The following is a 56,581-nucleotide window of genomic DNA, read 5'->3' on the forward strand; positions in this document are numbered from 1 at the left end:
AACTCAACTGACAACAGCGGCAAGCGGCAAGCTACAAGCTGCAAGATCACAGCGGGACTGCGGTGACTTGCAGCTTGAAGCTTGAAGCTTGAAGCTCAAACCGAAGGTTTGCAAAAATGCGCTACATCAGTACCCGCGGCCAGGCACCGGCCCTGAACTTTGAAGACGTGCTGCTGGCAGGCCTTGCCAGCGACGGCGGCCTGTACGTGCCAGAAAACCTGCCGCGTTTCACCCAGGAAGAAATCGCTTCCTGGGCCGGCCTGCCGTACCACGAACTGGCCTTCCGGGTGATGCGCCCGTTCGTCACCGGCAGCATCGCCGATGCCGATTTCAAGAAGATTCTCGAAGAAACCTACGGCGAGTTCGCCCACGCCGCGGTCGCGCCGCTGCGTCAGCTGAACAGCAACGAATGGGTGCTGGAACTGTTCCACGGCCCGACCCTGGCGTTCAAGGACTTCGCCCTGCAACTGCTCGGCCGCCTGCTCGACCATGTGCTGGCCAAGCGTGGCGAGCGCGTGGTGATCATCGGCGCCACCAGCGGTGACACCGGCTCTGCGGCCATCGAAGGTTGCCGCCGTTGCGACAACGTCGACATCTTCATCCTCCATCCGCACCAGCGCGTGTCGGAAGTTCAGCGCCGGCAGATGACCACCATCTTCGGCGAGAACATCCACAACATCGCCATCGAAGGCAACTTCGACGACTGCCAGGAAATGGTCAAGGCCAGCTTTGCTGACCAGGGCTTCCTCAAGGGCACTCGCCTGGTGGCGGTGAACTCGATCAACTGGGCACGGATCATGGCCCAGATCGTTTACTACTTCCACGCAGCCCTGCAGTTGGGCGGCCCGGCGCGTTCGGTGGCGTTCTCGGTACCGACCGGCAACTTCGGCGACATCTTTGCCGGCTACCTGGCGCGCAACATGGGCCTGCCGATCAGCCAGCTGATCGTCGCCACCAACCGCAATGACATCCTGCACCGCTTCATGAGCGGCAACCAGTACGTCAAGGAAACCCTGCACGCGACCCTGTCGCCGTCCATGGACATCATGGTTTCGTCGAACTTCGAACGCCTGCTGTTCGACCTGCACGGGCGCAACGGCGCGGCCATTGCCGGCCTGATGGACAACTTCAAGCAGGGTGGCGGCTTCAGCGTCGAAGAAGACCGCTGGACCGAAGCGCGCAAGCTGTTCGATTCGCTGGCCGTCGATGACGCGCAGACTTGCGAAACCATCGCCGAAGTCTTTGCCCAGACTGGCGAAGTGCTCGACCCGCACACCGCGATCGGCGTAAAGGCCGGTCGCGAGTGCCGCCGCAGCCTGGATACGCCAATGGTGGTACTGGGCACCGCGCACCCGGTCAAGTTCCCGGAAGCGGTGGAGAAGGCCGGGGTCGGCAAGGCCCTGGAATTGCCTGCGCACCTGAGCGACCTGTTCGCCCGCGAAGAAAAATGCACGGTACTGGCCAATGACCTGAAAGCCGTTCAGGCCTTCGTCAGCCAGCACGGTAATCGCGGCAAGCCGCTCTGATCGACTGATCGGCACATGAAAAGCCCGTCTCTGACGGGCTTTTTTATTTCTACACTGGCATTGGTTTGCAGCAACGAATCAGGGGTATCAATGAGCACAGGACGTCGTCGCGCAGCAGGGCTGGTATTGGTCTGCCTGTTCGGGCTAGGTATGGGGCACATGGTGCAGGCCGCGCAGAGTCTGTCCTTTACCCTGGCGCCGCCGTTCACCGAGCTTGAGCCGCTGGCCTTGAGCCGCGCGCAGCAACAGTGGCTGGGGCCGTCGCGGGTGTTGCGGGTGGGCATCTCGTTTGCCGATTACGAGCCGGTGGACATCACCATCGACCGCAATCGCTACCAGGGCATCAGCGCCGACTACCTGAGCCTGGTGTCTGAACGCCTCGGGGTGAAAACCCAGGTACTGGCCTTCGCCAAACGCGAGGAAGCCATCGAGGCGCTGCGCCATGGCGATATCGATGTGCTGACCAGCGCCAATGGCTTCGAGCGCAGTGTGGCGGGCCTGGCGTTTTCCGACGACTACATTCCCGATCGCTCGATGGTCGTGGTGCGCGGTGGCGCGCCAGTGCCGCCACCGTCGTTGGCCGGGATGAAAGTGGTGCTGCTCGATGGCTACGCCGACACCCGGGTCATGCATCGGGTCTACCCCGACAGTCAGGTGCTTTTGGCGCCTAACCTGAGCAGTGCCCTGGAGGCGCTGAACCAGGGTGAGGTGGATGTGTTTATCGGCAACGAGATCATCATCCGCGCCTTCAATGCCTTGCGCCCGTATCTGGGCTTGCAGGTGGTCGGCCCCAGCGCTTTGCCGCCGATCGGCTTCGCCTTTGCCGTGCGCGCCGAGGATCGGCTGCTGCAGGACATGTTCAACGACGCCCTGGCCAGCCTCGATGAGTCGGTGCGGCGCGAGATTCTCGGTCGCTGGACCTCCGGGCTGGGCTCGGACGTGGCGCATCACCGGGTCGAGTTGACCCTGGCCGAACGTGAGTGGATTGCCAGCCACCCGGCGGTCACCGTGGTCGGCAGCCAGTACCCACCCTATCTGTTCCGCAATCGTCAGGGCGCCTGGGTTGGCCTTAACAGCGATGTACTGGCGACCGTCGCGCAAATGACCGGGCTGAAATTCGTCTATGCGCCGTCTGAATCGATAGCCCAGAGCCTGGAGATGCTCAGGAGCGGCCAGGCCGACATGAGCACCACCTTGAGCGAAACCCCGGAGCGCCGCGAGTTTCTCGACTTTACCCATTCCATTGGCGGGCAAAGCTGGGTGTTCATCGTTCGCCAGGCGCAATTGGGCCTGGCGTCCCTGGATGAACTGTCCGGGCAGACCTTGGCGTTGCCGGCGCAGCACGCACTGGAAGGCACCATTCGCCAGGACCACCCCGGTGTTCGCCTACTGTTGGTGGACTCGCTGGAGCAAGCCCGGGAAAAGGTGCGCAGCGGTGAAGCATTGGCGACTATCGACAGCGAAATCGGTGCCTACAGCGTGATCGGCAACGACCCTGTGCTCAAAGTCGGGCGCGGGGTTGAGGGCAAGTGGGCACCGGACAGGTTCTCGGTGCGGCGCAGCGCTCCGGAGCTGGAAAGCATTCTGAACAAGGCTCTGGAAGCCTTCCCGGTCGCCGAGTTGCGCGCCGTACGCATGAAGTGGCTGGGCGCGTTGGCGCCGCCAGCGCCGGCCTGGCAGCGGATTGCGCCGTGGATCTACTGGACTGTGGCTGCAGCGGTGCTGTTTGGGCTGGTGTCGTTGGTCTGGAGCAGCCGCCTGCGGGTGCAGATCCGTCAGCGGCAAAGGGCCGAGCAAGCCCTCAACGACCAGTTGGCCTTCAAGCGCGCGTTGCTCGACGGTATCCCCAATCCGATCTACGTACGTGATCTGGAAGGGCGATTGATCACCTGCAACAAAAGCTATGAGCAAGCCTTCTCGTTGCGCCTGGAAGACGTCAAGGGCCGGCGCCTGACGGACATCGAAGTCATTCCCGAGGCACTGGCCAGACAGTTGCACGCCGATTACCTGAGCCTGCTCGAGGACCCCAAGCCAGTATTCGTTGACCGGCGCATCGAATTCCAGGGCCAGCGCACCGACGCCTACCAGTGGACCGTGCCGTTCTACAGTGCCGACGGCCAACTGCAGGGCCTGCTGGGCGGCTGGATCGACATTACCGAGCGCAAGCAGCTGGAAGCAGCGCTGGTTGAAGCCCGCCAGCAGGCCGAGCAGGCCAACCAGGCCAAAAGTGCATTCCTGGCGACCATGAGCCATGAAATCCGTACCCCCATGGCCGTCATCATCGGCCTGCTTGAACTTGAGCGGGAGACGACCCTGGCGCATGGCCAGGTACCTTCGCAAGGCCTGGAAACGGCTCATCAGTCAGCCCGCGAGCTGATCGCCCTGATCGGTGACAGCCTCGATCTTGCCCGCATCGAGGCCGGCAGCCTGCAACTGGAACCGCAGGCGCGGGCGCTCAAGCCATTCCTCAACGCCATTGTCGAGCAGTTCCACGCCCAGGCCCTCGGTCAGGGGCTGGACCTGCGCCTGCAACTGGCCAGCGAGGCGCAAGGGGTGTACTGGTTCGACCCGCTGCGCTTGCGTCAGGTGCTGGTCAACCTGCTGGGCAACGCCCTGAAGTTCACCCACCTGGGCCTGGTCGAACTACAGGTTAGCCGCAGTGGGCACGACAGCTTGCATGGCGTTGGCCTCAGGCTGTGTGTGCGCGACACCGGCATCGGTATCAGCGCGCAACAGCAAAGCGAGCTATTCCAGCCGTTTGCTCAGGCAGGCGCCGGCGCCGAATATGGTGGCTCGGGCCTGGGCCTGAGCATCTGCCGGCAGTTGGTCGAGTTGATGGGCGGCAGCATTGCCTTGCGCAGCGTGCTGGGCAAAGGCACCGAAGTCAGTGTCGAACTTACCCTCGAAGCCGTGGCCGCCGAACCTGCGCCGCAAGACCCCGCGCCAAGGTTGCCCAGCGGCCCGGCGCGACGGATCCTGGTGGTCGACGACCTGTCGGCCAGTCGCCTGGTGCTCAGCCAGCAACTGGAGTTTCTCGGCCATGAGGTGGTGGCCGTGGAAAACGGTCAGAGCGCTCTGCAGGCCTGGCAGGGCGGCGAGTTCGACCTGGTGCTCAGCGACTGCAACATGCCGGTAATGAACGGTTATGCGCTGGCCCGCGGCATCCGCCGCCTGGAGCGCGGCAGCCAGAGCCCAGCCATCGCCATCGTCGGTTACACCGCCAACGCCATGCAGGAAGAGCGCGCCCGCTGCCTTGAGGCCGGCATGGATGAATGCCTGGTCAAGCCGGTCGCACTTGCCCAGCTGGTCGCGGTGATCGAGCAGTTGGCTCCCCGGCACAGCTTCAGGATGCAGACCCTGCAGAAGATGACCCAGGCCAATACCGCCGTGCTGCAACGCATGCTGGAAGAGTTGCTGAAAAACCTGTGCGAGGAGTCAGCCTTGCTGGCATCTGCCGTCGAGGCGCAGGACTGGGAGCGCATCGGCGTGGCGTTGCATCGCCTCAAAGGCGTTGCCTGCCTGATTGATGCGCTGCCCCTGGCGCAGGCTTGTGCGCAGCTGGAAAGCGCCCGCCAAGGGCGTTCCACGGCATTGGCGACATCGGCATGGACAACGCTGAAGGCTGCGATAGACCAGTTGCAGCAGGACATTCAACAAGAGCTGTGGAAAATGTCGCCTGAACTTTAGGACATGTCCTATGGGCGTCCTAGGCCGATTTTCCTAAAGTTGCAGGGTGCTGTCGTACAGATCGGCTACTGCGGGGAAATATTCATGCGCTCACTGAAGGTTCTGATTCTCGAGGATCATCCTTTCCAACTGATGGCCTTGCATCAGATGCTCAACGCCAATGGCGTCTTCGATGTGCTGACGGCTGAGTCGGTCGAGGGGGCCCGGCAGACCCTGTCCCGGCGTGGGCGGGTCGATATCGCCATCTGCGACCTGCACATGGACGGCCAGGACGGCCTGGAACTGATCCGTCACCTAGCCGACAGCGGGCTTGCCGCGGCACTGATCATCCTCAGCAGTGCCGAGCGTGGGGTGCTCGACAGCGTTGCCGACCTTGCCCGGCAACTGGGCCTGAGGGTCCTCGGCAGCCTGCAGAAGCCGGCCTGCAGCGTTTCCCTGCACAAGTTGTTGCGCCGCTACCTGGATGAGCCCGGCGATACGCCCCCGGCCGTCGCGGTACCGGTACATGCCGAGTTATTGGCCCTGTCAGCGGATGAAGTAGCGCAGAGCAAGGCGCAATGGGTGGTCCACTATCAGCCCAAGGTCGGTTTCGACGGCACTCTGGCAGGCGTCGAGGCGCTGGTACGCTGGCAGCATCCGAGCCTTGGCTTGCTCGGCCCCGGGCAGTTCTTCCCGCTGGTCGAGGGCGCCGGCTTGCTGGAGACGCTGAGCTGGCATGTGCTCGACCAGGCCCTGGCCTTCAGCGTCCGCTTCAGGGAGCACAAGGGGCAGCCATTGCCGGTGGCGGTGAACATCGCACCGCAGATGTTGGTGCGCGACGATTTCGCTGCGCAGGTCATCGCTGCCCTCCAGCGCCATGACGTGCCGGCCAGTGCCCTGACCCTGGAAGTCATCGAAACCCATGGCTGCCAGCTCGACAGTACCCAGCTCGAAGGGCTGCTGCACCTGCGCATTCTTGGCTGCCAGCTGTCGATCGATGACTTCGGCATGGGTGTGTCCAACCTGCAGCGCCTGCTGGAGCTGCCGTTCAGCGAATTGAAACTGCCCAGCGAGTTTGTCCGTGGTATGGCCGTCGATGGCCGCAAGGCGGCGGTGGTGGCCGGTGCCCTGATCATGGCCCGACGCATGGATCTGAAGGTGGTGGTCGAAGGGGTCGAGACGGTTGATGACCTGATGGCGATCAAGGCCCTGGGCAGCCCGGTGATGCAGGGCTATTTCATTGCCCGGCCGATGGCAGGGGAAGACCTTTGCCAGTGGATGCTGGAGCGTGAGTCGGACGAATCCAGACAGCGGCGCAGGGCTTGAACTACCGTTAGCCCAGGCCATGTTCCTGCAGGTAGAGATACAGCGCAGCGTCATTGGCCAGGCCCAGCTTGCGCATGGCACTGACCTTCTGGCTGCTCACTGTCTGTTTGCTACGGTTGAGCAGGGCGGCGATCCGACCGACTGTATGGCCTGCTGCAAGCAGGCGGGCAACTTCCAGTTCCCGTGGCGACAAGGCCGCCTGGTCACGGGCCAGGTCTTCGCGCACGGCACCCTCCTGCAACAGTAACTGCTGCACAGAGTCGGCCAGGTAGATCTTGCCGCGCTGCAGGCGAACTATGGCCTGGGGCAACTCGTCGGCCAGGCTGGCTTTGCTCAGCAGGCCATTGACCCCCAGGGCCAGCATCGCCCGAAACAGCCCGGCGTTGTTGATCATGGTCACCACCAGGATCGGCAATTGAGGGTGGTGCCGACGCAACTGTTCCAGCAGCTTCAGGCCGTCGTTCTGCTGCTCTAGCGGCATCATGAAGTCGGTCACCAGCACGTCGCATTCCACGCCTTGCAACAGTGTCGTGAGCTCCAGTGGACCGCCAGCTTCGCCCACCACGCGAATGCCTGGAATCTGCTCCAGCACGGCACGCAGGCCAATGCGAAAGATCGGGTGGTCATCGGCAAGGATGATGCGCAGCTCACCCGGGGTAGGGTCTGTCACAGGCAAGCTCCGATCAATCCGCTGGATTTCAATCTGTCATTTTTGCCGGGCATGCTGGGTCGAGGAAATCGCACTGATAGAACTTTTCCGGCTGCCTCAGGGTCAGTGAAAGACCCCTTCTCGACAGGTAGATGAACAATGAATGAGATGGAATGTATCAGATTGCTGCTTGGCGAAGCATTGGCGCCTTACCAGGTCAGGCTGGTGCGCTTGAGCGCGGGGTGTGATTTTGATCTGCGCCTGACCGATGAGGCGTCGCGTACCGTCCTCCGGCGCACCGTCAAACCCAGCCAGCTGCAGGACCAGCGCCTGCTGGTCGACCTGGTCGATGGTCTGCAGCGCGACCTGCTGATCGTCGAAGGTCGCCTGCAGCCCTGTGTGATCGCTGCCCAGCGTCACCTGCAGCAAGGCCGCTCGATCAGCGCCGGGGCGTGATGGAACCTTTGCCGGTGGGGGCAATCAGACCTTATAAGGACAGCTGATCGGGATTTTGCTCCGATGTCGTGAAGCTGTCGTGCGAAGCCCCTATGGGCTTCTGTTTAACCCCGGGCGGCCTCCCCACCGCTCGGGGTTTCTTTTTGCCTGCGGATCAGGGCTCAAGGGTGCTCGCCAAACAGACGCAGGCTGTCGTGCAGGTACTGCTCGCGCATTTCCGGGGCCAGCCACTGGGCGTACAGGTCGGGCAAGGTGTCGTCGCGCAGGGGCAGCAACAGCTTGTTGATATGGCTGATGGCTTCGCGCCCGAGGGGCGTGTCGGAGCAGCCGACCCGCAGCAACTGGTACTGCTCGGCACCCTGGATCGGGTAGAAGGCATAGTCATCCGTCGGCCAGCCCTGTTGCTGTAACAGGTAGCGCACCTCCGGCCAGTAGCCAAGCACCAGTTGCAGGCGGTCATGCTGCTGCATCTGCAACAGGCTGGTCACCGCATCATTGCCGTAATGACGGCTGAGGGTAGTGTCGGGCAGGGTCTTGAGCAGTTCATCAACGGCTGCGCTGTAGCTGCGCTGGGCGACTACTCCGAGCTTCAGCGACGTGTTGCCGAGCAGCGCGTGCAGGTCGACCTGATTGTTCTGGAGATAGGGTTCGAGCAGGCGCTGGTCTTTGCGCCGCACCACCAGGCCACTGCTCAACACCCCAAGGCTGGGTATCGAGAAGTGCACGTAGCGCGCTCGTTCTGGCGTCCACAGCAATGTGGGGTCGCAGGTGAAGGTGGATTCCTGAAGCATCTGGATGCCCCGGGCGCGGTTGACCCGGACAATGCTGTGATCGTATTCGGGCATCTGGTCGATCAGCAGCGGCAGCAACCGGTCGATCACCCCCTGGCCTTTGCCCGTGCCTTCAAAAATGGTCAGCGGCGGCAAATCACGCAATAGCCAGAACAAACGCTCCTTGGCCCAGGCCGAGGCCGGCAGGCCAAAGCTCAGCAGCAGACCCAACAACAACGGCAATCCACGACGCACGCTCGCTTGCCAGTGATAGGTCATGTTCGGGTCTCCACCGTTGCCACGGAATTCAAGCAATGTGCCGTTCAGACCGCTCCTTGCGCGCGTAGCCGGGCAATCGCCGCCGCGTCATAGCCCAACCCGGTCAGCAACTGATCGGTGTGCGCGCCCAGTTCCGGGCCAACCCATTCGCTGGAGCCCGGCGTGTCCGAAAGTTTGGGCACGATACCCGGCATCTTGAACGGCTTGCCGTCGGGCAGTTTGGCCTGGAGGAACATTTCGCGGGCAAGGAACTGCGGATCGCTGAACATGTCCTCGGCGCTGTAGATGCGGCTGGCCGGTACCTGGGCGTCATTGAGCACCTGCATCAGCGCATCCAGCGGCAGGGTCCGGGCCCAGCGGTCGATCACCCCGTACAGTTCATCGCGGCGCAGGTCGCGGCCGTCATTGCTGGCCAGGGCCGGATCGTCGGCCAGGTCATCGCGGCCGATGGCCTGCATGAAGCGCTTGAAGATCGCATCGCCATTGGCGCCAATCTGCACATGCTTGCCATCGGCGCTGGTGTGAATGGAGGAGGGGGTGATGCCGGGCATGATGTTGCCGGTACGCTCGCGAATAAAACCGAACACGTCGAACTCCGGCACCATGCTTTCCATCATGGCGAAGATCGCTTCGTACAGGGCCACGTCCACCACCTGGCCCTGGCCGCCGTTGACCTCGCGATGACGCAGGGCCATCAATGCGCCGATTACGCCCCACAACGCTGCAATCGAGTCACCGATGGAGATGCCGGTACGCACCGGCGGGCGGTCCTCGAAACCGGTGATGTAGCGCAGCCCGCCCATGGATTCGCCGACGGCGCCGAACCCCGGCTGGTCTTTCATCGGCCCGGTCTGGCCGAAGCCGGACAGGCGCACCATCACCAGCTTCGGATTGAGGGCGTGCAGCACGTCCCAGCCCAGGCCGAGTTTTTCCAGTACCCCGGGGCGGAAGTTCTCGATCAGGATGTCGGCTTCGGCCAGCAGCTTCTTGAGGATATCCAGCCCTTCGGCGTGCTTGAGGTTGAGGGTCAGCGACTGCTTGTTGCGGGCCTGGACGAACCACCAAAGTGACGTGCCTTCGTACAGCTTGCGCCACTTGCGCAGCGGATCACCGCCATCGGGCGACTCGACCTTGATCACCTCGGCGCCAAACTCGGCGCAGATGCGCGAAGCGAACGGACCGGCAATCAGGGTGCCGAGTTCGATGACTTTGAGGCCGGCGAGGGGTTTGCTGGGCGTAGGCATGAGGCGTCCGTGGCAGCTGGTCAGGGCCCCCGTTTTTATCATAGCTGGGCGCGCCCAGATACTGCCGCGGCGCAAGGAACATGCGGATCGGTTAGACTGGGCGACTTTCCTTGCCGCAAGAAGCCCGTCCATGGCCCAGCCGTCCACCACCTACAAGTTTGAACTGAACCTCACCGACCTTGACCGCGGCGTGTACGAAAGCGTCAAGCAGACCATCGCCCGTCACCCGTCGGAAACCGAGGAGCGCATGGCCGTGCGCCTGCTGGCCTACGCCCTGTGGTACAACGAGCAACTGGCCTTTGGCCGCGGTCTGTCGGATGTGGACGAAGCAGCGGTGTGGGAAAAGAGCCTGGATGACCGCATCCTGCACTGGATCGAAGTTGGCCAGCCGGATGCCGATCGCCTGACCTGGTGCTCGCGCCGCACCGAGCGCACCAGCCTGCTGGCCTATGGCAGCCTGCGCGTGTGGGAAACCAAGGTGGTGCCAGCGGTCAAGAACCTGAAAAACCTGAACATCGCCGCCGTGCCCCAGGAGGTTCTGGAAACCCTGGCCAAGGACATGCCGCGGGCGATCAAGTGGGACGTGATGATCAGCGAAGGCACGGTGTTCGTCACCGACGATCGCGGCCAGCACGAAGTCCAGCTTCAATGGCTGATGGGCGAGCGCTGATCGCGCGCCCGTTCCGGTCGAACATTCCTGATTCACGAGAAGCCCCAATCGCCCCATGCGTATCGATCCCCGCCCGTTGCCGTCCACGCTGCCATTCCTTGGCGACCTGCCACCGTTGCTGACCCGCCTGTATGCCGCCCGCGGCGTGCAGTCGGCAGCCGAGCTGGATAAAAGCCTGGCGCGCTTGCTGCCTTACCAGCAGCTCAAGGGCATCGAGGCGGCGGTCGACCTGCTGGTGGCGGCACTGGCAGAACGCCAGCGCATCCTCATCGTCGGCGACTTCGACGCTGACGGCGCCACGGCCAGTACCGTCGGTGTACTCGGCCTGCGTCTGCTCGGTGCCGCCCATGTCGATTACCTGGTGCCCAACCGCTTCGAGTACGGCTATGGCCTGACCCCGGAGATCGTCGAGGTGGCCTTGCAACGCCAGCCGCAGTTGCTGATCACCGTCGACAACGGCATCTCCAGCGTCGAAGGCGTGGCAGCCGCCAAGGCTGCGGGCTTGAAAGTACTGGTGACCGATCACCACCTGCCGGGCCATGAATTGCCGGCGGCAGACGCCATCGTCAATCCCAACCAGCCGGGCTGCGAGTTTCCCAGCAAGGCGCTGGCCGGGGTCGGGGTGATCTTCTATGTGCTGATGGCCTTGCGAGCGCGTTTGCGCAGCCTCGGTCATTACGACAACGCGCCGCAACCGAACATCGGCGAGCTGCTCGATCTGGTGGCCCTGGGCAGCGTGGCTGACGTGGTGCCGCTGGATGCCAACAATCGTATCCTGGTCCATCAGGGCCTCGAACGAATCCGTGCCGGGCGGGCCCGGCCGGGGCTCAAGGCCATCCTTGAAGTGGCCCGGCGCGATCATGCGCGCATCACCTCCACCGACCTTGGCTTTATCCTCGGCCCTCGGCTCAATGCCGCCGGACGCCTGGACGACATGAGCCTGGGCATCGAGTGCCTGCTCAGTGACGATGCCAACCTGGCACGGGAAATCGCCGGCCAGCTCGACGAACTGAACCAGGACCGCAAGTCCATCGAGCAGGGCATGCAGCGCGAAGCCCTGGCCCAGCTCAAGGACCTGGCGCTGGAGTCGATGCCGTTCGGCCTGTGCCTGTTCGAGCCGGACTGGCACCAGGGCGTGATCGGCATCCTCGCCTCGCGCCTGAAAGAGCGTTATCACCGCCCGACCATCGCCTTTGCCGATGCTGGCGAGGGCATGCTCAAGGGCTCGGCGCGTTCGGTGCCGGGCTTCCATATTCGCGATGCACTGGATGCCGTGGCGGCGCGTCACCCGCAGTTGATCAGCAAGTTTGGTGGTCACGCCATGGCTGCCGGCCTATCGCTGCCCGCCGACAACTTCCCGGCCTTTGCCCAGGCGTTCGACGAAGAAACCCGGCGCCAGTTGCACGAAGAGGACCTGACCGGCCGTCTGCTGTCCGACGGCACCCTGGCGGTCGAGGAATTTCACCTGGAGCTGGCCCGCGCCCTGCGCCATGCCGGGCCCTGGGGCCAGCACTTTCCCGAGCCGCTGTTCCACGGGGTGTTCCAGCTGGTCGAGCAGCGCGTCGTCGGTGAGCGGCACCTGAAGGTGGTGCTCAAGAGCGAATGCGGTTCGCTCAAGCTCGATGGCATCGCCTTTGGCATCGACCGCGAGGTCTGGCCCAACCCGACGGTGCGCTGGGTGGAGTTGGCCTACAAGCTCGACGTCAACGAGTTCCGCGGGCAGGAAAGCGTGCAACTGATGATCGCCCATATCGAGCCGCGCTGAACTGACGGGGCAAAGTGGTCTAGGCTTCGGATGATGGGTCGAAGAACCTGCGGGGAAGATTCTGTAGTCGGCCGGTCAACCATCTGGAGCCTTACCACTTGATTTGAGAGGTGCCCCATGAGCCTGCTGCTTGAGCCGTACACCCTGCGCCAGCTGATCCTGCCCAACCGCATTGCCGTGTCACCCATGTGCCAGTATTCCAGTGTCGACGGCCTGGCCAATGACTGGCACCTGGTGCACCTGGGCAGCCGCGCGGTGGGTGGCGCCGGCCTGATTTTCACCGAAGCCACTGCCGTGACTGCCGATGGGCGCATTACCGCGCAGGACCTGGGCTTGTGGGACGACGCGCAGATCCCGGCGCTGCAACGCATCACCCGTTTCATCACCGCCCAGGGCGCGGTGCCAGGCATCCAGCTGGCCCATGCCGGGCGCAAGGCCAGCACCCATCGGCCCTGGCTGGGCAAGCATGGCAGCGTCAAGGTGGACGATGGTGGCTGGGTGCCGGTGGGGCCCTCGAAGATTGCCTTCGACCCGGAGCACACCGCACCTGCCGAACTGACCGAAGCGCAGATCGCTGACATCATCCAGGCCTTTGTCGCTGCCGCCCGGCGTGCCCTGGAGGCCGGCTTCAAGGTGGCCGAAGTGCATGCCGCCCATGGCTACCTGCTGCACCAGTTCCTCTCGCCCTTGAGCAACCAGCGCCGTGACCAGTACGGCAGCTGCTTCGAAAACCGTATCCGCCTGACCCTGCAAGTGACCGAAGCGGTGCGTGAGGTCTGGCCGGCTGAGCTGCCGGTGTTCGTGCGTCTGTCGGCCACCGATTGGGTGGAAGATGGCTGGAATCCGGATGAGACCGTGGAGTTGGCCAAGCGCTTGAGAAAGTTGGGAGTGGACCTGATCGATGTGTCGTCCGGCGGCACCTCGGTAAAAGCCGAGATCCCCACAGGGCCGGGCTATCAAACCCAGTTTGCGGCCAAGGTGCGGGAGGAGGCGGGGATCGCCACCGGGACGGTCGGCATGATTACCGACCCGATGCAGGCTGAAACCATCTTGCGTACGGCGCAGGCCGATATCATCTTCCTCGCCCGTGAGCTACTGCGCGACCCGTACTGGCCGCTGCACGCCGACGACGACCTGGGGGGCAACAAGGCAGTGTGGCCGGCGCAGTACCAACGGGCTACCAGTCGTGACCAGCCGATACACGAGTCAGACTTGCGCGATTGACTGAATTACCAGCGTTTCGCGCTCGATCGCGGGGCAAGGCCCGCTCCCACAGGTTTGGCGCCGCTCTCAGGGTGGGTTTATCAAGGATGATGGAGATCTTGTGGGAGCGGGCTTGCCCCGCGATGCAGGCGCCGCGGAATTAAGCCAATTCCCCCACCGCCCGCCACGCCTCATCAATCGCCGCATGGGCATAGGCGCTCCAGGCCGCGTCCGAGTTGGCGATGCTGACCTTGCCCACGGGTTGGCGCGCCAGTGCTATCCACTTTTCGGTCTGCTCGGGATCGTCGTAGAGGGTGTTGCTGAAGCAGGCGTAGCCGTGGGGCCAGCGGTTGACGGTGATCGCCAGGATGTCCTTGTCGTGGTCAAAGCCGCCGGGGCCAAGCATGCGTTGCAACTGTTCGCGCAGCTGGCTTTCCAGCACTTCGAATGAAGTGCCATACAGGCGCCCGCGTCCGGCACGGGCCTGGTCGCGGCTGTTCATGCCGCTGTCGGGGCTGGTCGGCACGTAGACCAGGTGCAGGCCGATGGGCTGCGCCGGGTCGCGTGGATGCTCGTAGCCGCCGAGGCTCACCGGGTAGTCGAGCTTGATCCGGCTGTAGGGTTGGGTGGCGGCGTAGATCTCGTGCACGCCAAGCTTCTGGAACGCCTGCCAGTTGCGCACGATGACCTTGGTGTACACCAGCGGAAACTTGACGTTCTGGCTCAGGGCATGGGCCTGTTCGGCCGACAGGTCGCGCAGCAGGTAGGGGATCATCATGTTGTAGCAGGCCAGGATGCAGTGCTTGCCGCGCACCTGGGCCAGTTGCCCGGCGCGGCTGTAGCCGACATTGACGCCTCCGTCGACGTTGCGCACGCTGACCGCCGTGCTGTTCAGACGCAGGCGCACCGGCTGCCCGGCGCGGTCGAGCTGGCTGTAGTCGAAATTGGCGAGGACGATGTCCTCCATGTTCTGGCCCGGCGCCACCGTCGGTATCAGGCTGCGCACCAGCAGGCGCGCCAGCGACGCGTTGCCGTCGGGGAAGTGGTAGATGTAGGGCTCTTCCATCTCCGCCTTGGCTTCCTCGCTGACCGGCTCCAGGTTCATCGCGGCAAAACCGGGGAAGCCGACATAGTAGGCGTCGGCAGCGGCCACGGTATCGATGCTCAGGGCCATGAAATCATTGGTACGGCCCTGAAAGTACTTGACCGCCTTGGCCGACAGGCCGACGTCCTTGAGCAGGAAATCACGGTAGCTGGTGCGCTCGAGGTACGCGGTCTTGTCTTCCAGCGACTTACCGGCCAGGTAATCCCTGGGGGCCTGGTGCAGGTCGATCAGGGCCTTGCGGTCGCTTTCGGGCAGGGGGAAATCGTTGATGAAATCGCCGATCGAACGGGCGTTGAGCTGCGTAGGGGCGATGTCATCGCCGACCATCGGCGTCGGGTCGCCGCTGACCAGCTTGTCTTCGCCGAAGGTCTCCTGGTCGAAGAACACTGCGCGCGACAGGCCCAGGTCGGGATAGAAGCTGCGGTCAAAGGCGGTCTCGAAACGCTTGATGTCCACCCCGAGCTTTTTCAGCAGGCCGTTGACCTCTTTGCTGTACAGGTGATTGGGCGACTGGAAGGCTTCGCTGCCGCCGTAGCCGAGGATCATCCGCCCGCCGGCGCTGAACTCGTTGCGCTTGGCATGGCCGCCGAAGTCGTCGTGGTTCTCGAGGATCAGAATCTTCGCAGCCGGGTGTTTCTCGCGGTAGAAGAACGCTGCCGACAGGCCGCTGATGCCGCCGCCGACCACCACCAGGTCATACTCTTCGCTGATCGGCAGGGCGTCGGTGACGAAGGTTTTTTTCTCCCAGCCCATCTGGTGCGCAACGTCGAAAGCGCCGGGATGACTGCCGCGCAAACCGGTCAGGGCCGGTGGGTAGTAGCGCCCGCCGGGGGCAGCCTGAAGCAGTTGCAGCGGGGTCAGGCCCGCTGCAACGCCGATGGCGACTCCGTTGATGAAGTCGCGTCGGGTGATTTCCATGGGTGTCCTTACCTTAATGTTTGAACATCACATGCCGGACGCAGGTGTAGTCCTCCAGCCCGTACATGGACATATCCTTGCCATAGCCGGACAGTTTCTGACCGCCATGGGGCATTTCGCTGACCAGCATAAAGTGCGTGTTGACCCAGGTACAGCCGTACTGCAGGCGCGCCGAGACGCGATGGGCACGGCCGACGTCAGCGGTCCACAGCGATGACGCCAGGCCGTAGTCCGAATCGTTGGCCCAGGCCAGGGCCTGCTCTTCATCCTCAAAGCGGGTCACCGAGACCACCGGCCCGAACACCTCGCGGCGGACGATCTCGTCATCCTGCTGGGCATCGGCGAGCACCGTCGGTTCAAAGAAGAAACCGTCACCGGCCACCGCCTTGCCACCGGTTATCAGGCGGATATGCGGTTGGGCAAGCGCCCGTTCGACCATGGCCGCTACCCGGTCGCGGTGCTGGGCGGTGATCAGTGGGCCGAGCTCGGTGTCCGGGTCGTTCTGCAGACCATGCTTGATACTGGCGACGGCCTTGCCGAGTTTTTCGACGAACTGCTCGTAGATGCCGCTCTGGGCATAGATACGGCAAGCGGCGGTGCAGTCCTGGCCGGCATTATAGAAGCCGAAGGTGCGGATGCCGTCGACCGCGGCGTCGATATCGGCATCATCGAAAATGATCACCGGTGCCTTGCCGCCCAGCTCCATGTGCATGCGTTTGACGCTGTCGGCGGTGCTGGCGATGATGTTGGCGCCGGTTGCGATCGAGCCGGTCAGCGACACCATGCGCACTTTCGGGTGGCTCACCAGCGGCGTGCCGACACTCGGGCCGCGGCCGAAGAGGATATTCAGCACGCCGGCCGGGAATATTTCGCTGGCCAGTTCCGCCAGGCGCAAGGCCGTCAGCGGCGTCTGCTCCGACGGCTTGAGCACCACGGTGTTGCCGGCGGCCAGGGCCGGGGCAATCTTCCAGGCCACCATCATCAGCGGGTAGTTCCACGGTGCGATCGAGGCGACCACGCCCAGCGGGTCGCGGCGCACCATCGAGGTATGTCCCGGCAGGTACTCACCTGCGGCCGAGCCGCCCAGGCAGCGGGTGGCACCGGCGAAAAAACGAAACACGTCGGCGATGGCCGGGATCTCGTCGTTGAGCGCGGCGGCATAGGGCTTGCCGCAGTTGTCCGATTCCAGCCGCGCCAGTTCCTCGCCGTGGGCCTCGATAGTGTCCGCGAGTTTGAGCAGCAACCGCGAGCGGTCCTTGGGCGTGGTCTGCGACCAGCTCTCGAAGGCGCGGTCGGCGGCGCGCACGGCGGCGTCGACCTGGGCTTCGCTGGCTTCATTGACCTCCACCAGCACAGTGCCCAGCGCCGGGTTGAGCACTGCGTAGCCTGCGCCTTCGCCTTCAACCAGTTGGCCGTTGATCAACAGTCGGGTTTGCATGGTTCCAGTCCTCCAGGAGTTATTTGCCGCTGCCGGCAACGCTTTCGCCGCCGCGGGTCAGGTAGTAGGCGCCGAGGATCGGCAGCATGGTCACCAGCATCACCAGCATGGCCACCACGTTGGTAACCGGCACATCGCGCGGCCGGCTCAACTGGTTGAGCAGCCAGATCGGCAGGGTGCGTTCGTGGCCAGCGGTGAAGGTGGTGACGATGATTTCGTCGAACGACAAGGCAAAGGCCAGCATGCCGCCGGCCAATAGAGCCGAGCCGAGGTTGGGCAGAACGATGTAGCGAAAGGTCTGCCAGCCGTCGGCCCCGAGATCCATCGACGCCTCGATCAGGCTCTGCGAGGTACGCCGCAGGCGGGCGATGACGTTGTTGTAGACGATCACCACGCAGAAGGTGGCGTGGCCGACGACGATGGTGAAAATACCGGGCTCTATGCCTAGGGTCTTGAACGCCGAGAGCAGGGCGATGCCGGTGATGATCCCGGGCAGGGCGATGGGCAGTATCAGCATCAGCGAAATGCTCTCTTTGCCGAAAAAACTGCGCCGGTACAGCGCCGCCGAGGCCAGGGTGCCGAGCACCAGGGCGAGCAGCGTGGCCAGGCAGGCGACCTGCAGCGACAGCGTGATCGACTCCAGCACATCCGGGCGCGAGAAGGCCACGCTGAACCACTTCAGGGTGAAGCCCTGGGGCGGAAAGCTGAAGGCGGCGTCCTCGGTGTTGAAGGCATAGAGGAAGATGATCAGGATCGGGAAGTGCAGGAACACCAGCCCGCCCCAGGCCGCCAGGCGCAGGCCGATCGAGGCGCGTTCAGAGTGCATCGAAGGCTCCCAGGCGTTTGACGATGGACAGGTACACGGCGATCAGCACGATTGGCACCAGGGTAAAGGCGGCGGCCATGGGCATGTTGCCGATGGCGCCCTGCTGGGCGTAGACCATGCTGCCGATGAAGTAGCCGGGCGGGCCGACCAGTTGCGGGACGATGAAGTCGCCCAGTGTCAGCGAAAAGGTGAAGATGGAGCCTGCGGCGATGCCCGGTACCGAGAGCGGCAGGATCACCTGCGTGAAGGTCTGCCACGGCCTGGCGCCAAGGTCCGCCGAGGCTTGCAGCAATGACGGCGGCAGGCGCTCCAGCGAGGCCTGGATCGGCAGGATCATGAACGGCAGCCAGATGTACACGAACACCAGAAAACGCCCCAGGTGCGAGGTCGACAGGGTGCTGCCGCCCACCCCCGGAATACCGAGGATGAACTGCAGCACTGGCCCCAGGTTCAGTTGCTGGACGAACCACTGGGCCACGCCGCCCTTGGCCAGCAGCAAGGTCCAGGCATAGGCCTTGACGATGTAGCTGGCCCACATCGGCATCATCACCGCGATATAGAAGAACGCCTTGGTCTTGCCGCTGGTGTAGCGCGCCATGTAGTAGGCGATCGGGAAGGCCAGGGTGGCACTGGCGATCGACACGGCGATGGCCATGCCCAGGGTACGCAGGATGATGTCGAAGTTCGACGGGTTGAACAGCGCGGCGAAGTTGGCCAGGGTCAGCTCCGGGGTGACCGCCATGGTGAAGTCGTCGAAGGTGTAGAAGCCCTGCCACAGCAAACTCAGCAACGAGCCGAGGTAGATTGCACCGAACCAGATCAGCGGCGGTATCAACAGTAGCGCCAGGTACAGGTTCGGTCGCCGGTAGAGCAGGTTGGAGAAACGCCGCATGGGGGCCGGCGCGGCTTTTTCCACGGTCAGGCTCATCTCAGCGGCCCTCGTCGGGCACGATTTCCTGCAGCGCGGTCATCGCCTCGCGGGCCCAGCGCGCCTGCAGGCGTTGGCCGGGCTGCCAGGGCACGGTGTGTTCCTGCCACTGGTTGTTGGCCTGGCTGATACTGAGTAGTTGGCCGTTGTCCAGCTGCAGCTCGTAGCGGGTGGCGCTGCCCTGGTACTGGATGTCGTGGAGCAGGCCGCTGACCTGGATTTCGTTGCTGGCGGCCGGCTGGTCGCCAAGGCGGATATGTTCCGGGCGAATCGAGAAGGGCAGCTGGCTGCCATTGAGCTGCTGTGCCAGTTCGCCGCGCAGCACGTTCGAGGTACCGACGAACTCGGCGACAAAGGTCGTCGCCGGCTTCATGTACAGGTTGCGCGGGGGGTCGACCTGCTCGATGCGACCACGGTTGAACACCGCGACCCGGTCCGACATCGACAGCGCCTCGGTCTGGTCGTGGGTAACGAAGATGAAGGTAATGCCCAGCTGGCGTTGCAGCTTCTTCAACTCGCCCTGCATCTGCTCGCGCAGTTTCAGGTCCAGCGCCCCCAGTGGTTCATCCAGCAGCAGCACCCGTGGGCGGTTGACCAGGGCCCGGGCCAGGGCCACGCGCTGGCGCTGGCCGCCGGAGAGCTGTACCGGCTTGCGCTGGCCATATCCGCCCAGTGCGACCATGGCCAGGGCTTCTTCGGCGCGGGTGTAGCGCTCGGCCTTGGCCACGCCCTTGACCTTCAGGCCATAGGCGACGTTGTCGCGCACGTTCATGTGCGGGAACAGGGCGTAATCCTGGAACACTGTGTTGACGTCGCGCTGGTAGGGCGGCAGGCCCGCAGCCTCTTCGCCGTGAATGCGGATCGAACCGGCACTGGGTTGCTCGAAGCCGGCGATCAGGCGCAGGCAGGTGGTCTTGCCCGAGCCCGAGGGGCCGAGCATCGAGAAGAACTCGCCGTCGTGGATGTCGATCGACACCTGGTCAACGGCCCTGACCTCGCCAAAGGCCCGCGAGACATTGGTGAACTGCACTGCAAGGGTCATGGTGCGAAGCTCCAGCAAATGGGAGCAAGCCCGCGTCTTGAGGTGGGAGCGGGCTTGCCCCGCGATAGGGCCCTAGCGGCCCCCCATGATCGCAATATAGTCCTGGGTCCAGCGGCTATACGGCACGAACTTGCCCCCTTCAGCCTGCGGGGTTTTCCAGAAGGCGATCTTGTCGAACTGGTCGAAACCATTGGTCTTGCAGCCTTCGGCGCCGAGCAATTCGCTGCCGGTGCAGGCCGCCGGTACCGCCGGCAACGAACCGAACCAGGCCGCCACGTCGCCCTGGACCCTGGGCTGCAGCGACCAGTCCATCCACTTGTAGGCGCAGTTGGGGTGCTTGGCCTCGCTGTGCAGCATGGTGGTGTCGGCCCAGCCAGTGGCGCCTTCCTTGGGGATGGTCGAAGCCACCGGCTGCTTGTCGGCTTGCAGGCCATTGACCATGTAGCCCCAGGAGCTGGAGGCGACCACGCCTTCGTTCTTGACGTCACTCATCTGCACCGTGGCGTCATGCCAGTAGCGGTGGATCAGCGGCTGTTGCTGGCGCAGCAGGTCGAGCACCGCCTTGTACTGGGCTTCATTCAGTTCATAGGGGTTCTGAATGCCGAGTTCGGGCTTGGTCGATTTCAGGTACAGCGCGGCATCGGCGATGTAGATCGGCCCGTCGTAGGCCTGGACCCGGCCCTTGTTCGGCTTGCCGTCCGGCAGGTCCTGGGGCTCGAAGACCACGCCCCAACTGGTGGGCGCCTGCTTGAACACGTTGGTGTTGTACAGCAGCACGTTCGGGCCCCACTGGTAGGGCGTGCCGTACACCTGCTTGTTGACCACGTACCAGGCACCGTCCTTGAGCCGTGGGTCGAGGTTCTTCCAGTTGGGAATCAGCGCAGTGTTGATCGGCTGTACGCGCTTGCCGGCGATCAGCCGCAGCGAGGCATCGCCGGAGGCGGTGACCAGGTCGTAACCGCCCTTGGTCATCAGGCTGACCATCTCGTCGGAGGTGGCGGCGGTCTTGACGCTGACCTTGCAACCGGTTTCCTTCTCGAAGCCGGTCACCCAGTCGTAGGCCTTGTCGCTTTCACCGCGCTCGATGTAACCCGGCCAGGCAACGATATCCAGCTGGCCTTCGCCGGCGCCCACGGCTTTCAAGGGTTCGGCGGCCTGCAGGCTGGCGCTGGCCAGCAGGGCGGTGCTCAGGGCGCAGAGCGTGGCGGTCTTGTGCACGAACATGGTGTTCCCTCTTGTTCAAATTATGTCGGGGCAGTGAAAGTGCAGGTATAGCTGGTTTAAGCGTAGTTGCTGTTGCGTGGGTCCAGCGTGGCCCGGTTCTGGGCAACATCTGGAAGCAAATGCATTCAGCTTCACTTCAGCCTGGGGCAGTACTCTTCGGCTTTCTTTCCTCTCCATGGAGATGCCCAATGAACACCCGTGGCTTGCTCGATCAACTGCTCAAATCCGGCCAGGACCTGTTGCAGAACCAGGCCGGCAAAGGCTCCGCCGGCAAAACCGGCGGTCTTGGCGACCTGCTTGGCGGCAAGGGCGGCGGTGGCCTTGGCAGCCTGCTCTCCGGTGCTGGCGGCGGTGCCCTGGCGGCAGGTGCGATGGGTTTGCTGCTGGGTAACAAGAAGGCCCGCAAGTACGGCGGCAAGGCCCTGACCTATGGTGGCCTGGCTGCCCTTGGGGTCATCGCCTACAAGGCCTACGGCAACTGGCAGGCCAAGCAGGGGGCTGCCGTGCAGGGCGAGCCACAAACGCTTGACCGCCTGCCGCCGGCCCAGGTCGAGCAGCACAGCCAGGCGATCCTCAAGGCGCTGGTGGCGGCGGCCAAGTCCGATGGCCACGTCGATGAGCGCGAGCGGGCGCTGATCGAAGGCGAGTTCGTCAAGCTGTCCAGCGACCAGGAGCTGCAACACTGGCTGCACGCCGAACTGAACAAACCGCTGGACCCGGCCGATGTCGCCCGCGCCGCCAGCACCCCGGAAATGGCCGCCGAGATGTATATCGCCAGCGTCATGCTGGTGGACGAGGAGCATTTCATGGAGCGTGCCTACCTGGATGAACTGGCGCGCCAGCTCAAGCTCGATCCTGCACTCAAGAGCGAGCTGGAAAACCAGGTGAAACTTGCCGCCAGTCAATGAAATCGGGCTAATGGCCAGTATCTAGCCCGTTTGGCCCGATCCAGCTTTTAAGTCAGCCTCAAAAGCGCGCAGCCGCTGGGCTATACTCTGCCCATTTTTCCTGCTCGCGTAGAACACTTGAGGGCTGACTGTGAAAAACTGGACCTTGCGCCAACGGATCCTGGCGAGCTTCGCCGTGATTATCGCCATCATGTCGCTGATGGTGGTCGCCGCCTATTCGCGACTGGTGGCCATAGAGTCCGGTGAAGAAGCGGTGCGAACCGATAGCATCCCCGGGGTCTACTACAGCTCCATGATCCGCAGCGCCTGGGTCGACAGCTATGTGCTGACCCAGCAGCTGGTGGGCCTGAGCGACCATCGCGAGATCACCTCGGCCGACATGGAGCTGTACAAGGGCTTTGAAGAGCGCCTCAAGCAGCACATGGCCAGCTACCAGTCGACCATTCGCGAGAAGGACGATCAGACCAGCTTTGACCAGTTCGGCCAGCTTGAGGCCGATTACCTCAAAGCAGTGGATACCGTGCTGGGGGCCTATCGCAAGAAAGATTACCCCGAAGCCCAGCGCCTGCTCGCCGAGGTGTTGACCCCGGCCTGGGTCAATGGCCGCAAGCACCTGAACGGGGTGATCGAGCGCAATCGTCTTTCCGCCGAGAGCGCCACCGACTCCATCGTCAGTGCCGTGGCCACGGCCAAGTTCAGCATGATCGTTTCGCTGCTGCTGGCCATTGTAGCCGCGACCCTCTGCGGGCTGGTGCTGATGCGTGCCATCACCGCACCGATGCAGCGTATCGTCCATGCCCTGGACAAACTCAGCGGCGGCGACCTCAGCGTGCGCCTGAACCTGGACCGCAAGGACGAGTTCGGCGCGGTGGAAAGCGGCTTCAACGAGATGATGGGCGAACTGACCAACCTGGTGTCCCAGGCCCAGCGCTCGTCGGTGCAGGTGACCACCTCGGTGACCGAAATCGCCGCCACCTCCAAGCAGCAACAGGCGACCGCCACCGAAACCGCTGCCACTACCACCGAAATTGGCGCAACTTCGCGGGAAATCGCCGCGACTTCCCGCGACCTGGTGCGGACCATGACCGAAGTTACCTCGGCCGCCGACCAGGCCTCGATCCTCGCAGGCTCCGGCCAGCAGGGCCTGGCGCGCATGGAAGAGACCATGCACCAGGTGATGGGCGCGGCCGATCTGGTCAACAACAAGCTGGCGATCCTCAACGAGAAGGCCGGCAACATCAACCAGGTGGTGGTGACCATCGTCAAGGTCGCCGACCAGACCAACCTGCTGTCGCTCAACGCCGCCATCGAGGCGGAAAAGGCCGGTGAGTACGGCCGTGGTTTTGCCGTGGTCGCCACCGAAGTACGGCGCCTGGCCGACCAGACCGCCGTCGCTACCTATGACATCGAGCAGATGGTTCGCGAGATCCAGTCGGCGGTGTCGGCCGGGGTCATGGGCATGGACAAGTTCTCCGAGGAAGTGCGCCGCGGCATGTTCGAGGTGCAGCAGGTTGGCGAGCAACTGACCCAGATCATTCATCAGGTCCAGGCCCTGGCGCCGCGGGTGCTGATGGTCAACGAAGGCATGCAGGCCCAGGCCACCGGTGCCGAACAGATCAACCACGCCCTGGCGCAGTTGGGCGATGCCAGCAGCCAGACCGTCGAGTCGCTGCGTCAGGCCAGCTTTGCCATCGACGAACTGAGCCAGGTGGCCACCGGCCTGCGTGGCGGCGTGTCGCGGTTCAAAGTCTGACCTGCCGATGAACGACCTTCAGCCTCGCCGCAATCAGGATGCGGCCTCCCACGGCACCCTGTACCTGGTGTTCCGCATCGGCGACCAGCGCTTTGCCCTGGACGCCCATGAGGTCGCCGAAGTGCTGCCGCGCCTGCCGCTCAAACCGATCGCCCAGACCCCGGCATGGGTCGCCGGGGTGCTCGCCCATCGCGGTGCGCTGGTGCCGGTGATCGACGTCGGCGCCTTGAGTTTCGGCCTGCCGGCGCCGGTGCGCACCAGCACGCGCCTGGTGCTGGTGCACTACCGCGTCGACCCCTTGCGCCCGCAATTGCTGCTGGGGCTGATCCTCGAACAGGCCACCGATACCCTGCGTTGCGACCCCGCCGAGTTCCAGCCCTATGGCCTGGACAACCAGCAGGCGCCTTACCTGGGGCCGGTACGTGAGGATGCCCAGGGTTTGCTGCAGCGAATCGGGGTGCAGGACTTGCTCAGCGCCGAGGTGCGCCAGTTGTTGTTCCCGCCTGAGCTTGCGGCAAGTGGCGAGGGGCTGGCATGAGTGGCGAACAGCGGTTCTTTCGCTTTTTGCAGGATCGCATCGGCCTGGACGTGGCTTCGGTCGGCGCGCCAATGGTCGAGCGCGCCTTGCGCCTGCGCTGTGCGACCCTGGAAGCCCGGGACCTGGATGACTACTGGCTGCGGCTGCAGCAGTCGAACCAGGAGCAGCAGGCGCTGATTGAAGCGGTGATCGTCCCGGAAACCTGGTTCTTCCGCTACCCGGAGTCCTTCAACGCCCTGGTGACCCTGGCGCGCAAGCGTCTGAGCGAACTGGGCGGCTTGCGCCCACTGCGCATCCTCAGCCTGCCGTGCTCCACCGGCGAGGAGCCGTACTCGATCGCCATGGCCCTGCTCGACGGCGGCATTGCTGGCCACAGCTTTCGCGTCGACGCCATGGACATCAGCCCCAATTCCATCAGCCGTGCCGAACAGGCGCTGTATGGCCGCAACTCGTTCCGCGGTTCGCACCTGGACTTTCGTGAGCGGCATTTCAGCGAGACCGGTGACGGCCACAGCCTCGACGAGCGGGTCCGCCAGCAGGTCAAGCTGCAGGCGGGCAACGTGCTGGATCCGGCGCTCAAGGCGCGAGAAGGCAGCTACGATTTCGTTTTCTGCCGCAACCTGCTGATTTACTTCGACGTACCCACCCAGCAGAGGGTGTTCGAGGTGCTCAAAAGTCTGATCCATGAGCAGGGCGTGCTGTTTATCGGCCCGGCCGAAGGCAGCTTGCTGGCGCGCATGGGTATGCGCCCGGTAGGCATAGCTCAGTCGTTCGCCTATGTACGCCAGGCTGAAATGGAGCCGGCGCCGCCGAGCAAGCCGTTAGCCATTCCTTTGCCGTTGACGGTGCCGGTGTCGGCGGCCAGCGTGCCGCGTCCGGCGCCTGCCGTGGTGCGCAGGATCAAGCCGATTGCCCCGCCGCCTGCCAGGCCCGCCGAGCCGGAGTCGGCAGGCGAATTGCTGGCGCAGATCGCCCAACTGGCCAATGCAGGCAGCAGCGCTCAGGCCCAGGCCGCCTGCGCCCGCTATTTGCAGCAGTACCCGCCCAGCGCCCAGGTGTTCTACTGGCTGGGCCTGCTCAGTGACACTGCTGGCGACAGCAGCGATGCCCTGGGCCACTACCGCAAGGCGTTGTACCTCGATCCCCAGCATCCGGAGGCGCTGGTGCATCTGGCCGCGTTGCTGGCTTCTCAAGGTGATGTCGCAGGTGCCAGGCGCCTGCAGGAGCGGGCCGCACGGCGCGCCGACCGGGAGTCTGAACAATGATGGGTGAAAACGACGTGCAACTGGTCGCCAGTGACGCCGCCAGCATCGACGACTGCTGGAACCGTATCGGTGTGCATGGCGACAAGAGTTGCCAGCTGCTCGACGAACATATTCACTGCCGCAATTGCGAGGTCTATGCGGCAGCAGCGACGCGCCTGCTGGACCGTTACTCGCTGTCCCAGGAAGCCCACGAGCAGAGCGAGGCGCCTGAGCAAGCCAGCAGCGGCCGCTCGTTGTTGCTGTTTCGCCTGGGCGAGGAGTGGTTGGCACTGGCCACCCGCTGCCTGGTCGAAGTCGCGCCGCTGCAGCAGGTGCATTCCTTGCCGCACCAGCGCTCGCGGGTGCTGCATGGCGTGGCCAATGTACGGGGTGCGCTGGTGCCGTGCCTGTCACTGGGCGATCTGCTCGGCCTTGAATCCCAGGCGCCGGCCTCGACCTCGGCGCGGGTCATGCCGCGCATGTTGATCATTGCCGCTGCGGGCGGCTCGGTGGTGGTCCAGGTCGACGAAGTGGATGGTATCCATGGCCTGGACCCCGGCCGCCTGACGGCAGAGCAGGGCGAAACCCGTTTTACCGCAGCGGTGCTGCAATGGCGCGGGCGCAGTGTCCGTGTGCTGGATGAAGACCAAGTGCTGTCTGCCGTGAACCGGAGCCTGTCATGACCCCAGAGCAAATGCGCGACGCCTCGTTGCTCGAGCTGTTCAGCCTGGAGGCCGAAGCCCAGACCCAGGTGCTCAGTGCCGGGCTGCTGGCGCTGGAGCGCAACCCGACTCAGGCCGACCAGCTTGAAGCCTGCATGCGTGCGGCTCACTCACTCAAGGGGGCGGCGCGGATTGTCGGCGTCGATGCCGGGGTCAGTGTCGCCCATGTGATGGAAGACTGCCTGGTCGGCGCTCAGGAAGGCCGGCTGCTGCTACGTCCGGAACATATCGATGCCTTGTTGCAGGGCACTGACCTGCTGATGCGTATCGCCACGCCCGGTGATGTCAGCATCGACGCCGCGGTCGAGGGGTTTCTGGTGCAAATGGCTGCGCTGCTCGACCCGAGCGCCGTACCGGCACCTGCGTTTGCGCCGATGCAGCTGCCCGAGCCGCTGCCGGTTGACCCCATAGCCGCCGACCCTGAGCCTGAAGTCGAAGCGGCGCCCGTGCGCAGCGGCAAACGCGCAGGCGAAGGCGGCGAGCGGGTTCTGCGGGTTACTGCCGAGCGCCTGAACAGCCTGCTCGACCTGTCGAGCAAATCGCTGGTCGAAACCCAGCGGCTCAAGCCCTACCTGGCCACCCTGCAGCGCCTCAAGCGCATGCACGGGCAGAGTATCCGTGCCCTGGATGGCCTCAAGCATCAACTCGAAAGCACTGGCCAGAGCCCGGAAGTCCAGGACGCCTTGGCCCTGGCCCAGCGTTTGCTGGGGGAAACCCAGCAGATCCTTTTGCAGCAGGCGTCTGACCTGGATGAATTCGGTTGGCAGGCCAGCCAGCGTGCGCAGCTTCTCTACGACACCGCGCTGGCCTGCCGGATGCGCCCGTTCGCCGATGTGCTGACCGGGCAAAGCCGAATGGTCCGTGATCTTGGCCGCTCGCTGGGCAAGCAGGTGCGCCTGGAAATCGAAGGTGAGAAGACCCAGGTCGACCGCGACGTGCTGGAAAAACTCGAAGCGCCGCTGACCCACCTGCTGCGCAATGCAGTTGATCACGGCATCGAACTGCCGGAGCGACGACTGCTGGCCGGCAAGCCGATGGAAGGGCAGATCCGCCTGCGTGCCTCGCATCAGGCCGGGTTGCTGGTGCTGGAGATCAGCGACGATGGCGGCGGCGTCGATCTGGCGCACTTGCGCCAGAGCATTGTCGAGCGCCAGCTGTCGCCCGCCGAGACTGTGGAGCAGATGAGCGAAGCCGAGCTGCTGACCTTCCTCTTCCTGCCCGGATTCAGCCTGCGCGACCGGGTGACCGAAGTGTCGGGGCGCGGTGTCGGCCTGGACGCGGTGCAGCATATGGTCCGCCAGCTGCGCGGCTCGATCGAGCTGACCCAGACCAGCGGCCAGGGCAGTTGCTTCCACCTCGAAGTGCCGCTGACCCTGTCGGTAGTGCGCAGCCTGGTGGTCGAGGTCGGCGCTGAAGCCTATGCTTTCCCCCTGGCGCATATCGAACGCACCCTGGAGCTGCCGGCCGAAGCCATCGTGCAGATCGAAGGCCGCCAGCATTTCTGGCACGAGGGCCGGCATATCGGCCTGGTCTCGGCCAGCCAGCTGCTCAATCGCCCGCCAAGTCAGGCGGACGGGCAGAGCATCAAGGTCGTGGTGATTCGCGAGCGCGAGATGCTCTACGGCGTGGCGGTCGAACGCCTGATCGGCGAGCGGGTGCTGGTGGTGATGCCGCTGGATGCGCGCCTGGGCAAGGTCCAGGATATTTCTGCCGGGGCCTTGCTCGACGACGGTGCGGTGGTGCTGATCATTGACGTCGAAGACCTGCTGCGCTCGGTGGAAAAGCTCCTCAGCACCGGCCGCCTGGAGCGCATCGAGCGCGGTCAGCGCAGTGTGCGCGAGGCGGCGCGCAAGCGCGTGCTGGTGGTCGACGACTCGCTGACCGTGCGCGAACTGCAACGCAAGCTACTGAGCAATAAAGGCTATGAAGTGGCCGTCGCGGTAGACGGCATGGACGGCTGGAACGCCTTGCGCAGCGAGGATTTCGACCTGTTGATCACCGATATCGACATGCCGCGCATGGACGGTATCGAACTGGTCACCCTGCTGCGCCGCGACAGCCGCCTGCAATCGCTGCCGGTGATGGTGGTCTCGTACAAAGACCGCGAAGAAGATCGTCGCCGTGGACTGGACGCCGGGGCCGACTACTATTTGGCAAAGGCCAGTTTTCACGATGATGCCTTGCTCGACGCTGTCGTCGAGTTGATCGGGGGAGCGCAGGGATGAAAATCGCCATCGTCAACGACATGCCCATGGCCGTAGAGGCTTTGCGCCGGGCGTTGGCCTTTGAACCGGCCCATCAGGTGATCTGGGTCGCCAGCAATGGCGCCGAAGCGGTCAAACTGTGCGCCGAGCAATTGCCGGACCTGATTCTCATGGACCTGATCATGCCGATCATGGATGGCATCGAGGCCACCCGGCGGATCATGGCCGAAACCCCTTGTGCCATCGTGATCGTCACGGTCGACCGGCAGCAGAACGTCCACCGGGTGTTCGAGGCCATGGGCCACGGCGCCCTCGACGTGGTCGACACCCCGGCGCTGGGCGCTGGCGATCCGCGTGAGGCGGCAGCGCCGCTGCTGCGCAAGATCCTCAATATTGGCTGGCTGATCGGCCAGCAGCGTAGCAGCCCGACCCGGGCCATGGCCGCACCGGTGCGTGAGGCCGCCCAACGTCAGGGCCTGGTTGCCATCGGTTCCTCGGCCGGTGGCCCGGCAGCGCTGGAGGTGCTGCTCAAGGCCTTGCCAACGAGCTTTCCGGCGGCCATTGTGCTGGTCCAGCACGTTGACCAGGTGTTCGCCGCCGGCATGGCCGAGTGGCTCAGCAGCGCCTCGGGGCTGGCGGTGCGCCTGGCCAGCGAAGGCGAGCCGCCGCAGCCGGGGCAGGTGTTGCTGGCCGGGACCAATCACCACATCCGCCTGCTCAAGAACGGCAACCTGGCCTACACCGCGGAGCCGGTGAACGAGATCTACCGGCCCTCCATCGATGTGTTTTTTGAAAGCGTGGCCCGCTACTGGCGCGGCGACGCGGTCGGCGTATTGCTCACCGGCATGGGCCGCGACGGCGCCCAGGGCTTGAAGCTGATGCGCCAACAGGGCTTTTTGACCATCGCCCAGGATCAGCAGAGCAGCGCGGTGTATGGCATGCCCAAGGCAGCCGCCGCGATAGACGCCGCCGTGGAGGTTCGCCCGCTGGAGCGAATCGCCTCGCGATTGATGGAAATTTTTCCAAAATGACGATATGTATTGAGCCACGCCGGCTGGCCGGCAGTGACCAGGTGACAGCGCATGAATGATTTACCGCTCGACGGTTTTCCGACCATGAATGAAAATTCGGCGATGGTCCTCTTGGTCGACGATCAGGCAATGATCGGCGAAGCGGTGCGGCGTGGCCTGGCTCACGAAGAGAACATCGACTTCCACTTTTGTGCCGACCCGCACCAGGCGGTGGCCCAGGCGGTGCAGATCAAGCCCACGGTAATCCTCCAGGACCTGATCATGCCTGGCCTGGACGGCCTGACCCTGGTGCGCGAATACCGCAACAACCCGGCCACCCAGGACATCCCGATCATCGTCCTGTCGACCAAGGAAGACCCACTGGTCAAGAGCGCGGCCTTTGCCGCCGGAGCCAACGACTACCTGGTGAAACTGCCGGACACCATCGAGCTGGTGGCGCGCATCCGCTACCACTCGCGCTCCTACCTGACCTTGCTGCAACGCGACGAGGCCTACCGGGCCCTGCGCGTCAGCCAGCAGCAACTGCTCGACACCAATCTGGTGCTGCAGCGCTTGATGCACTCCGACGGCCTCACCGGGCTTTCCAACCGCCGCCATTTCGACGAATACCTGGAGCTGGAATGGCGCCGGGCCATGCGTGAACAGGCGCAGTTGTCGCTGCTGATGATCGATGTCGACTACTTCAAGTCGTTCAACGACACTTTCGGCCATTTGGCCGGGGATGAAGCGCTGCGCAAGGTGGCCGAGGCCATACGTGCTTCCTGCGCCCGCCCCAGCGATCTGCCGGCCCGTTACGGCGGCGAGGAATTCGCCCTGGTGCTGCCCAACACCTCGCCCGGCGGCGCGCGCCTGGTCGCAGAAAAACTGCGCCAGACCGTAGCGTCCATGAACATCGCCCACACCATGCCCAACCCCGATTCGGTCCTGACCGTGAGCATCGGCCTGGCGACCCTGACCCCGGGCATCGGCAGCCATTGCCGGCAGCTGATCTCGGCGGCGGACAAGGGCCTGTACCTGGCCAAGAACAATGGCCGCAACCAGGTTGGGGTGGATTGACAGCAGCCACAAGCGGCAAGTTTCAAGCAGCAAGAAAAACCGCAGCGCCCGGCATTTCTCCGGCCTCTTGTCGCTTGTAGCTTGCCGCTTGAAGCTGTAACTCAGCTATACTCTCCGGCTTTTCTACAGAATACGCACGAGAGCTGCCCGCCCATGGAAATCCAACCGATCCTGAACACCATCAAGGACCTGACCGAGCGCTCCGAGTCCATTCGGGGGTATCTTTGACTACGATCACAAGCATGACCGCCTGATCGAAGTCAACCGCGAGCTCGAAGACCCGAACGTCTGGAACAAGCCCGAGTACGCCCAGGAACTGGGCCGCGAGCGCGCCATGCTGGCGCAGATCGTCGATACCCTGGACGAATTGTCCGGCGGCCTGGTCGACTCCCGCGAGCTGCTCGACATGGCCGTCGAAGAGAACGACGAAGCTGCCGTCAACGACGTTGTCGAAGTGCTCCAGGGCCTGGAAGAATCCCTGGCCAAGCTCGAGTTCCGTCGCATGTTCAGCGGCGAGATGGACATGAACAACGCCTACCTGGATATCCAGGCCGGTTCCGGCGGCACCGAAGCCCAGGACTGGGCCAACATCCTCCTGCGCATGTACCTGCGCTGGGCCGCCAAGCGTGGCTTCGACGCCACCATCATGGAGCTGTCCGAGGGTGAAGTCGCCGGCATCAAGGGTGCCACCGTGCACATCAAGGGCGAGTACGCCTTTGGCTGGCTGCGTACCGAGATCGGCGTGCACCGCCTGGTGCGCAAGAGCCCGTTCGACTCCGGCGCCCGTCGCCACACCTCGTTCTCGGCGGTGTTCGTCTCGCCCGAGATCGACGACAAGGTCGAGATCGAGATCAACCCGGCCGACCTGCGCATCGACACCTACCGCTCCTCGGGCGCCGGTGGTCAGCACGTAAACACCACCGACTCGGCCGTGCGTATCACCCACGTACCGAGCAACACCGTGGTCAGCTGCCAGAACGAACGTTCCCAGCACGCCAACAAGGACACCGCCATGAAAATGCTGCGGGCCAAGTTGTACGAGCAGGAGATGCAGAAGCGCAACGCCGCTTCCCAGGCCCTGGAAGACAGCAAGTCGGACATCGGCTGGGGTCACCAGATCCGTTCGTATGTGCTCGACGCCTCGCGGATCAAGGACCTGCGCACCAACATCGAGCGCAGCGACTGCGACAAGGTGCTCGATGGCGATATCGACGAATACCTGGAAGCCAGCCTCAAGCAAGGGCTGTAACCGCGCGGCCCCGGCCTGCTCCCTGAAGGAGCGGGCTTGCCCCGCGATCCCTTGCCCAAGGCGAGGGACAATGAACCCGTGATGGAAAATGTGACGACATGAGCGACTTACAACTCGACCCGCAAGACCTGCAACAGGAAGAAAACAACCTGATCGCGCTGCGCAAGGAAAAACTTGCTGCCGAGCGCGCCAAGGGTAATGCCTTCCCCAACGACTTCCGCCGTGACAGCTACTGCAACGACCTGCAGAAACAGTATGTCGACAAGACCAAGGAAGAGCTGGAAGCTGCAGCGATTCCGGTCAAGGTTGCCGGGCGCATCATGCTCAACCGTGGCTCGTTCATGGTGATCCAGGACATGACCGGGCGCATCCAGGTCTACGTCAATCGCAAGACCCTGCCGGAAGAAACCCTGGCCGCGGTCAAGACCTGGGACCTGGGCGACATCATCGCCGCCGAAGGTACCCTGGCGCGTTCCGGCAAGGGCGACCTGTACGTCGAAATGACCAGCGTGCGCCTGCTGACCAAGTCGCTGCGCCCGCTGCCGGACAAGCACCACGGCCTGACCGACACCGAGCAGCGCTATCGCCAGCGCTACGTCGACCTGATGGTCAACGAAGAAACCCGTCACACCTTCCGCGTCCGCTCGCAGGTCATCGCCCACATCCGCAACTTCCTGATGGCCCGCGACTTCCTCGAAGTCGAGACGCCGATGCTGCAGACCATTCCCGGTGGTGCCGCGGCCAAGCCGTTCGAAACCCACCACAACGCCCTGGACATGCAGATGTTCCTGCGTATCGCCCCGGAGCTGTACCTCAAGCGCCTGGTGGTGGGTGGTTTCGAGAAAGTCTTCGAGATCAACCGCAACTTCCGTAACGAAGGCGTATCGACCCGGCACAACCCCGAGTTCACCATGCTCGAGTTCTACCAGGCCCACGCCGACTACGAAGACAACATGGACCTGACCGAGGAGCTGTTCCGCGAACTGGCCCAGCTGGTTCTGGGCAGCACCGACGTGCCGTACGGCGACAAGGTGTTCCACTTCGGCGAGCCGTTCGTACGCCTGTCGGTGTTCGACTCGATCCTCAAGTACAACCCGGAACTCACCGCCGCCGACCTGCAGGACATCGACAAGGCCCGCGAGATCGCCAAGAAAGCCGGTGCCAAGGTGCTGGGCTTCGAAGGCCTGGGCAAACTGCAGGTGATGATTTTCGAAGAACTGGTCGAGCACAAGCTGGAGCAGCCGCACTTCATCACCCAGTACCCGTTCGAGGTCTCGCCGCTGGCCCGCCGCAACGACGACAACCCGAACGTCACCGACCGCTTCGAGCTGTTCATCGGTGGCCGCGAAATCGCCAACGCCTACTCCGAGCTCAACGATGCCGAAGACCAGGCCGAGCGCTTCATGGCCCAAGTGGCCGAGAAGGACGCTGGTGACGACGAGGCCATGCACTACGACGCCGACTTCGTCCGCGCCCTGGAATACGGCATGCCGCCAACCGCTGGTGAAGGCATCGGCATCGACCGCCTGGTGATGCTGCTGACCAACTCACCATCGATTCGCGATGTGATCCTGTTCCCGCACATGCGCCCACAGGCCTGAGCGAACTGAACAAGCCGCCTTCCGGGGCGGCTTTTTCATGCCTGCAAGAAATTCATCGATCGGATCCAACGTTTGGGGTAGACCAGCAGTGACTCCCGCTATGACTCAACAAGGCGCCGCCGGCGTGGCTACAGCGGTGGCCGAAAGCGTGCAGTACCAGGGCCGCAAAGCCAGCCGTGAAGGCAGCGAGCAGCGCCGTCAGCAGATCCTCGATGCGGCCATGCGCATTGTCGTGCGTGACGGCGTGCGCGGCGTGCGTCACCGTGCGGTGGCGGCCGAGGCCGGGGTGCCGCTGTCGGCGACCACCTATTACTTCAAGGACATCGAAGACCTGCTCACCGACACCTTCGCCCAGTACGTGGAACGCAGTGCGGCCTACATGGCCAAACTCTGGGAGAACACCGAGGTGCTGCTGCGCCAGTTGCTCTCCCAGGGCGATGGCAGCCCGCAGTGGCGGGCGCGCCTGGCCGATGAAGTGGCGAAGATGACCACTGACTATGTACAGCGCCAGTTGCACAACCGCCGCGACTTTCTCATGGCCGAGCAGGCCTTCCGCCAGGAGGCGCTGTTGTGCCCGCGCCTGGCCGAACTGGTCAAGCTGCACGAGCAGATTCTTCTGCGCGGCGCCGTACAGATGCTGCAAGTGGTAGGCTCGCGTCAGCCGCAACAGGATGCTCTGGTGTTGACGGCGATTATCGAGCAGATGGAATATCAGGGCCTGCTCGACGGCGAACAGGCCCAGGCTGAAGCGCCGATGCTCGCTATCCTTACCCGGTACCTGCATCTGGTATTGGCGTCGGTGTAAGGCGCGAACCTATTTCAAGGAGAGGTTGATGAAAGCCAGAACCCTGCTGTTGGCATTGTCGTTCTTGCTGCTTGGCGGTTGTCTGGTCACCTTCAATGAGCCGATCCCGGCCAACAAGCCCGCGCCCAAGGCTCTGCTCGGAAAATGGACCAGCAAGGACGCCTGGGGTGAACCGCTGACCCTGCAGATCAGCCGCAGCGGTGGCAACGCCTACAAGGCGGTGGCCATCGGCAAGGACAAGAAGCGCGACGAGTACGCCTTCACTGTGTCCCAGCACGGCAACCGCTGGTACCTCTCGGCCGGTGTGCCCAAGCGCCTGGGTGGCAACTTCCTGATTGGCGGCTTTGAAGTGCTCGACGACAAGGAACTGGTGATCTACAACCTCGACGTCGAGCAGGTCAACCAGGCTGTGCAGAAGAAAGAACTCAGCGGCCGGACCATCGAGGTGCCGGAAGACAACGGCGAAGGCATTCTTATCGACAGCCCGGCCGAGCGCGTCCTGGCTTACCTGGACGACCCGGCCAACTCCGACCTGTTCATCGAAGTGGCGCGCTTCAAGCGGGCCGGCAAGTAATGATTGCAACTCAAGGAGTGTAGGGTGGACGAGTACCAGCAGACGATACGCGCCCTGTCTGATCGCATTGTCCTGGCGCAAACGCCCATTCGCGTGCTCGATGCGGTGAAGTGGGACGACAACATCCGCCAGGGTTTCCTCAAGAGCAAGGGCAAGGAGCCGCCAGCGGTAGACCGCGCCTATTACCAGGGCCGGCCGCTGTCGTTCGACTCCGCCGCGGTCAAGCTCGAGTTCCAGAACATCGAACGCGACATCACCCGCCAGCTCGGCCAGTTCAACCCGGTCGGGCAGATCATGCGGCGCATGTGCAAGGAATACCGCATGGTGGTGCGCATGCTCGAGGCGCGCGGCACAGAGGATTTCGGGCTGATCTCCCAGGAGCTGTATGGCGCCGCCTCCGATGCCTTCCATGCCGGTGACCCGACCCTGGCCGACCTGGGCCTGATGCTCTCGGACTACCTGAACAACATCGACGGCCGTGGCGACCTCAAGGACGAGCCGAAGAACCTCACCGCCAAGCAGGCGGTGGAGATGCTCCAGGGCCGCCTGAACAAGGTGTTCAACGAGGCTGAAGACACCATTCGCGTATTCGAGTCCGACGGTATCGTCGCCGACGCCGCTGCCGGCGCCGACTACATCAAGATCCGCGCCGACGCCATGTTCAACAGCCGCGACGTGCGTGCGCTGGAGGTTCACGAAGGCCTGGTGCACGTCGGCACCACCCTGAACGGTCTCAACCAGCCGATCTGCACCTTCCTGGCCAAGGGCCCGCCCTCATCGACCGTGACCCAGGAAGGCCTGGCGATCCTCATGGAGGTGATCGCCTTCGCCTCGTACCCCAGCCGCCTGCGCAAGCTGACCAACCGTACCCGGGCCATCCATATGGTCGAGGAGGGCGCCGACTTCATGCAGGTCTACGAGTTCTTCCGTGCCCAGGGCTTCGAGATGGCCGAAAGCTATGGCAACGCCAGCCGGGTGTTCCGCGGATCGGTCCCGAACGGCCTGCCGTTTACCAAGGACTTGTCCTACCTCAAGGGCTTTATCATGGTTTACAACTATATTCAGTTGGCCGTGCGCAAGGGCAAGCTCGAACAGATCCCCTTGTTGTTCTGCGGCAAGACCACCCTTGAAGACATGCGCACCCTGCGCCAACTGGTCGACGAAGGCCTGGTGGAACCGCCCAAGTACCTGCCGGAGCAGTTCCGCGACCTCAACGCGCTGTCGGCCTGGATGTGTTTCTCCAACTTTCTCAACCACCTGAGCCTGGACCGGATTGAAGCCGATTACTCGAACATTCTCTGAGGTATGGCGCAGGCCCCTGGGCCTGCTGCTGGTGCTGCTGAGTCTGGGCGGCTGCAGTTCGCTGTTGTTCTATCCCGAGCCTGGCCAGCCGTTCACCCCCGAGAAAGCCAAGCTTCAATACCGTGACGTCACCCTGACCGCGGCCGACGGCACCCGCCTGCACGGCTGGTGGCTGCCGGCCAAGCCCGGTGTCGAGGTCAAGGGCACAGTGCTGCACCTGCATGGCAATGGCGGCAACCTGGCCTGGCACCTGGGCGGCAGTTGGTGGTTGCCGGAGCAGGGCTATCAGGTGCTGTTGCTCGACTACCGCGGCTATGGCCTGTCCGAGGGCAAGCCGGAGCTGCCCGAGGTCTACCAGGACATCGCCGCGGCGCTGGACTGGCTGGACAAGGCGCCCGAGGTGCAGGGCAAGCCACAGATCCTGCTGGGCCAGAGCCTGGGCGGCTCGATGGCCATCCATTACCTGGCCGAGCATCCCCGCCAGGCCGAGCGCTTCAAGGCCATGGTCTTCGATGGCGTGCCGGCCAGCTATCGCCAGGTCGGGCGGTTTGCCTTGAGCAATTCCTGGATGACCTGGCCGTTGCAGGTGCCGTTGTCGTGGCTGGTGCCTGATGGCGACAGTGCGATCCATTCGATTGCGCGGATCAAAACGCCGCCCAAGCTGTTCTTTCACAGCATCGACGACCCCATCGTGCCGCTGGCCAACGGCATCCAGTTGTATCAGGCTGCGCCACCACCGAGGGTGTTGCAGCTAACCCGTGGCGGGCATGTGCAGACCTTTGCCGACAAGACCTGGCGCCAGGTCATGTTGCGCTTTCTGGACGACCCGAGTCGTTTCAACGGGCTGCGGCGCCTGGCCGAAGTCCCCAATTACCCTGACGAGAAGTCGCAATGAGTGAAGAACGCAACGCCATCCCGCTGATCATTACCGGTGTCTGCAGCATCATCGGTACCGTCGCGGCCCTGTGGTACTACGGTTACCTGCATTTCGCCAAGCCGGAGGATGCCTTGCTGCTGTCCGACTTCACCATGCTCAAGACCATACCGGGCGAGGACTACAAGATCTCCCTGCAGCCGGCCAGCCAGGTGGCGCAATGCGTTGATGGCGTGCTGGTGATGTTCGATACCGCGCAGAAGGGCCTGACTGGCGTGTTGGTGAACAACAAGAAGCAGGCCGTGCGCTGCCTGGGGCAGGAGACCCCGCAAGAAATCCAGTAAGCCCCGGGGCTGCTTTGCAGCCCAATCGCCGGCAAGGCCGGCTCCCACAGGTTGGGCGGCGTATACAGATCCATTTGTGGGAGCTGGCCTTGCCAGCGATGAGGCCGGCAACACAAACAAAAATCCCGCCAGACTCGGCGGGATTCTTGTTACTGCTCAGCAACCATCAATTCAGCTGGCTCACCGAGCGCGGTGCCACCGGCTGGTTGTCGTTGGAAATGGTCACTTCCACCCGACGGTTCTGGGCGCGGCCCGAGTTGCTGGTGTTCTCGGCAACCGGATATTCCTTGCCATAACCCTGGGCGACGATGCGCGCAGGATCTACCCCGGCGCGTACCAGCGCCGCGCGCACCGAAGCTGCGCGACGCTCGGACAGCGTCTGGTTGTAGTTGGCGCTGCCTTTGCTGTCGGTGTAGCCCTCGACGATCACCTTGCGGTCAGGGTTCTCCTGGAGGAACTGCGCCAGCTTGGTGATGTTCGGGTAGGCGCTGCTCTTGAGGGTGGCCTTGTCAAAGTCGAACAGCACGTCACCGAAGGTCACCAGGGTGCCACGGTCGGTCTGTTTGGCGTTGAGGCTGTCCTGCAGCTTCTTGATCTGCGCATCGCGGGCATCAAGGCGGGCCTGGGCACGCTGGGCGGCAGCGTTTTTCAGGTTGCCTTCGGCGGTACGCAGGGCAATGGTCTGCTTGGCCACTTCCACCCGTTGGTTGGTCAGGTAGGCGAGCTGGTCGACCTTCTTCTGGTCTTCCTTGTCCATGTAGGCCTTGTCGGCCTTGTTCAGCCAGTCCTGGGCGTCTTTGGTTTCAAGGGCCGCGACCTTGGCGGCCTGCGGGTTGCTCTGCAGGGCAGAGAAGTTGGTCCGGGCCGATTCCAGGTTGGCGTTCGGCTGCGTCGAGCAGGCGGCCAGGCCAACGCTCAGGGCCAGAAGGGCTGGGATCATCACGTGTTTACGCATAATGGTTCATCCTTTGATCGATTACGAATGCACGGGTCGGCGGGCGGGCGTCATTCGACGCTGCGCATGCCTTCCTCACGCAGGTCCTGAACGCCCTGGCGGGCATCCTGTACGGCTTTCTCGGCCTTGGCGGCCTGGGCCTTGCGCTCGGCGACGCGGGCGTCCCACTCGGCCTGTTCGGCCAGGCGCTTGGCGTCGTCGTACTGCTTGTCGTGCATGGCGATTTCCGCCTGTTTCAGCTTGTCCTGCGCGGCCTTCATTTCGACGGCGGCGAACTCGGTACCGCCGGCGCTGACAGCGGAATTGACCGCCGATTGCGTCACTGCGTACTGCTCGGTGGGTGGGTTGCCGGCACAGCCGACCAGGACCAGGCTGCTGCCCAGTGCCAGCGCGGCCAGCTTGAGCCCGCGCAGATGGGTGGATGAGGTGTTTGCGGTGCGGGTCTTCATGGTGGTCAACTCCATTGGATCACTCCTGATGAACAACGAATTCCGTAACAGTCCATCGGCGCGACCCGTCAGCTTCGGGGACTGCTCTCACCCGGTTCTGAGAGGGTTTTGCCGTGATGGCTATTGGCTGTGACCGAAGCGTTTTTTGAATAGTTCAGAAAAAAATACCGCGTGTTCGCGGTTTTTTCTGACTGATCGGTCAGTGGGTTTTTCGTTGAACTTCCAGGCATGCCTGCGGTACGCGAGCGCCTGCGCGGGCGCTCGGAACGCGGGTGAAGGCGGGGTCAATCAAGGGTTGCCGGCATCTTTGGCGTTGCTCATTTCGTGCAGGTAGCGGCGTGACAACGCAAGAAAACGCGGGGTCGGGCCGATGTCCTCATAGAGCGGATCCCCCTCTTCATCGGTGGCAATCACCTGCGAGCCCTGGATATACGGGAAGCTCGCTTCCAGCTCTTCAAGCGCTGCCCCCAGCAGTTCGCCGAGCAGTTCTTCGGGCCGGCGCTTGGGGTACATCTCGGCCAGGGCTGCCAGGCGCGCCGCCGCTTCCATGTCCAGGTGCAGGACATGGCCGGTGGGGCTCAGCGAGCCTTTGGCGTGCTGTTCCCAATGCTGGGCAAGATCACGGATTTTCATGATGTTCTCCTGTGTGCCTGTGTTGAGCGTAGTTCAGCCCGGGCTCTGCCTTGAAGCTCGGCCGGTACTGGGGCACTCTGGTCCCAGAGCGGTTTTCCCGAATGCCGGAGACAGGGCTGATGACTGATATCGATGTGCGCTTGCGTGAAGATGTTCATTTGTTGGGCGAGTTGTTGGGCGACACCGTGCGCGAGCAGCACGGCGAAGCGTTTTTGCAGACCATCGAGGACATTCGCCGTAGTGCCAAGGCCGACCGCAGTGGCGGTGCCGAGCAACTGAGCTCGACCCTCAATGATCTGGCTGAAGACGAGCTGCTGCCGGTGGCCCGGGCTTTTAACCAGTTTCTCAACCTGGCCAACATCGCCGAGCAGTATCAATTGATTCGCCGCCGTGACGCCGGCCAGCCCGAACCTTTCGAAGCCCGTGTGCTGCCCGAGTTGCTGGCGCGGCTCAAGGCCGCCGGCCACAGCGACGATGCCCTGGCCCGGCAATTGGGCAAGCTGAGCATCGAACTGGTGCTGACCGCCCACCCGACTGAAGTGGCCCGGCGCACCTTGATCCAGAAGTACGACGCGATTGCCGCGCAACTGGCTGCCCAGGATCACCGCGACCTGATCCCCGCCGAGCGCGAGCAGATCCGCGAGCGCCTGCAGCGCCTGATCGCCGAAGCCTGGCACACCGAAGAAATCCGCCGTACCCGACCGACCCCGGTGGACGAAGCCAAATGGGGCTTTGCGGTGATCGAGCATTCGCTGTGGCAGGCGGTCCCGCACCATTTGCGCAAGGTCGACATGGCCCTGCACCAAGCCACCGGCCTGCGCCTGCCACTGGAGGCAGCGCCGATCCGCTTTGCCTCGTGGATGGGCGGCGACCGTGATGGCAATCCCAATGTCACCGCGCCGGTCACCCGTGAAGTGCTGTTGCTGGCGCGCTGGATGGCCGCTGACCTGTTCTTGCGTGATATCGATGCCCTGGCCGCCGAGCTGTCGATGCAGCAGGCCAGCGAAGCGCTCAGGGCCAAGGTAGGCGAGTCGGCCGAACCTTATCGCACCTTGCTCAAGCAGTTGCGTGAGCGCTTGCGGGTCACTCGCGCCTGGGCCCAAGCCTCGCTGACCACCGCGCAGGCCCCTGCACCCGAGGTGCTACAGGACAACCGCGACCTGTTCGAACCCCTGCAGCTGTGCTTCGAATCGCTGCATGCCTGTGGCATGGGCGTGATTGCCGATGGCCCGCTGCTCGATTGCCTGCGTCGGGCAGTGACCTTCGGCCTGTTCCTGGTGCGCCTTGATGTGCGTCAGGACGCCGCCCGGCACACCTCGGCGCTGAGCGAAATCACCGAATACCTGGGCCTTGGCCGCTATGCCGAGTGGGATGAAGACGCGCGCGTTGCCTTCCTGCAGCAGGAACTCAACAGCCGTCGCCCGCTGTTGCCAAGCTACTTCAAGCCCCAGGCCGACACCGCCGAAGTGCTCGCCACGTGCCGCGAGATTGCCGCAGCGCCAGCAGCCTCGCTGGGCTCTTATGTGATCTCCATGGCCGGCGCCGCTTCCGACGTGCTGGCCGTGCAGTTGCTGCTCAAGGAAGCCGGCGTGCTGCGGCCGATGCGCGTGGTGCCGTTGTTCGAAACCCTCGCCGACCTGGACAACGCCGGCCCGGTGATGGAACGCCTGCTCGGCCTGCCGGGTTACCGCGCCGGGTTGCACGGCCCGCAGGAAGTGATGATCGGCTATTCCGATTCGGCCAAGGATGCTGGCACCACGGCCGCGGCCTGGGCCCAGTACCGCGCCCAGGAAACCCTGGTGCGCATCTGCCGCGAACAGCAGGTCGAACTGCTGCTGTTCCACGGCCGTGGCGGCACCGTTGGCCGCGGTGGCGGCCCGGCCCACGCGGCGATCCTGTCGCAGCCACCGGGCTCGGTAGCCGGGCGCTTCCGTACCACCGAGCAGGGCGAGATGATCCGCTTCAAGTTCGGCTTGCCGGACATCGCCGAGCAGAACCTCAACCTCTACCTGGCCGCGGTGCTGGAAGCGACCTTGCTGCCACCGCCGCCGCCACAACCGGCCTGGCGCGCGCTGATGGACCAGTTGGCTGCCGACGGCGTCAAGGCCTACCGCGGCGTAGTGCGCGACAACCCCGAGTTCGTCGAATACTTCCGTCAGTCCACCCCCGAACAGGAACTCGGCCGCCTGCCGCTGGGCAGCCGCCCGGCCAAGCGTCGCGCCGGCGGCATCGAAAGCCTGCGGGCGATCCCGTGGATTTTCGGCTGGACCCAGACCCGCCTGATGCTGCCGGCCTGGCTTGGCTGGGAAGCGGCACTGAACAACGCTCTGGCTCGCGGCCAGGGGCCGTTGCTGGCCGAGATGCGCGAGCAGTGGCCGTTTTTCCGCACACGCATCGACATGCTGGAGATGGTCCTGGCCAAGGCCGACGCCGACATCGCCCGCTCCTACGACGAACGTCTAGTGCAACCAGAACTGCGACCTTTGGGTGCACATTTGCGCGACCTATTGTCGCAGGCGTGCCAGGTGGTGCTGGGGTTGACCGGGCAGCCGGTGCTACTGGCGCACAGCCCCGAGACCCTGGAATTCATCCGCCTGCGCAACACCTATCTGGACCCGCTGCATCTATTGCAGGCTGAACTGCTGGCGCGCTCGCGCGGGCGTGAAGCCGCTCTGGATAGCCCGTTGGAACAGGCCTTGCTGGTCACCGTGGCCGGCATCGCGGCAGGCTTGCGCAATACTGGCTGAGTTAAAAATCCGGCCTGCCGATCGTCTACCCAAGAAGGGCAGAATGCTTGTAAAGCAACAGGTTGCGCCCGGCGCAACCTGTGCTTCAAGTGGCCACCGTGCGTGGGTTTTTCCGACTTTCGACCGCTTGTGTGGCTTGCGGGCGCTGTGTATCTTGAGCAGCCTTTTGATCGAAATTACGATCATCACCCAAATTCCGGGATTGGCCCTGCGTGGCAAACCCACTGATTTGCTTACAAAAAAATGAGGAGCACGAGATGCGCGTAATTCTGCTGGGAGCTCCCGGGGCCGGTAAAGGTACTCAGGCAAAGTTCATCACCGAGAAGTTCGGTATTCCACAGATTTCCACTGGCGACATGCTGCGCGCCGCAGTCAAGGCCGGCACTGCGCTGGGCCTGGAAGCCAAGGCAATCATGGACGCTGGCAAGCTGGTCTCCGACGAGCTGATCATCAACCTGGTCAAGGACCGCATTGCCCAGGCTGACTGTGCAAATGGCTTCCTGTTCGACGGTTTCCCGCGCACCATTCCTCAGGCTGAAGCTTTGGTGACTGCCGGCGTCGAGCTGGATGCCGTGGTCGAAATTGCCGTCGAAGACGAAGAAATCGTTCAGCGTATCGCTGGCCGCCGTGTGCACGAAGGTTCGGGCCGCGTCTACCACGTGGTCTACAACCCGCCAAAGGTTGAAGGCAAGGACGACGAAACCGGCGAGCCGCTGGTACAGCGTAAAGACGACACCGAAGAAACCGTGCGTCATCGCCTGTCGGTCTACCACGACCAGACCAAGCCACTGGTGGACTTCTACCAGAAGCTCTCGGCTGCCAATGGCGGCAAGCCGAAGTACAGCCATATCGAAGGCGTGGGCTCGGTAGATGCGATCACCGCCAAGGTCCTGGCCGCACTGAGCTGATCGACGCTCGGTAGTGCAGACAACGGCCCGCTTGCGGGCCGTTGTTGTTTATAATGCCGCTCTTTTTTCTTGCCCCTGGATTCTCCGATGACCACCTTGCTGGCCCTCGATACCGCCACTGAAGCCTGCTCCGTTGCCTTGCTGCATGACGGCAAGGTTTCCAGCCACTATGAGGTGATTCCACGCCTGCACGCGCAGAAGCTGCTGCCGATGATCCAGCAGTTGCTGGCCGACGCCGGTGTCACCCTGCAGCAGGTCGATGCCATCGCCTTTGGCCGTGGCCCGGGCGCCTTTACCGGCGTGCGTATTGCCATCGGTGTGGTCCAGGGCCTGGCCTTTGCCCTGGAGCGTCCGGTGCTGCCGGTGTCCAACCTGGCAGTGCTGGCCCAGCGCGCCATGCGCGAGCAGGGTGTGCAGCAGGTGGCGGCGGCAATCGATGCGCGCATGGACGAGGTGTACTGGGGCTGCTATCGGAACGTCGACGGCGAAATGCGCCTGCAGGGCAATGAAGCGGTGTTGCCGCCAGAGCAGGTCGCACTGCCGGCGGGCGCCAGCGGCGACTGGTTCGGTGCAGGCACCGGCTGGGGCTATGCCGAGCGCCTGGCGGTCAAGGTCAACGCTCAGGATGCCAGCCTGCTGCCCCATGCCCAGGACCTGCTGAGCCTGGCGACCTTCGCCTGGCAGCGTGGCGAGGCCATTGCCGCGGACCTTGCGCAGCCTGTGTACCTGCGCGACAAAGTGGCCACGCCGAAAGCGCGCTGAGTGCAACTCGTCGACTATTCTCAGGCCAAGTAAAACCTTTTGCCCGAACTGTGGTCCAGTTATCAATCGGGCATTAGCGAAGGATCAACGATGCTGCTAAATTGCCATCATTGCTCTTGAGTAATCGCCATGCGTATCGACGGTTTTTCCTCGCAGTCCTACCCCATCAAGCGTGCCCCGCGCAAAGCGCCGGTGCGCAGCGATGACGTGGAAGACGAGGATCTGCCGGGCGAGTTCGAAGTGCAGCCGCAAGCCAGCGCCAGCCAAGGCCAGGCGCGCACCGGTGGCCTGCCGGCACGGCCCCAGGACATGATCTTCCCGCGGGCGCGCAACAAGCGCACCGCCCATGCCCTGGCCAGCTACCTGACCACTGCCGGTTTCGTTGACTGGGAGATGGAAGTACTGGGGCTGGACCTGTACATTTGATGGATGAGTCTGTCCACGCTTCCCTATTTTGTCGGTTGTCCGTCCTGGAGTGAAAACGCCTGGCGCGAGTACCTGTACCCGGCGGACGCCAGAACCGGCGACTTTCTCGGGCTCTACAGCCAGGTTTTCAATGCCGTAGAAGGCAACACCACCTTTTATGCCCGCCCGGCACCAGCGACTATCGAGCGGTGGGCGCAAGTGATGCCCGCGCATTTTCGTTTTACTGCCAAGTTCCCCGGCGATATCAGCCACGGCGGTGACCTGCACGGTCAACTGGCCGCCGCTCAGTCCTTCATCGAATTGCTCAAGCCTCTCGGTGCACGCGTTGCGCCGTATTGGCTGCAGCTGCCGGCAACCTTCGGCCCGGCGCGGCTGGGCGAGCTGGTGACTTTCCTTGATGAGGTCGGTGTACCGATTGCGGTAGAGGTGCGCAACGCGGCGTTCTTCAGCAAGGGCGATGAGGAGCGCTTGCTCAACCGCTTGCTGCTCGAGCGAGGCGTGGAGCGTATCTGCCTTGATCCCCGGGCCTTGTTCAGTTGCACCGCGCGCAGCCCCGAAGTGCTCCACGCCCAGTCGAAAAAGCCGCGCGTGCCGCCACGCCCGACCGCGTTCACCCAGCACCCGCAGATCCGCTTCATCGGCCACCCTGAGCTTGCCGCCAACGAGCCGTTCCTGCTGCCCTGGCTGGACAAGGTCGCGGCCTGGATCGAGGAGGGGCGCAGCCCCTATGTTTTCCTGCATACTGCCGACAACCGCCTGGCCGCCGCCCTGGCCCGGCGTTTCCATCAGGGCCTGATGGAACGCCTGCCGGGGCTTGCGGCCTTGCCTGAACTGGACAGGACGCCAGAAGCCGAACAACTTGGTCTGCTCTGAACGCGTCCTGCCGCCTGCCCGGGAGTCGTGATCATGGATGTGCAAACCCTGCGTGCCGAAGCCTTCAAAGCCCTGCATGAGCGCGATGGCGCCTTCGTCATCCCCAACCCCTGGGATGCCGGTTCCGCCAAGCTGCTGGCCAGCCTCGGCTTCGAGGCGCTGGCCACCACCAGCGCTGGCCTGGCGTTCTCCCTGGGGCGTCCGGACGCCGAAGGGGCGATGACCCTGGATGAAACCTTGGCGAATGCGCGCTCTGTTGTCGATGCCACGGCATTACCGGTGGCCGCCGACCTGGAGAACGGTTTCAGCGACGATCCCAAGGGTTGCGCCGAGGCGATCCTGCAGGGCGCCGCCGTCGGTCTGGTGGGTGGCTCAATCGAGGATGCCAGCGGCAACGCCGACGAGCCGATCTACAGCTTCCATCACGCGGTTGAGCGGGTCGAGGCGGCCGTCGCCGCTGCCCGTAGCCTGGACTTCCCGTTCATGCTCTGCGCCCGTGCTGAAAACCTGCTGCATGGACGCATCGACCTGGACGACACCATTGCCCGCCTGCAGGCCTTCGCCGAAGCCGGTGCCGATGTGCTCTATGCGCCGGGCCTGCGTACGGCTGAAGAGATCCGTCGGGTAGTGCTGGCGGTGGCGCCCAAACCGGTCAACGTGCTGATGGGCCTGAGCGGCGTGCAGCTGAGTTTTGGCGATGTCCAGGCCCTGGGCGTCAAGCGCATCAGCGTCGGTTCGTCGCTGGCGCGGGCGGCCTATGGGGCGTTCTTCAACGCCGCGCAACGGATTCACGATCAAGGCCGTTTTGACTATGCCGACCAGGCGTTGTCATTCGACCAGCTCAACCAGTTGTTCAGGCGCTGATCGCCCATGCGCAAAGGATTGCTCGTCGTGCTGTGCCTGATATTGATTGCTGTATCCGTGGCTGCCTGGCGCCTGGGGTGGCGCCTGCCGGATGCCTGGAACCCCTGGGCGGCACTCGATGTGCGCGAGCCGCCGAACCTGCTTACACCGTACAAGCTGGGCCGCCTGCAGGATGATCCGCAGCTGTGCGAACAGGCGCTGGCGACTTCGAATTTGCGTTACCGCAAGCAGGCCGACAGCCCGGCCAATGCGCCCTGCCCATTGGAAAACGTGCTGCGGGTCGAGGGCTCGTCGGTGCGCCTGAGCAGCAGCTTTCTCGCCAGTTGCCCGCTGGCGGTGGCCTACGCGCTGTTCGAGCGCCATGCCCTGCAGCCGGCGGCGCAGCGCGCCTTTGCCCAGCCGGTGGTGCAGGTCGATCACCTGGGCAGCTTCGCCTGTCGCAACATGTACAACCGCAAGAATGGTCGCCTCAGCCAGCATGCCACGGCCAACGCCCTGGACATCGCCGGCTTTCGCCTGGCCGACGGGCAGCGCATCCAGTTGCTCAAGGACTGGCCGGGGGAGGGGGTCAAAGCGAAGTTTCTAAAGGATCTGCACGCCAGTGCCTGCGACAGTTTCAACACGGTGCTGGGGCCCGACTACAACGCCGCGCACCGCAATCACTTTCATCTGGATATGGGCTTCTGGCAAATCTGCCGCTGAGGCTCAGGCGGCGATGCGTACGTTGTTCAGCACCACCGGGCGTGCCCAGCGATTGTCGAAGTCCAGCTGCGATTGCTGCACGGCCATGGTGGCTTCGTCGAAAGGCTCGGGCGCCTTGTCCAGCAGGTCCATCTCGAACTCGGCAATCGGCAGGTACAGCGGCTTGGCCTGTGGCGCCGGGCCTGGTTCCGGGAGCGGGTGGCCTTGGCTCATGACCACCGGGCGTACCCAGGTGTTGCTGATATCCAGCTGGCGTTGCTGCTCGATCAGTTCGGCGGCGCTGAACGGCGGGGCGAGTTTTTCCAGCAGTTCAGGCTCCAGCTCGGCGATGGGCAGGAACAGTGCCTCAGGCGGGGCCAGTTCGGTGTCATGCACATCGCACAGACGCTGGCTGTGAATCTGCGCCAGCACCTGGCTGCCGCCCAGCGGCTCGCCAGTGACCTTGTCGAACTGCTCGGCGGCCACGGCCTCGGTCGCGCCGTCTTCACCTTGCTGCTCAGCCAGGGCGCGGGCAAAAAAATCCTGCCACAGGTGGCTGACACCACCCAATGCCTGGGTATTGTGCCGGCCATAGTCGCCGACGGGCGAGATATAACCTGAGTTGAGCTGAAGAATGTCGGTCATGGCAGTCGCAGAGCGTTCTGGTCTGGCAAAATAGCGAATACTTCGTATATCGGCCGTGGCCGACGATCATTTAATTTTTTTGAGTACAGGATTTGATGGTGGAGCAACTGGCGGACGGCGGCATCCGGGTCGAGGCATTGACGGCCGATTATCAGGCCCTGGCTGCCGAGTGGGCGCAGCGCCTGGAGCTGCCGCTGAGCGATGACAACGCAGGCTTTGCCGTGCAGGTCGGCGCCGATGGCCTGCAGATCCAGCAACTGGGCCCGCAAGCGCCAGGGCCGGTGCGGGTGGATTTCGTCGAAGGCGCGGCGGCCCACCGGCGGGTGTTCGGTGGCGGTAGCGGGCAGATGATCGCCAAGGCCGTGGGTATCGCCCAGGGCGTACGCCCGCAGGTGCTCGACGCCACGGCGGGGCTGGGCAAGGACGCCTTCGTGCTGGCAAGCCTGGGCTGCCAGATGACCCTGATCGAGCGCCAGCCGCTGGTCGCCGCCTTGCTCGCAGATGGCCTGGCCCGCGCCCGCAGCGACGCCGAGGTCGGCCCGATCGTCGCGCGTATGCATCTGCTCAGCGGCAATGCCATTGAGCACATGCGCAACTGGCAAGGCGAGCCGCCGCAGGTGATCTACCTTGACCCGATGTTCCCGCACCGCGACAAGAGCGCCCTGGTGAAAAAGGAAATGCGCGTGTTCCGCCCGCTGGTCGGTGACGACCTCGATGCGCCGGCGCTGCTCGAAGCCGCCCTGGCCCTGGCCAGCCACCGGGTGGTGGTCAAGCGCCCGCGCAAGGCGCCGATCATCGACGGCCCCAAGCCCAGCCACAGCCTGGAAGGCAAATCCAGCCGCTACGACATCTACCCGAAAAAAGCCCTCAAGCCTTAAGGCCGGTAGGCGCGCATGAACAGCGCCACCACTTCCTGGACATGGGCCTCGGCGGCCTCGGCATCCAGCGCCGGGGCATAGCCGAGCAACAAGCGGAAGTTGGCCGCACCCTTGAGCAGGCAGAAGAAGTGCTCGGCGGCGTTGGCCGGCAGCTCGATGCACAGCAACCCGCGCGCATCCGCCTGGCGCAACAGCGCCTCCATCTCGTGCAGGACCCGCAACGGGCCGGCCTCGAAGAAGATCTGGCTGAGCTTTGGGTCCTGATTACCCAAGGCCATGATCAAGCGGTGCAACTTGACCGACAGGTCGCTGCTGATCAGCGCCTGAAAGCCGCGGCCGATCTTCACCAATACCTGCTCCAGCGGCACGCCTTCAGGCAGCTCGAAGATCAGTTCGGGCAGCTGCGCCGTGCAGGTGGCGACCACCGCCGAGGAGAACAGCGTTTCCTTGTCGGTGAAGTGGCTGTAGACCGTGAGTTTTGACACACCTGCCGCTGTCGCGACCGCATCCATGCTGGTGTTGGCATAGCCAAGGGTTAGAAACAGCGCCTTGGCTGCTTCGAGAATGGCCTGGCGTTTTGCCAGGTCCTTGGGCCGGCCGGGGCCGGTAGGAGCGGTGACTTTGGGCATGAGTGAAAAGATACATATTCCAGTAAGTGCACATGGTACATCGCGACCGGTCTTTCGGCGGGCAAATATCGACGCGCTGCTCCCGGCATAAATATGGGATTTCTCTCGGACGCCTGCTTCCCCGGTCCGGCTCCCTGATTTAATATACCCGTCAGTATAAATATTCAAAGCGCCATTCGCGAAAGGTCATTCATCATGTTGCGCCTTGCCTTGCCCCTCGCTTTGCCCGTCAGTCTTGTGCTGTTGCTTGCTGCCTGCGGGCAGGAAAGCGCACCGCAGACTTCCCTTCGTCCGGCCATGGTGGTACAGCCGCAGCCGGCCAGCGCCGCTGCCGACAGCTACCCTGGCGAGGTGCGGGCGCGCTTCGAACCGGAGCTGGCCTTCCGCATCGGCGGCAAGGTCAGCAAGCGCCTGGTCGAGGAGGGGCAGCGGGTCAAGGCCGAGCAGGCGCTGGCCGAGCTCGACCCCCAGGATGTGCGCCTGCAACTGGAAGCCAGCCGTGCCCAACTGGCCGCCGCCGAAGCCAACCTGAGCCTGGTCAAGGCCGAGCGCGACCGCTACAAGACCCTGCTCGACCGGCAGATGGTCAGCCGTTCGCAATATGACAATGCTGAAAACCTTTACCGCGCGGGCCTGGCCCGGCTCAAACAGGTGCGCGCCGAGTTCGACGTCGCCGGCAACCAGGCGGAATACGCTGTGCTGCGGGCCTCTCAGGATGGTGTGATTGCCAAGCGCCAGGTCGAAGTGGGGCAGGTGGTGTCCGCTGGCCAGACGGTGTTCACCCTGGCCACCGATGGCGAGCGTGAAGTGCTGATCGGCCTGCCGGAGCAGAACTTCGGGCGCTTCAAGGTCGGCCAGCCGGTGTCGGTGGAGCTCTGGTCGCAACGGGATCAACGCTTCAATGGCCGTATTCGTGAGCTGTCACCTTCGGCCGATCCACGCTCGCGAACCTTTGCGGCGCGCATCGCCTTTACCGCCGGCAAGGTGCCGGCCGAGCTTGGCCAGAGTGCCCGGGTGTTCATCCAGCACGCCGAGCAGATTCCGCTGGCGGTGCCGCTCTCGGCGCTGACCGCAGAGAACGGCCAGACCTATGTCTGGCGTGTCGATGCCAACAACACCCTCAAGCGCGTGCCGGTACGGGTCGGTGCCTACGGTGAAAACAGCGTGCCGGTGCTTGAAGGCCTGAATGCCTCGGACTGGGTGGTGGCGGCCGGCGTGCATGTGCTCCAGGAGGGGCAGCAGGTACGTCCGGTGGATCGGTCCAATCGTGTGGTGAATCTGGCGGCCAAGGAGTAAGTCCCGATGGGTTTCAACCTTTCCGCCTGGGCCCTGCGCAATCGGCAGATCGTGCTGTTCCTGATGATTCTGCTGGCCGTGGTCGGCGCGCTGTCCTACACCAAACTGGGGCAGAGCGAAGACCCGCCCTTTACCTTCAAGGCCATGGTCATTCGCACCATCTGGCCTGGTGCCAGCGCCGAGGAAGTCTCGCGCCAGGTGACCGAGCGCATCGAAAAGAAGCTGATGGAAACCGGCGAGTACGAGAGGATCGTCTCGTTCTCACGGCCCGGTGAATCGCAGGTCACCTTCATGGCCCGCGATTCGATGCATTCGGCCGACATCCCCGAGCTTTGGTACCAGATCCGCAAGAAGGTCGCCGATATCCGGCACACCTTGCCCCAGGGTATTCAGGGGCCGTTCTTCAACGATGAATTCGGCACCACCTTCGGCAACATCTACGCGCTGACCGGTGATGGCTTCGACTACGCCGTGCTCAAGGACTACGCCGACCGGGTGCAGATTCAGTTGCAGCGGGTCAAGGACGTCGGCAAGGTCGAGCTGCTTGGCCTGCAGGACGAGAAGATCTGGATCGAGCTGTCCAACCTCAAGCTGGCCACCCTCGGCCTGCCCCTGGCAGCGGTGCAGCAGGCGCTGGAAGAGCAGAACGCGGTGAGCACCGCGGGTTTCTTCGAGACTCCATCCGAGCGCCTGCAGTTGCGGGTCAGCGGGCGCTTCACCACGGTCGAGCAGATCCAGCAGTTCCCGATCCGGGTCGGTGACCGCACCTTCCGTATTGGCGATGTCGCCGATGTGCGCCGAGGCTTCAATGATCCGCCCGCACCGCGCATGCGCTTCATGGGCGAAGATGCCATCGGCCTGGCGGTATCGATGAAGGCCGGCGGCGATATCCTGGTGCTGGGCAAGGCCCTGGAAACCGAGTTCGCCCGCATCGCCCACAATCTGCCGGCCGGCATGGAGCTGCGCAAGGTGTCCGATCAGCCGGCAGCGGTGAAGACCGGCGTTGGCGAGTTCGTCCAGGTGTTGGTAGAGGCCCTGGCCATCGTCTTGCTGGTGAGTTTCTTCTCCTTGGGGATGCGCACCGGCCTGGTGGTGGCCCTGGCCATTCCGCTGGTACTGGCGATGACCTTTGCCGCCATGTACTACTTCGGTATCGGCCTGCACAAGATCTCCCTCGGCGCGCTGGTGCTGGCCCTGGGCCTGCTGGTGGATGACGCCATCATTGCCGTGGAGATGATGGCAATCAAGATGGAGCAGGGTTTCGACCGGCTCAAGGCGGCCAGTTATGCCTGGACCAGCACCGCCTTCCCAATGCTGACCGGCACCCTGATCACCGCCGCCGGCTTCCTGCCGATTGCCACCGCGCAGTCCGGAACGGGCGAATACACCCGTTCGATCTTCCAGGTGGTAACCATCGCCTTGCTCGCTTCGTGGATTGCCGCGGTGGTGTTCGTGCCCTATCTGGGCGAGCGCCTGCTGCCGGACCTGGCCAAGCTGCACGCGGCCAAGCATGGCACTGCCGAAGGTGGGCCAGATCCGTATGGCACACCGTTCTACCAGCGCGTGCGGCGCCTGGTCGGCTGGTGCGTGGAGCGGCGCAAGACGGTGATCGTGGCGACTATCGCCCTGTTTATCGGCAGTATTTTGTTGTTCCGCTTCGTGCCCCAGCAGTTCTTCCCGGCTTCCGGGCGCCTGGAGCTGATGGTTGACCTGAAGCTGGCCGAAGGCGCCTCGCTGAGTAATACCGCCGAGCAGGTCAAGCGTCTGGAAGCGCTGCTCAAGGAACGCGCCGGCATCGACAACTATGTAGCCTATGTGGGCACGGGTTCGCCACGCTTCTACCTGCCATTGGACCAGCAACTGCCAGCGCCAAGTTTCGCCCAGTTCGTCGTGCTGGCGAAAACCATCGAGGAGCGTGAACAACTGCGCAGCTGGCTGATCGCCACCCTCGATGAACAATTCCCCGACCTGCGTTCGCGGGTCACGCGCCTGGAAAACGGCCCGCCCGTGGGCTACCCGGTGCAGTTCCGGGTCACCGGCGAGCATATCGAGCAAGTCCGCGCCCTGGCCCGCAAAGTGGCGGCCAAGGTGCGCGAGAACCCCCATGTGGTCAACGTCCACCTCGACTGGGAAGAGCCGAGCAAGGTGGTTTACCTGAACATCGACCAGGACCGCGCCCGCGCCCTGGGAGTGAGCACGGCGAACCTGGCGAAGTTTCTGCAAAGCTCGCTGACCGGCTCTGCGGTCAGCCAGTTCCGTGAGGACAACGAGCTGATCGAGATCCTCCTGCGCGGTACCCAGCAGGAGCGCAGCGAGCTTGCCAACCTGCCAAGCCTGGCGGTGCCTACCGACAATGGCCGCAGTGTGGCGCTGTCGCAGGTGGCAACCCTGGAATACGGCTTTGAAGAAGGCGTGATCTGGCACCGCAACCGTCTGCCCAATGTCACCGTGCGCGCCGACATCTACGGCAAAGAGCAACCGGTTACCCTGGTCAAGCAGATCCTGCCGACCCTGGACCCGGTGCGTGCAGAACTGCCCGATGGCTATCTGCTAGAGGTAGGCGGCACGGTGGAAGACTCTACCCGCGGGCAGAAGTCGGTGAACGCCGGGGTACCGCTGTTCATCGTTGTGGTGCTGACCCTGCTGATGCTGCAATTGCGCAGCTTCTCGCGCACGGTGATGGTGTTCCTCACCGCACCGCTGGGGCTGATTGGCGTAACCCTGTTCCTGCTGGTGTTCCGCCAGCCGTTCGGCTTTGTCGCCATGCTCGGGACCATTGCCCTGTCGGGGATGATCATGCGCAACTCGGTGATCCTGGTCGACCAGATCGAACAGGACATCGCTGCCGGGCTGGACCGCTGGCAGGCGATTATCGAGGCGACGGTAAGGCGCTTCCGGCCGATCGTGCTGACCGCCCTGGCGGCGGTGCTGGCGATGATCCCGCTGTCACGCAGCGTGTTCTTCGGGCCGATGGCGGTGGCGATCATGGGGGGGTTGATCGTGGCGACGGCGTTGACGCTGTTGTTCCTGCCGGCCTTGTATGCGGCGTGGTTCAGGGTCAAGAAAGCCTGAGGGCGGTGACACAGATCTATTGTGGGAGCCGGCCTTGCCGGCGATGGGCTGCGCAAGCAGCCCTTTGGAGCGAGAGGCTCAAAGCGCGCCAAACACCTTCTTGGCAATGCTGGTAGCCGCAGCAGCCGGGTTCTGGCGGATGGTTTCTTCCTGCTTGGCAATCATCTCGAACAGGCCGTTGAGCGCCTGCTCGGTTACATAGCCTTCGACGTTGGCATTCTTGGCATCCAGCACGCCCAGTGTCGCCGCTTGCCCAGCGAAGCTGTTGTATTGCTGGGCCAGGCCGACCTGGTCGGTAGCCTTCTTGACGATCGGCAGGAACTTGGCGCGAATCTGCTCGCGGCTGGTCTTGCTCAGGTACTGGGTGGCCGAGTCGTTGCCGCCGCTGAGGATGCCCTTGGCATCTTCCACGGTCATCTTCTTCACGGCATCGACCAGCAGCGCCTGGGCCTGCGGCACGGCAGCTTCAGCGGCCTTGTTCATACTGGTTTCCAGTTGCTCGACCTGGGCACCCATGCCGAACGCCTTCATCTTCTTGGCGGCTTTGCCAAGGTTGCCCGGCAACTCGATACGCACATCCGGGTTATTGTTGAAACCACCGGGGGTGCCCAGTTGTTTCACCGCCACCTGGGCGCCCTGGGTCAGGGCGTCCTTCAGGCCAGTGGAGGCATCTTTTTGCGAGAGGTCGCCGAGCGACAGCGCCAGGGCGCTTGCCGACAGCAGCAGGCCGGCGCACAGGCCGGTAAAGGTTAGAGCTGGGCGAAACATGGCAGCATCCTTATGCGAAGGGCAGAACAATCAATCAACGAACGGCATCGACCTTGATACGCACCGGTTGCGGGTCGTTGCCATCAAGCTGAACGCCGTGGTGTTCGGTGTTGATGAACAGCAGCTTGCCATCCAGTTCGATCCGCGCGCTGACTGCATAACGGTGGCCGGGCTTGACCTGGGCCGGGTCGTAGCTCAGGTGAAAGGGCAGCGGCACATTGCCTTTGACCGGGCCGCTCTGGCTGGCCAGGGTAACGGCGGGAGCGTCCATCAGCGACACGTCCTGCAGGGCGACGCTCAGGGTGGCGGCAGGCGGCAGGGCAATGCGCTGCAGGTAGAAGACTTCGCCATCAAGGCTGGCCTTGGACGCTTCAGGGGTGCTGCTGCACGCGGCCAGCAGGCTGCCAAGAAGGATCAGGGACAGTTTTTTCATCAGTAGCTCCTTAGCGCCGGCGCCGCGGTTGCGGTCGCCCGGCGGTTTGATTCGTGTTGCTCCAAAGACACTGGCCAGTATGGCCTATGCCGCGGTTTCGGTGGCCTCTTCACTGCGCTGCAGGGCCACCTGGCGGATCGACAGGCGTATTTCCGCCGACAGCACGCGCTTGGCTGCGCCTTCGGCCAGTTCACTGAGTTTTTCGTGGTAACCGAGTTTGCCATTGGTATCCGGACGCAGTACGCCTTGCTCGATCTGGGTCTGGATGAAGTGGCGGAACAGGGTTTTGTCGAAGAACTCCGGTGCATTCAGGCCGTGCAGGATCGACAGGCGCTGGGCCATGATCACGCAGAGGTCTTCCAGCTCTTCGGCGCTCAGGGTGTGCTGGCCGCTGTTGAGCAGCAGGGCGGTGGCCATGTAGAAACGCTGCAGGGTCTGGGTGATGGCCCGGGCCAGCAGGGTCAGCAGCACGAACTGCCGCGAACTCGGCGCCGGGCGCAGGTACACGCCGTTTTCAAAGCGCAGCAGGCCTTGCTCGACGAAGGCCTCCAGCCACTGGTCGATGACCGCGTCCAGCTCATCCAGCTCCCAGCGAATGAACAGCTCCGATTGCAGGTACGGGTACAGCGCCCGGGTGTACTGCAGGATCAGCTCGCGGCTCATTCGCGAGCTGCTCTGGAAGAAGCTCGCCAGCAAGGCCGGCAGGGCGAAAATATGCAGCACGTTGTTGCGGTAATAGGTCATCAGGACGGCGTTCTGCTCGTCCAGGTAAAGAATCTTGCCCAGTGCATCGCTCTGTTCGGCCAGCAGGTCCATGCCCTTGACGTGGCTGATCAGTGCCAGGCCATCGCCTTCAGGCAGCGTGGTGTGCGGCGAGTAGGGCACCTTGCGCAACAGCGCCAGGTACAGGTCCAGCACGCGGGTCAGGGCGCGTTCGTCCAGGGCCAGGCGGCTGGTGGAAAGCAGCGCCAGGGCCACCAGATTGACCGGGTTGATCGCCGCTGCCTCGTTCAGGTGCCGGGCGACTTTCTCGCCCAGGCGCGAGGTGGTTTCGTTGAGCCAGGCCGGGCGGAACTGCGGGCCGTGCTCCTGCTCGCGCCAGCCGGGTTGCTGCTGGTCGAGGAAGGCGCCGAGGCGGATCGGCTCGCCGAAGTTGACCGCCACCTGGCCGAAGCGCTGCTTGAGCGCGCCGATGACCTTGAAGATGTCGAAGATCGATTCTTTCTTCTTGCTCGCCCCGCGCAGTTCGCCCAGGTAGGTGCGGCCTTCGAGCACCCGTTCATAACCGATGTACACCGGCACGAAGACGATCGGGGTGCGCGATGAGCGCAGGTAGCTGCGCAAGGTAATGGCGAGCATGCCGGTTTTTGGCTGCAGCATGCGCCCGGTGCGCGAGCGGCCGCCTTCGACGAAGTACTCGACCGGGAAGCCCTTGGTGAACAGGGTGTGCAGGTACTCGTTGAACACCGCGGTGTACAGCGGGTTGCCCTTGAAGGTACGGCGCATGAAGAACGCCCCGCCACGGCGCAGCAGGCCGCCGATCACCGGCATGTTGAGGTTGATCCCGGCGGCGATGTGCGGCGGGGTCAGGCCGTTGCGAAACAGCAGGTAGGACAGCAGCAGGTAGTCGATATGGCTGCGGTGGCACGGCACGTAGATGACTTCGTGGCCCGGGGCGATGCCCTGCACCTGCTCGATGTGGTTGACCTTGATGCCGTCGTAGATCTTGTTCCAAAACCAGCTCAGCACCACTTCGAGGAAGCGGATGGCGGTATAGGTGTAATCCGAGGCGATCTCGTTGCCGTAGCGCAGGGCCTGGGCCTCGGCTTTTGCCAGCGGGATCTTTTCGCGCTCGGCCTCATCGGCGATGGCCTGGCGCACCAGCGGGTCGTGCACCAGGCCCTTGACCAGGTTACGGCGGTGGGAAATGTCCGGGCCGATGACGGCGGACTTGAGGTTGCGAAAGTGCACGCGCAGCAGGCGCTGGGCCATGCGCACGGTGCGCTCGTGACCTTTGTTGTGCTGCACCAGTTCGCGCAGGTGAATCGGTGCCGAGAACTGTACGCGGGTCTTGCGCCCGAGGATCAGTACGGTGAGCAACCGGCGCAGGCGCCCGGTAACCGCCCAACTGTCGGCGAACAGCAGCTTCCAGGGGCTGGATTCACTGGCCGGCGACTGGCCCCAGAACACGCTGACCGGAATGATCTGCGCGTCTTCCTCGGCATGCTGGCTGATGGCGTTGACCAGCCGCGCCAGGGTTGGCGGGGCGCCGCGCTTGTCCTGGCGGCCGAGCCAGTCGGGCTCCGGGGTCAAGTAGAAGAA

Annotated in this window: 50 protein-coding genes (2 of these 50 running past the window's edge); 33 read left to right on the plus strand and 17 right to left on the minus strand. The window is 63.8% G+C overall.

Translation table 11 applies throughout. From position 1 onward, the window contains the following. The 4 genes from LOY45_RS05440 to LOY45_RS05455 form a co-directional block, all read left to right on the plus strand. Window positions 1-11: the final stretch of a homoserine dehydrogenase gene (locus LOY45_RS05440; RefSeq protein ID WP_036994034.1), read on the plus strand. The gene continues 1,294 nt to the left of window position 1, outside the view; the window shows 11 of its 1,305 coding nt (coding positions 1,295-1,305); the start codon falls outside the window, past its left edge; it ends in the stop codon at window positions 9-11. 105 nt (window positions 12-116) lie between these two features. Next, a complete protein-coding gene (gene thrC, locus LOY45_RS05445; RefSeq protein WP_233673325.1) occupies window positions 117-1,526 on the plus strand; it encodes a threonine synthase in 1,410 nt (469 codons plus the stop codon). Window positions 1,527-1,616: 90 nt separating this feature from the next. After that, complete coding sequence (locus LOY45_RS05450) at window positions 1,617-5,213, plus strand: transporter substrate-binding domain-containing protein (protein WP_420832710.1); 3,597 nt, start codon at window positions 1,617-1,619, stop codon at window positions 5,211-5,213. Between the two features lie 84 nt (window positions 5,214-5,297). Next, entirely contained in the window at window positions 5,298-6,518 is a 1,221-nt protein-coding gene (locus LOY45_RS05455; RefSeq protein WP_258578841.1) for an EAL domain-containing response regulator, read from the plus strand. A gap of 7 nt (window positions 6,519-6,525) precedes the next feature. Here LOY45_RS05455 and LOY45_RS05460 read toward each other — a convergent pair whose 3' ends face one another. Next, window positions 6,526-7,188 carry a response regulator gene (locus LOY45_RS05460; protein WP_258578842.1) on the minus strand — a complete coding sequence of 221 codons (663 nt, stop codon included), beginning with the start codon at window positions 7,186-7,188 and terminating at the stop codon, window positions 6,526-6,528. 147 nt (window positions 7,189-7,335) lie between these two features. On the opposite strand from LOY45_RS05460, the gene LOY45_RS05465 reads away from it, so the two are divergent. Further along, on the plus strand, window positions 7,336-7,623 hold the full coding sequence (locus LOY45_RS05465; protein WP_258578843.1) for a DUF3509 domain-containing protein: 288 nt from the start codon (window positions 7,336-7,338) through the stop codon (window positions 7,621-7,623). Between the two features lie 161 nt (window positions 7,624-7,784). Here LOY45_RS05465 and LOY45_RS05470 read toward each other — a convergent pair whose 3' ends face one another. Together LOY45_RS05470 and LOY45_RS05475 are read right to left on the minus strand one after the other, a co-directional pair. Beyond that, entirely contained in the window at window positions 7,785-8,672 is an 888-nt protein-coding gene (locus LOY45_RS05470; RefSeq protein ID WP_258578844.1) for a TIGR02285 family protein, read from the minus strand. Window positions 8,673-8,716: 44 nt separating this feature from the next. Next, on the minus strand, window positions 8,717-9,916 hold the full coding sequence (locus LOY45_RS05475; protein WP_258578845.1) for a CaiB/BaiF CoA transferase family protein: 1,200 nt from the start codon (window positions 9,914-9,916) through the stop codon (window positions 8,717-8,719). Between the two features lie 130 nt (window positions 9,917-10,046). Between LOY45_RS05475 and LOY45_RS05480 the strand changes: the two genes are divergently transcribed. From LOY45_RS05480 to LOY45_RS05490, 3 genes are all read left to right on the plus strand, one after another. Beyond that, entirely contained in the window at window positions 10,047-10,586 is a 540-nt protein-coding gene (locus tag LOY45_RS05480; RefSeq protein WP_038996805.1) for a YaeQ family protein, read from the plus strand. 55 nt (window positions 10,587-10,641) lie between these two features. Next, entirely contained in the window at window positions 10,642-12,351 is a 1,710-nt protein-coding gene (recJ, locus tag LOY45_RS05485) for a single-stranded-DNA-specific exonuclease RecJ (RefSeq protein ID WP_134064051.1), read from the plus strand. A 117-nt stretch (window positions 12,352-12,468) separates the two neighbouring features. Further along, window positions 12,469-13,575 carry an NADH:flavin oxidoreductase/NADH oxidase gene (locus LOY45_RS05490; protein ID WP_115088441.1) on the plus strand — a complete coding sequence of 369 codons (1,107 nt, stop codon included), beginning with the start codon at window positions 12,469-12,471 and terminating at the stop codon, window positions 13,573-13,575. Window positions 13,576-13,714: 139 nt separating this feature from the next. On the opposite strand, the gene LOY45_RS05495 is transcribed toward LOY45_RS05490, so the two are convergent. The 6 genes from LOY45_RS05495 to ydcS all read right to left on the minus strand — a co-directional run bounded on the left by LOY45_RS05495 (window position 13,715) and on the right by ydcS (window position 21,035). After that, window positions 13,715-15,577, minus strand: a complete 1,863-nt coding sequence (locus LOY45_RS05495) for an NAD(P)-binding protein (protein ID WP_258578846.1) — start codon at window positions 15,575-15,577, stop codon at window positions 13,715-13,717. Between the two features lie 13 nt (window positions 15,578-15,590). Next, window positions 15,591-17,015, minus strand: a complete 1,425-nt coding sequence (locus LOY45_RS05500; protein ID WP_115088437.1) for a gamma-aminobutyraldehyde dehydrogenase — start codon at window positions 17,013-17,015, stop codon at window positions 15,591-15,593. 19 nt (window positions 17,016-17,034) lie between these two features. Next, window positions 17,035-17,841, minus strand: a complete 807-nt coding sequence (locus tag LOY45_RS05505) for an ABC transporter permease (protein ID WP_115088436.1) — start codon at window positions 17,839-17,841, stop codon at window positions 17,035-17,037. Next, the gene (locus tag LOY45_RS05510; protein ID WP_115088435.1) at window positions 17,831-18,769 is read right to left on the minus strand and encodes an ABC transporter permease; all 939 of its coding nucleotides are present in this window, start codon (window positions 18,767-18,769) and stop codon (window positions 17,831-17,833) included. Before LOY45_RS05510 ends, LOY45_RS05505 begins: the two co-directional genes overlap by 11 nt. A gap of 1 nt (window position 18,770) precedes the next feature. After that, window positions 18,771-19,811 (minus strand): ABC transporter ATP-binding protein, encoded by a 1,041-nt coding sequence (locus tag LOY45_RS05515; protein WP_258578847.1) that lies wholly within the window; start codon window positions 19,809-19,811, stop codon window positions 18,771-18,773. A 72-nt stretch (window positions 19,812-19,883) separates the two neighbouring features. Continuing rightward, the gene (gene ydcS, locus LOY45_RS05520; RefSeq protein ID WP_134064045.1) at window positions 19,884-21,035 is read right to left on the minus strand and encodes a putative ABC transporter substrate-binding protein YdcS; all 1,152 of its coding nucleotides are present in this window, start codon (window positions 21,033-21,035) and stop codon (window positions 19,884-19,886) included. A gap of 188 nt (window positions 21,036-21,223) precedes the next feature. Between ydcS and LOY45_RS05525 the strand changes: the two genes are divergently transcribed. The 15 genes from LOY45_RS05525 (at window position 21,224) to LOY45_RS05595 (ending at window position 37,240) form a co-directional block, all read left to right on the plus strand. Next, window positions 21,224-21,943: a tellurite resistance TerB family protein gene (locus LOY45_RS05525; RefSeq protein WP_134064043.1), complete on the plus strand. Its 720-nt coding sequence runs from the start codon at window positions 21,224-21,226 to the stop codon at window positions 21,941-21,943. Between the two features lie 130 nt (window positions 21,944-22,073). Beyond that, window positions 22,074-23,696, plus strand: coding sequence for a methyl-accepting chemotaxis protein (locus LOY45_RS05530; protein ID WP_115088431.1), 1,623 nt, complete (start codon window positions 22,074-22,076; stop codon window positions 23,694-23,696). 7 nt (window positions 23,697-23,703) lie between these two features. Then, window positions 23,704-24,234 carry a chemotaxis protein CheW gene (locus LOY45_RS05535; RefSeq protein WP_134064039.1) on the plus strand — a complete coding sequence of 177 codons (531 nt, stop codon included), beginning with the start codon at window positions 23,704-23,706 and terminating at the stop codon, window positions 24,232-24,234. Further along, complete coding sequence (locus LOY45_RS05540) at window positions 24,231-25,499, plus strand: CheR family methyltransferase (protein ID WP_115088429.1); 1,269 nt, start codon at window positions 24,231-24,233, stop codon at window positions 25,497-25,499. The genes LOY45_RS05535 and LOY45_RS05540 overlap by 4 nt, the downstream gene beginning before the upstream one ends. Then, window positions 25,496-26,161, plus strand: coding sequence for a chemotaxis protein CheW (locus LOY45_RS05545; RefSeq protein ID WP_115088428.1), 666 nt, complete (start codon window positions 25,496-25,498; stop codon window positions 26,159-26,161). The genes LOY45_RS05540 and LOY45_RS05545 overlap by 4 nt, the downstream gene beginning before the upstream one ends. Continuing rightward, a complete protein-coding gene (locus tag LOY45_RS05550; protein ID WP_258578848.1) occupies window positions 26,158-28,425 on the plus strand; it encodes a hybrid sensor histidine kinase/response regulator in 2,268 nt (755 codons plus the stop codon). Before LOY45_RS05545 ends, LOY45_RS05550 begins: the two co-directional genes overlap by 4 nt. Beyond that, window positions 28,422-29,435: a chemotaxis response regulator protein-glutamate methylesterase gene (cheB, locus tag LOY45_RS05555; RefSeq protein ID WP_115088426.1), complete on the plus strand. Its 1,014-nt coding sequence runs from the start codon at window positions 28,422-28,424 to the stop codon at window positions 29,433-29,435. Before LOY45_RS05550 ends, cheB begins: the two co-directional genes overlap by 4 nt. A 51-nt stretch (window positions 29,436-29,486) precedes the next feature. Continuing rightward, a complete protein-coding gene (locus LOY45_RS05560; RefSeq protein ID WP_115088425.1) occupies window positions 29,487-30,491 on the plus strand; it encodes a response regulator in 1,005 nt (334 codons plus the stop codon). A 153-nt stretch (window positions 30,492-30,644) separates the two neighbouring features. Then, window positions 30,645-31,740 (plus strand): peptide chain release factor 2 gene (prfB, locus tag LOY45_RS05565; protein ID WP_115088424.1). Its coding sequence is split into 2 segments (ribosomal slippage): window positions 30,645-30,716 and window positions 30,718-31,740, totalling 1,095 coding nucleotides; the frame shifts between segments, so codons are not numbered across the junction. 98 nt (window positions 31,741-31,838) lie between these two features. Beyond that, a complete protein-coding gene (gene lysS, locus LOY45_RS05570) occupies window positions 31,839-33,341 on the plus strand; it encodes a lysine--tRNA ligase (protein WP_115088423.1) in 1,503 nt (500 codons plus the stop codon). A 100-nt stretch (window positions 33,342-33,441) separates the two neighbouring features. Then, window positions 33,442-34,146: a TetR/AcrR family transcriptional regulator gene (locus tag LOY45_RS05575; RefSeq protein ID WP_115088422.1), complete on the plus strand. Its 705-nt coding sequence runs from the start codon at window positions 33,442-33,444 to the stop codon at window positions 34,144-34,146. 28 nt (window positions 34,147-34,174) lie between these two features. Continuing rightward, a complete protein-coding gene (locus LOY45_RS05580; protein ID WP_115088421.1) occupies window positions 34,175-34,720 on the plus strand; it encodes a hypothetical protein in 546 nt (181 codons plus the stop codon). Between the two features lie 24 nt (window positions 34,721-34,744). Next, window positions 34,745-36,022 (plus strand): flavohemoglobin expression-modulating QEGLA motif protein, encoded by a 1,278-nt coding sequence (locus LOY45_RS05585; RefSeq protein ID WP_115088420.1) that lies wholly within the window; start codon window positions 34,745-34,747, stop codon window positions 36,020-36,022. Beyond that, window positions 35,994-36,917, plus strand: coding sequence for an alpha/beta hydrolase (locus LOY45_RS05590; protein WP_258578849.1), 924 nt, complete (start codon window positions 35,994-35,996; stop codon window positions 36,915-36,917). Before LOY45_RS05585 ends, LOY45_RS05590 begins: the two co-directional genes overlap by 29 nt. After that, window positions 36,914-37,240 (plus strand): PA3694 family proteiin, encoded by a 327-nt coding sequence (locus tag LOY45_RS05595; RefSeq protein WP_115088418.1) that lies wholly within the window; start codon window positions 36,914-36,916, stop codon window positions 37,238-37,240. The genes LOY45_RS05590 and LOY45_RS05595 overlap by 4 nt, the downstream gene beginning before the upstream one ends. Before the next feature lie 166 nt (window positions 37,241-37,406). Here the strand turns inward: LOY45_RS05595 and lptF are convergent, their stop codons facing one another. The 3 genes from lptF to LOY45_RS05610 all read right to left on the minus strand — a co-directional run bounded on the left by lptF (window position 37,407) and on the right by LOY45_RS05610 (window position 39,277). Beyond that, window positions 37,407-38,195 (minus strand): lipotoxin F family OmpA-related lipoprotein LptF, encoded by a 789-nt coding sequence (gene lptF / locus LOY45_RS05600; RefSeq protein ID WP_258578850.1) that lies wholly within the window; start codon window positions 38,193-38,195, stop codon window positions 37,407-37,409. Between the two features lie 50 nt (window positions 38,196-38,245). Further along, complete coding sequence (locus tag LOY45_RS05605; protein WP_115088416.1) at window positions 38,246-38,659, minus strand: DUF4398 domain-containing protein; 414 nt, start codon at window positions 38,657-38,659, stop codon at window positions 38,246-38,248. A 273-nt stretch (window positions 38,660-38,932) separates the two neighbouring features. Further along, window positions 38,933-39,277: a pilin assembly protein gene (locus LOY45_RS05610; protein ID WP_115088415.1), complete on the minus strand. Its 345-nt coding sequence runs from the start codon at window positions 39,275-39,277 to the stop codon at window positions 38,933-38,935. A gap of 119 nt (window positions 39,278-39,396) precedes the next feature. On the opposite strand from LOY45_RS05610, the gene ppc reads away from it, so the two are divergent. From ppc to LOY45_RS05645, 7 genes are all read left to right on the plus strand, one after another. Further along, window positions 39,397-42,024 (plus strand): phosphoenolpyruvate carboxylase, encoded by a 2,628-nt coding sequence (ppc, locus tag LOY45_RS05615; RefSeq protein WP_258578851.1) that lies wholly within the window; start codon window positions 39,397-39,399, stop codon window positions 42,022-42,024. A gap of 257 nt (window positions 42,025-42,281) precedes the next feature. Continuing rightward, window positions 42,282-42,932: an adenylate kinase gene (adk, locus tag LOY45_RS05620; RefSeq protein ID WP_134064030.1), complete on the plus strand. Its 651-nt coding sequence runs from the start codon at window positions 42,282-42,284 to the stop codon at window positions 42,930-42,932. An 87-nt stretch (window positions 42,933-43,019) separates the two neighbouring features. Continuing rightward, window positions 43,020-43,694, plus strand: a complete 675-nt coding sequence (gene tsaB, locus LOY45_RS05625; protein ID WP_134064028.1) for a tRNA (adenosine(37)-N6)-threonylcarbamoyltransferase complex dimerization subunit type 1 TsaB — start codon at window positions 43,020-43,022, stop codon at window positions 43,692-43,694. A gap of 129 nt (window positions 43,695-43,823) precedes the next feature. After that, window positions 43,824-44,120: a hypothetical protein gene (locus LOY45_RS05630; protein ID WP_115088411.1), complete on the plus strand. Its 297-nt coding sequence runs from the start codon at window positions 43,824-43,826 to the stop codon at window positions 44,118-44,120. Window positions 44,121-44,123: 3 nt separating this feature from the next. Then, the gene (locus tag LOY45_RS05635) at window positions 44,124-44,993 is read left to right on the plus strand and encodes a DUF72 domain-containing protein (RefSeq protein ID WP_115088410.1); all 870 of its coding nucleotides are present in this window, start codon (window positions 44,124-44,126) and stop codon (window positions 44,991-44,993) included. Between the two features lie 33 nt (window positions 44,994-45,026). Continuing rightward, a complete protein-coding gene (locus tag LOY45_RS05640; protein WP_115088409.1) occupies window positions 45,027-45,857 on the plus strand; it encodes an isocitrate lyase/PEP mutase family protein in 831 nt (276 codons plus the stop codon). Window positions 45,858-45,863: 6 nt separating this feature from the next. Further along, window positions 45,864-46,559, plus strand: a complete 696-nt coding sequence (locus LOY45_RS05645; RefSeq protein ID WP_115088408.1) for an extensin-like domain-containing protein — start codon at window positions 45,864-45,866, stop codon at window positions 46,557-46,559. Window positions 46,560-46,562: 3 nt separating this feature from the next. On the opposite strand, the gene LOY45_RS05650 is transcribed toward LOY45_RS05645, so the two are convergent. Further along, complete coding sequence (locus tag LOY45_RS05650; RefSeq protein WP_115088407.1) at window positions 46,563-47,183, minus strand: energy transducer TonB; 621 nt, start codon at window positions 47,181-47,183, stop codon at window positions 46,563-46,565. A 95-nt stretch (window positions 47,184-47,278) separates the two neighbouring features. Between LOY45_RS05650 and LOY45_RS05655 the strand changes: the two genes are divergently transcribed. Further along, window positions 47,279-48,061 carry a class I SAM-dependent methyltransferase gene (locus LOY45_RS05655; protein WP_258578852.1) on the plus strand — a complete coding sequence of 261 codons (783 nt, stop codon included), beginning with the start codon at window positions 47,279-47,281 and terminating at the stop codon, window positions 48,059-48,061. Here LOY45_RS05655 and LOY45_RS05660 read toward each other — a convergent pair. Further along, window positions 48,058-48,690 carry a TetR/AcrR family transcriptional regulator gene (locus tag LOY45_RS05660; protein WP_115088405.1) on the minus strand — a complete coding sequence of 211 codons (633 nt, stop codon included), beginning with the start codon at window positions 48,688-48,690 and terminating at the stop codon, window positions 48,058-48,060. The genes LOY45_RS05655 and LOY45_RS05660 overlap by 4 nt on opposite strands. Window positions 48,691-48,885: 195 nt before the next feature. Here LOY45_RS05660 and LOY45_RS05665 point away from each other — a divergent pair, with 195 nt between their 5' ends. Both LOY45_RS05665 and LOY45_RS05670 read left to right on the plus strand, forming a co-directional pair. After that, the gene (locus tag LOY45_RS05665) at window positions 48,886-49,986 is read left to right on the plus strand and encodes an efflux RND transporter periplasmic adaptor subunit (protein WP_258578853.1); all 1,101 of its coding nucleotides are present in this window, start codon (window positions 48,886-48,888) and stop codon (window positions 49,984-49,986) included. A gap of 6 nt (window positions 49,987-49,992) precedes the next feature. Next, window positions 49,993-53,058: an efflux RND transporter permease subunit gene (locus tag LOY45_RS05670; RefSeq protein WP_115088403.1), complete on the plus strand. Its 3,066-nt coding sequence runs from the start codon at window positions 49,993-49,995 to the stop codon at window positions 53,056-53,058. Between the two features lie 78 nt (window positions 53,059-53,136). On the opposite strand, the gene LOY45_RS05675 is transcribed toward LOY45_RS05670, so the two are convergent. The 3 genes from LOY45_RS05675 to plsB all read right to left on the minus strand — a co-directional run. Continuing rightward, the gene (locus LOY45_RS05675; RefSeq protein WP_258578854.1) at window positions 53,137-53,826 is read right to left on the minus strand and encodes a DUF4197 domain-containing protein; all 690 of its coding nucleotides are present in this window, start codon (window positions 53,824-53,826) and stop codon (window positions 53,137-53,139) included. Window positions 53,827-53,860: 34 nt separating this feature from the next. Further along, complete coding sequence (locus LOY45_RS05680) at window positions 53,861-54,259, minus strand: YbaY family lipoprotein (RefSeq protein WP_010224875.1); 399 nt, start codon at window positions 54,257-54,259, stop codon at window positions 53,861-53,863. A gap of 84 nt (window positions 54,260-54,343) precedes the next feature. Further along, window positions 54,344-56,581: the 3' portion of a glycerol-3-phosphate 1-O-acyltransferase PlsB gene (gene plsB / locus LOY45_RS05685; protein WP_134064022.1), read on the minus strand. It continues 249 nt past the right edge of the window; the window shows 2,238 of its 2,487 coding nt (coding positions 250-2,487); its start codon lies beyond the right edge, outside the window; it ends in the stop codon at window positions 54,344-54,346.

Origin of the sequence: Pseudomonas wadenswilerensis (assembly GCF_024749185.1) — a bacterium.
In the GTDB taxonomy this organism is placed as follows: Bacteria; Pseudomonadota; Gammaproteobacteria; order Pseudomonadales; family Pseudomonadaceae; genus Aquipseudomonas; species Aquipseudomonas wadenswilerensis.

Coding starts and splice junctions, on each gene's coding strand:
- thrC (WP_233673325.1), top strand. CDS start 117: ATGCGCTACATCAGTACCCGCGGCCAGGCACCGGCCCTGAACTTTGAA.
- LOY45_RS05450 (WP_420832710.1), top strand. CDS start 1,617: ATGAGCACAGGACGTCGTCGCGCAGCAGGGCTGGTATTGGTCTGCCTG.
- LOY45_RS05455 (WP_258578841.1), top strand. CDS start 5,298: ATGCGCTCACTGAAGGTTCTGATTCTCGAGGATCATCCTTTCCAACTG.
- LOY45_RS05465 (WP_258578843.1), top strand. CDS start 7,336: ATGGAATGTATCAGATTGCTGCTTGGCGAAGCATTGGCGCCTTACCAG.
- LOY45_RS05470 (WP_258578844.1), bottom strand. CDS start 8,672: ATGACCTATCACTGGCAAGCGAGCGTGCGTCGTGGATTGCCGTTGTTG.
- LOY45_RS05475 (WP_258578845.1), bottom strand. CDS start 9,916: ATGCCTACGCCCAGCAAACCCCTCGCCGGCCTCAAAGTCATCGAACTC.
- LOY45_RS05480 (WP_038996805.1), top strand. CDS start 10,047: ATGGCCCAGCCGTCCACCACCTACAAGTTTGAACTGAACCTCACCGAC.
- recJ (WP_134064051.1), top strand. CDS start 10,642: ATGCGTATCGATCCCCGCCCGTTGCCGTCCACGCTGCCATTCCTTGGC.
- LOY45_RS05490 (WP_115088441.1), top strand. CDS start 12,469: ATGAGCCTGCTGCTTGAGCCGTACACCCTGCGCCAGCTGATCCTGCCC.
- LOY45_RS05495 (WP_258578846.1), bottom strand. CDS start 15,577: ATGGAAATCACCCGACGCGACTTCATCAACGGAGTCGCCATCGGCGTT.
- LOY45_RS05500 (WP_115088437.1), bottom strand. CDS start 17,015: ATGCAAACCCGACTGTTGATCAACGGCCAACTGGTTGAAGGCGAAGGC.
- LOY45_RS05505 (WP_115088436.1), bottom strand. CDS start 17,841: ATGCACTCTGAACGCGCCTCGATCGGCCTGCGCCTGGCGGCCTGGGGC.
- LOY45_RS05510 (WP_115088435.1), bottom strand. CDS start 18,769: ATGAGCCTGACCGTGGAAAAAGCCGCGCCGGCCCCCATGCGGCGTTTC.
- LOY45_RS05515 (WP_258578847.1), bottom strand. CDS start 19,811: ATGACCCTTGCAGTGCAGTTCACCAATGTCTCGCGGGCCTTTGGCGAG.
- ydcS (WP_134064045.1), bottom strand. CDS start 21,035: ATGTTCGTGCACAAGACCGCCACGCTCTGCGCCCTGAGCACCGCCCTG.
- LOY45_RS05525 (WP_134064043.1), top strand. CDS start 21,224: ATGAACACCCGTGGCTTGCTCGATCAACTGCTCAAATCCGGCCAGGAC.
- LOY45_RS05535 (WP_134064039.1), top strand. CDS start 23,704: ATGAACGACCTTCAGCCTCGCCGCAATCAGGATGCGGCCTCCCACGGC.
- LOY45_RS05540 (WP_115088429.1), top strand. CDS start 24,231: ATGAGTGGCGAACAGCGGTTCTTTCGCTTTTTGCAGGATCGCATCGGC.
- LOY45_RS05545 (WP_115088428.1), top strand. CDS start 25,496: ATGATGGGTGAAAACGACGTGCAACTGGTCGCCAGTGACGCCGCCAGC.
- LOY45_RS05550 (WP_258578848.1), top strand. CDS start 26,158: ATGACCCCAGAGCAAATGCGCGACGCCTCGTTGCTCGAGCTGTTCAGC.
- cheB (WP_115088426.1), top strand. CDS start 28,422: ATGAAAATCGCCATCGTCAACGACATGCCCATGGCCGTAGAGGCTTTG.
- LOY45_RS05560 (WP_115088425.1), top strand. CDS start 29,487: ATGAATGATTTACCGCTCGACGGTTTTCCGACCATGAATGAAAATTCG.
- lysS (WP_115088423.1), top strand. CDS start 31,839: ATGAGCGACTTACAACTCGACCCGCAAGACCTGCAACAGGAAGAAAAC.
- LOY45_RS05575 (WP_115088422.1), top strand. CDS start 33,442: ATGACTCAACAAGGCGCCGCCGGCGTGGCTACAGCGGTGGCCGAAAGC.
- LOY45_RS05580 (WP_115088421.1), top strand. CDS start 34,175: ATGAAAGCCAGAACCCTGCTGTTGGCATTGTCGTTCTTGCTGCTTGGC.
- LOY45_RS05595 (WP_115088418.1), top strand. CDS start 36,914: ATGAGTGAAGAACGCAACGCCATCCCGCTGATCATTACCGGTGTCTGC.
- lptF (WP_258578850.1), bottom strand. CDS start 38,195: ATGCGTAAACACGTGATGATCCCAGCCCTTCTGGCCCTGAGCGTTGGC.
- LOY45_RS05605 (WP_115088416.1), bottom strand. CDS start 38,659: ATGGAGTTGACCACCATGAAGACCCGCACCGCAAACACCTCATCCACC.
- LOY45_RS05610 (WP_115088415.1), bottom strand. CDS start 39,277: ATGAAAATCCGTGATCTTGCCCAGCATTGGGAACAGCACGCCAAAGGC.
- ppc (WP_258578851.1), top strand. CDS start 39,397: ATGACTGATATCGATGTGCGCTTGCGTGAAGATGTTCATTTGTTGGGC.
- adk (WP_134064030.1), top strand. CDS start 42,282: ATGCGCGTAATTCTGCTGGGAGCTCCCGGGGCCGGTAAAGGTACTCAG.
- tsaB (WP_134064028.1), top strand. CDS start 43,020: ATGACCACCTTGCTGGCCCTCGATACCGCCACTGAAGCCTGCTCCGTT.
- LOY45_RS05630 (WP_115088411.1), top strand. CDS start 43,824: ATGCGTATCGACGGTTTTTCCTCGCAGTCCTACCCCATCAAGCGTGCC.
- LOY45_RS05635 (WP_115088410.1), top strand. CDS start 44,124: ATGAGTCTGTCCACGCTTCCCTATTTTGTCGGTTGTCCGTCCTGGAGT.
- LOY45_RS05640 (WP_115088409.1), top strand. CDS start 45,027: ATGGATGTGCAAACCCTGCGTGCCGAAGCCTTCAAAGCCCTGCATGAG.
- LOY45_RS05645 (WP_115088408.1), top strand. CDS start 45,864: ATGCGCAAAGGATTGCTCGTCGTGCTGTGCCTGATATTGATTGCTGTA.
- LOY45_RS05650 (WP_115088407.1), bottom strand. CDS start 47,183: ATGACCGACATTCTTCAGCTCAACTCAGGTTATATCTCGCCCGTCGGC.
- LOY45_RS05655 (WP_258578852.1), top strand. CDS start 47,279: ATGGTGGAGCAACTGGCGGACGGCGGCATCCGGGTCGAGGCATTGACG.
- LOY45_RS05660 (WP_115088405.1), bottom strand. CDS start 48,690: ATGCCCAAAGTCACCGCTCCTACCGGCCCCGGCCGGCCCAAGGACCTG.
- LOY45_RS05665 (WP_258578853.1), top strand. CDS start 48,886: ATGTTGCGCCTTGCCTTGCCCCTCGCTTTGCCCGTCAGTCTTGTGCTG.
- LOY45_RS05670 (WP_115088403.1), top strand. CDS start 49,993: ATGGGTTTCAACCTTTCCGCCTGGGCCCTGCGCAATCGGCAGATCGTG.
- LOY45_RS05675 (WP_258578854.1), bottom strand. CDS start 53,826: ATGTTTCGCCCAGCTCTAACCTTTACCGGCCTGTGCGCCGGCCTGCTG.
- LOY45_RS05680 (WP_010224875.1), bottom strand. CDS start 54,259: ATGAAAAAACTGTCCCTGATCCTTCTTGGCAGCCTGCTGGCCGCGTGC.